General features: G+C 71.1%; 51 protein-coding genes, 1 tRNA gene, 1 pseudogene and 1 riboswitch (2 of these 54 cut by a window edge). Of the genes and pseudogenes, 23 read left to right on the forward strand and 30 right to left on the reverse strand.

Annotation, left to right across the window (positions count from 1 at the left end; translation table 11 throughout):
• On the forward strand, positions 1-916 hold the 3' portion of the coding sequence (locus tag ABZ899_RS21485) for an amidohydrolase family protein (protein ID WP_361348362.1). Its footprint begins 344 nt before the window's first position; only the last 916 of its 1,260 coding nucleotides appear in the window; its start codon lies beyond the left edge, outside the window; its stop codon occupies positions 914-916.
• 127 nt (positions 917-1,043) lie between these two features.
• The gene (locus ABZ899_RS21490) at positions 1,044-1,700 is read left to right on the forward strand and encodes an SDR family oxidoreductase (protein ID WP_361348365.1); all 657 of its coding nucleotides are present in this window, start codon (positions 1,044-1,046) and stop codon (positions 1,698-1,700) included.
• Positions 1,701-1,720: 20 nt separating this feature from the next.
• Here the strand turns inward: ABZ899_RS21490 and ABZ899_RS21495 are convergent, their stop codons facing one another.
• A complete protein-coding gene (locus tag ABZ899_RS21495; RefSeq protein WP_361348367.1) occupies positions 1,721-1,933 on the reverse strand; it encodes a hypothetical protein in 213 nt (70 codons plus the stop codon).
• 499 nt (positions 1,934-2,432) lie between these two features.
• On the opposite strand from ABZ899_RS21495, the gene ABZ899_RS21500 reads away from it, so the two are divergent.
• From ABZ899_RS21500 to ABZ899_RS21515, 4 genes and pseudogenes are all read left to right on the forward strand, one after another.
• Positions 2,433-3,017 carry an NAD(P)H-dependent oxidoreductase gene (locus ABZ899_RS21500; protein ID WP_361348370.1) on the forward strand — a complete coding sequence of 195 codons (585 nt, stop codon included), beginning with the start codon at positions 2,433-2,435 and terminating at the stop codon, positions 3,015-3,017.
• A 1,105-nt stretch (positions 3,018-4,122) separates the two neighbouring features.
• The gene (locus ABZ899_RS21505; protein WP_361348373.1) at positions 4,123-5,526 is read left to right on the forward strand and encodes an FG-GAP repeat protein; all 1,404 of its coding nucleotides are present in this window, start codon (positions 4,123-4,125) and stop codon (positions 5,524-5,526) included.
• Between the two features lie 14 nt (positions 5,527-5,540).
• Complete coding sequence (locus tag ABZ899_RS21510) at positions 5,541-6,905, forward strand: FG-GAP and VCBS repeat-containing protein (protein WP_361348375.1); 1,365 nt, start codon at positions 5,541-5,543, stop codon at positions 6,903-6,905.
• A 141-nt stretch (positions 6,906-7,046) separates the two neighbouring features.
• Positions 7,047-7,524: pseudogene (locus ABZ899_RS21515) on the forward strand (site-specific integrase); the annotation flags it as partial.
• A gap of 163 nt (positions 7,525-7,687) precedes the next feature.
• Here ABZ899_RS21515 and ABZ899_RS21520 read toward each other — a convergent pair.
• Positions 7,688-7,769, reverse strand: a tRNA-Tyr gene (locus ABZ899_RS21520).
• 222 nt (positions 7,770-7,991) lie between these two features.
• Here ABZ899_RS21520 and ABZ899_RS21525 point away from each other — a divergent pair.
• Complete coding sequence (locus ABZ899_RS21525) at positions 7,992-8,480, forward strand: YajQ family cyclic di-GMP-binding protein (protein ID WP_361348378.1); 489 nt, start codon at positions 7,992-7,994, stop codon at positions 8,478-8,480.
• Positions 8,481-8,632: 152 nt separating this feature from the next.
• Here ABZ899_RS21525 and ABZ899_RS21530 read toward each other — a convergent pair whose 3' ends face one another.
• A complete protein-coding gene (locus ABZ899_RS21530; protein ID WP_361348381.1) occupies positions 8,633-8,899 on the reverse strand; it encodes a GlsB/YeaQ/YmgE family stress response membrane protein in 267 nt (88 codons plus the stop codon).
• Positions 8,900-9,047: 148 nt separating this feature from the next.
• Between ABZ899_RS21530 and ABZ899_RS21535 the strand changes: the two genes are divergently transcribed.
• Positions 9,048-10,313, forward strand: coding sequence for an APC family permease (locus ABZ899_RS21535; RefSeq protein ID WP_361348384.1), 1,266 nt, complete (start codon positions 9,048-9,050; stop codon positions 10,311-10,313).
• A 19-nt stretch (positions 10,314-10,332) separates the two neighbouring features.
• Here ABZ899_RS21535 and ABZ899_RS21540 read toward each other — a convergent pair whose 3' ends face one another.
• From ABZ899_RS21540 to ABZ899_RS21600, 13 genes are all read right to left on the reverse strand, one after another.
• Positions 10,333-10,902 carry an SMI1/KNR4 family protein gene (locus tag ABZ899_RS21540; protein ID WP_361348387.1) on the reverse strand — a complete coding sequence of 190 codons (570 nt, stop codon included), beginning with the start codon at positions 10,900-10,902 and terminating at the stop codon, positions 10,333-10,335.
• Between the two features lie 106 nt (positions 10,903-11,008).
• Positions 11,009-11,404: a YccF domain-containing protein gene (locus tag ABZ899_RS21545; protein WP_361348389.1), complete on the reverse strand. Its 396-nt coding sequence runs from the start codon at positions 11,402-11,404 to the stop codon at positions 11,009-11,011.
• Positions 11,401-12,261 (reverse strand): zinc metalloprotease HtpX, encoded by an 861-nt coding sequence (htpX, locus tag ABZ899_RS21550; RefSeq protein ID WP_361348392.1) that lies wholly within the window; start codon positions 12,259-12,261, stop codon positions 11,401-11,403. Before htpX ends, ABZ899_RS21545 begins: the two co-directional genes overlap by 4 nt.
• 207 nt (positions 12,262-12,468) lie before the next feature.
• Positions 12,469-13,992, reverse strand: a complete 1,524-nt coding sequence (locus ABZ899_RS21555) for an NADH-quinone oxidoreductase subunit N (protein ID WP_361348395.1) — start codon at positions 13,990-13,992, stop codon at positions 12,469-12,471.
• The gene (locus ABZ899_RS21560; protein ID WP_361348397.1) at positions 13,989-15,563 is read right to left on the reverse strand and encodes an NADH-quinone oxidoreductase subunit M; all 1,575 of its coding nucleotides are present in this window, start codon (positions 15,561-15,563) and stop codon (positions 13,989-13,991) included. The genes ABZ899_RS21555 and ABZ899_RS21560 overlap by 4 nt, the downstream gene beginning before the upstream one ends.
• 6 nt (positions 15,564-15,569) lie before the next feature.
• Entirely contained in the window at positions 15,570-17,564 is a 1,995-nt protein-coding gene (locus ABZ899_RS21565; protein WP_361348399.1) for an NADH-quinone oxidoreductase subunit L, read from the reverse strand.
• Complete coding sequence (gene nuoK / locus ABZ899_RS21570) at positions 17,561-17,941, reverse strand: NADH-quinone oxidoreductase subunit NuoK (protein ID WP_055622578.1); 381 nt, start codon at positions 17,939-17,941, stop codon at positions 17,561-17,563. Before nuoK (ABZ899_RS21570) ends, ABZ899_RS21565 begins: the two co-directional genes overlap by 4 nt.
• Positions 17,941-18,687 carry an NADH-quinone oxidoreductase subunit J gene (locus ABZ899_RS21575; RefSeq protein ID WP_361348401.1) on the reverse strand — a complete coding sequence of 249 codons (747 nt, stop codon included), beginning with the start codon at positions 18,685-18,687 and terminating at the stop codon, positions 17,941-17,943. Before ABZ899_RS21575 ends, nuoK (ABZ899_RS21570) begins: the two co-directional genes overlap by 1 nt.
• Positions 18,684-19,247, reverse strand: a complete 564-nt coding sequence (locus ABZ899_RS21580; protein ID WP_361348404.1) for an NADH-quinone oxidoreductase subunit I — start codon at positions 19,245-19,247, stop codon at positions 18,684-18,686. Before ABZ899_RS21580 ends, ABZ899_RS21575 begins: the two co-directional genes overlap by 4 nt.
• Positions 19,248-19,249: 2 nt before the next feature.
• Positions 19,250-20,218, reverse strand: coding sequence for a complex I subunit 1 family protein (locus ABZ899_RS21585; RefSeq protein WP_361348407.1), 969 nt, complete (start codon positions 20,216-20,218; stop codon positions 19,250-19,252).
• A complete protein-coding gene (locus ABZ899_RS21590; RefSeq protein ID WP_361348410.1) occupies positions 20,215-21,633 on the reverse strand; it encodes an NADH-quinone oxidoreductase subunit C in 1,419 nt (472 codons plus the stop codon). Before ABZ899_RS21590 ends, ABZ899_RS21585 begins: the two co-directional genes overlap by 4 nt.
• Complete coding sequence (locus ABZ899_RS21595; protein WP_361348413.1) at positions 21,630-22,268, reverse strand: NADH-quinone oxidoreductase subunit B family protein; 639 nt, start codon at positions 22,266-22,268, stop codon at positions 21,630-21,632. Before ABZ899_RS21595 ends, ABZ899_RS21590 begins: the two co-directional genes overlap by 4 nt.
• Positions 22,259-22,681 (reverse strand): NADH-quinone oxidoreductase subunit A, encoded by a 423-nt coding sequence (locus tag ABZ899_RS21600; RefSeq protein ID WP_055622584.1) that lies wholly within the window; start codon positions 22,679-22,681, stop codon positions 22,259-22,261. The genes ABZ899_RS21595 and ABZ899_RS21600 overlap by 10 nt, the downstream gene beginning before the upstream one ends.
• A gap of 342 nt (positions 22,682-23,023) precedes the next feature.
• Between ABZ899_RS21600 and ABZ899_RS21605 the strand changes: the two genes are divergently transcribed.
• The 5 genes from ABZ899_RS21605 to ABZ899_RS21625 all read left to right on the forward strand — a co-directional run bounded on the left by ABZ899_RS21605 (position 23,024) and on the right by ABZ899_RS21625 (position 29,943).
• Complete coding sequence (locus tag ABZ899_RS21605; RefSeq protein ID WP_361348417.1) at positions 23,024-24,232, forward strand: sensor domain-containing protein; 1,209 nt, start codon at positions 23,024-23,026, stop codon at positions 24,230-24,232.
• A 124-nt stretch (positions 24,233-24,356) separates the two neighbouring features.
• Entirely contained in the window at positions 24,357-25,718 is a 1,362-nt protein-coding gene (locus tag ABZ899_RS21610) for a sensor domain-containing protein (protein ID WP_361348420.1), read from the forward strand.
• 250 nt (positions 25,719-25,968) lie between these two features.
• A complete protein-coding gene (locus tag ABZ899_RS21615; RefSeq protein WP_361348423.1) occupies positions 25,969-26,679 on the forward strand; it encodes a response regulator transcription factor in 711 nt (236 codons plus the stop codon).
• A 260-nt stretch (positions 26,680-26,939) separates the two neighbouring features.
• Positions 26,940-28,871: a 2-oxoacid:acceptor oxidoreductase subunit alpha gene (locus ABZ899_RS21620; protein WP_361348426.1), complete on the forward strand. Its 1,932-nt coding sequence runs from the start codon at positions 26,940-26,942 to the stop codon at positions 28,869-28,871.
• Positions 28,864-29,943 carry a 2-oxoacid:ferredoxin oxidoreductase subunit beta gene (locus ABZ899_RS21625; protein ID WP_361348429.1) on the forward strand — a complete coding sequence of 360 codons (1,080 nt, stop codon included), beginning with the start codon at positions 28,864-28,866 and terminating at the stop codon, positions 29,941-29,943. Before ABZ899_RS21620 ends, ABZ899_RS21625 begins: the two co-directional genes overlap by 8 nt.
• 124 nt (positions 29,944-30,067) lie before the next feature.
• Here the strand turns inward: ABZ899_RS21625 and ABZ899_RS21630 are convergent, their stop codons facing one another.
• Positions 30,068-30,424 carry a helix-turn-helix domain-containing protein gene (locus ABZ899_RS21630; protein WP_361348733.1) on the reverse strand — a complete coding sequence of 119 codons (357 nt, stop codon included), beginning with the start codon at positions 30,422-30,424 and terminating at the stop codon, positions 30,068-30,070.
• A gap of 173 nt (positions 30,425-30,597) precedes the next feature.
• On the opposite strand from ABZ899_RS21630, the gene ABZ899_RS21635 reads away from it, so the two are divergent.
• The 4 genes from ABZ899_RS21635 (at position 30,598) to ABZ899_RS21650 (ending at position 34,249) form a co-directional block, all read left to right on the forward strand.
• A complete protein-coding gene (locus ABZ899_RS21635; RefSeq protein ID WP_361348432.1) occupies positions 30,598-31,452 on the forward strand; it encodes an SDR family oxidoreductase in 855 nt (284 codons plus the stop codon).
• A gap of 167 nt (positions 31,453-31,619) precedes the next feature.
• Entirely contained in the window at positions 31,620-32,582 is a 963-nt protein-coding gene (rarD, locus tag ABZ899_RS21640; protein ID WP_361348435.1) for an EamA family transporter RarD, read from the forward strand.
• A gap of 103 nt (positions 32,583-32,685) precedes the next feature.
• Entirely contained in the window at positions 32,686-33,162 is a 477-nt protein-coding gene (locus tag ABZ899_RS21645) for a VOC family protein (protein WP_361348438.1), read from the forward strand.
• Between the two features lie 139 nt (positions 33,163-33,301).
• Positions 33,302-34,249, forward strand: coding sequence for a M28 family metallopeptidase (locus ABZ899_RS21650; protein ID WP_361348440.1), 948 nt, complete (start codon positions 33,302-33,304; stop codon positions 34,247-34,249).
• 134 nt (positions 34,250-34,383) lie between these two features.
• Here the strand turns inward: ABZ899_RS21650 and ABZ899_RS21655 are convergent, their stop codons facing one another.
• Together ABZ899_RS21655 and ABZ899_RS21660 are read right to left on the reverse strand one after the other, a co-directional pair.
• On the reverse strand, positions 34,384-35,724 hold the full coding sequence (locus tag ABZ899_RS21655) for a tetratricopeptide repeat protein (protein ID WP_361348443.1): 1,341 nt from the start codon (positions 35,722-35,724) through the stop codon (positions 34,384-34,386).
• A 7-nt stretch (positions 35,725-35,731) separates the two neighbouring features.
• Complete coding sequence (locus ABZ899_RS21660; protein ID WP_361348445.1) at positions 35,732-35,884, reverse strand: hypothetical protein; 153 nt, start codon at positions 35,882-35,884, stop codon at positions 35,732-35,734.
• Between the two features lie 54 nt (positions 35,885-35,938).
• On the opposite strand from ABZ899_RS21660, the gene ABZ899_RS21665 reads away from it, so the two are divergent.
• The 3 genes from ABZ899_RS21665 to ABZ899_RS21675 all read left to right on the forward strand — a co-directional run bounded on the left by ABZ899_RS21665 (position 35,939) and on the right by ABZ899_RS21675 (position 38,342).
• Entirely contained in the window at positions 35,939-36,478 is a 540-nt protein-coding gene (locus tag ABZ899_RS21665; protein ID WP_361348447.1) for a DUF6668 family protein, read from the forward strand.
• 69 nt (positions 36,479-36,547) lie between these two features.
• Positions 36,548-37,702 carry an amidase gene (locus ABZ899_RS21670; protein ID WP_361348449.1) on the forward strand — a complete coding sequence of 385 codons (1,155 nt, stop codon included), beginning with the start codon at positions 36,548-36,550 and terminating at the stop codon, positions 37,700-37,702.
• A 55-nt stretch (positions 37,703-37,757) separates the two neighbouring features.
• Positions 37,758-38,342 (forward strand): NAD(P)H-dependent oxidoreductase, encoded by a 585-nt coding sequence (locus tag ABZ899_RS21675; protein ID WP_361348452.1) that lies wholly within the window; start codon positions 37,758-37,760, stop codon positions 38,340-38,342.
• 57 nt (positions 38,343-38,399) lie between these two features.
• Here ABZ899_RS21675 and ABZ899_RS21680 read toward each other — a convergent pair whose 3' ends face one another.
• Both ABZ899_RS21680 and ABZ899_RS21685 read right to left on the reverse strand, forming a co-directional pair.
• Positions 38,400-39,683 (reverse strand): DUF2092 domain-containing protein, encoded by a 1,284-nt coding sequence (locus tag ABZ899_RS21680; protein ID WP_361348455.1) that lies wholly within the window; start codon positions 39,681-39,683, stop codon positions 38,400-38,402.
• Between the two features lie 302 nt (positions 39,684-39,985).
• Entirely contained in the window at positions 39,986-40,996 is a 1,011-nt protein-coding gene (locus ABZ899_RS21685; protein ID WP_361348458.1) for a polyprenyl synthetase family protein, read from the reverse strand.
• 777 nt (positions 40,997-41,773) lie between these two features.
• Positions 41,774-41,948, forward strand: a riboswitch (cyclic di-AMP (ydaO/yuaA leader).
• A 5-nt stretch (positions 41,949-41,953) separates the two neighbouring features.
• On the opposite strand from ABZ899_RS21685, the gene ABZ899_RS21690 reads away from it, so the two are divergent.
• Entirely contained in the window at positions 41,954-42,688 is a 735-nt protein-coding gene (locus ABZ899_RS21690) for a transglycosylase SLT domain-containing protein (protein WP_361348461.1), read from the forward strand.
• Positions 42,689-42,738: 50 nt separating this feature from the next.
• Here the strand turns inward: ABZ899_RS21690 and ABZ899_RS21695 are convergent, their stop codons facing one another.
• Positions 42,739-43,569, reverse strand: coding sequence for an HAD family hydrolase (locus tag ABZ899_RS21695; protein ID WP_361348464.1), 831 nt, complete (start codon positions 43,567-43,569; stop codon positions 42,739-42,741).
• A 334-nt stretch (positions 43,570-43,903) separates the two neighbouring features.
• Between ABZ899_RS21695 and fahA the strand changes: the two genes are divergently transcribed.
• Together fahA and ABZ899_RS21705 are read left to right on the forward strand one after the other, a co-directional pair.
• Positions 43,904-45,124: a fumarylacetoacetase gene (gene fahA, locus ABZ899_RS21700; protein ID WP_361348467.1), complete on the forward strand. Its 1,221-nt coding sequence runs from the start codon at positions 43,904-43,906 to the stop codon at positions 45,122-45,124.
• Positions 45,125-45,305: 181 nt separating this feature from the next.
• Positions 45,306-46,244, forward strand: a complete 939-nt coding sequence (locus tag ABZ899_RS21705) for a M56 family metallopeptidase (protein ID WP_361348470.1) — start codon at positions 45,306-45,308, stop codon at positions 46,242-46,244.
• 100 nt (positions 46,245-46,344) lie between these two features.
• Here the strand turns inward: ABZ899_RS21705 and recQ are convergent, their stop codons facing one another.
• The 8 genes from recQ to nuoH all read right to left on the reverse strand — a co-directional run.
• A complete protein-coding gene (gene recQ, locus ABZ899_RS21710; protein WP_361348736.1) occupies positions 46,345-48,330 on the reverse strand; it encodes a DNA helicase RecQ in 1,986 nt (661 codons plus the stop codon).
• A gap of 151 nt (positions 48,331-48,481) precedes the next feature.
• Positions 48,482-50,131 carry an NADH-quinone oxidoreductase subunit NuoN gene (nuoN, locus tag ABZ899_RS21715; RefSeq protein WP_361348473.1) on the reverse strand — a complete coding sequence of 550 codons (1,650 nt, stop codon included), beginning with the start codon at positions 50,129-50,131 and terminating at the stop codon, positions 48,482-48,484.
• On the reverse strand, positions 50,128-51,699 hold the full coding sequence (locus tag ABZ899_RS21720; RefSeq protein WP_361348475.1) for an NADH-quinone oxidoreductase subunit M: 1,572 nt from the start codon (positions 51,697-51,699) through the stop codon (positions 50,128-50,130). The genes nuoN and ABZ899_RS21720 overlap by 4 nt, the downstream gene beginning before the upstream one ends.
• Positions 51,700-51,704: 5 nt before the next feature.
• Positions 51,705-53,693, reverse strand: a complete 1,989-nt coding sequence (gene nuoL / locus ABZ899_RS21725; RefSeq protein WP_361348478.1) for an NADH-quinone oxidoreductase subunit L — start codon at positions 53,691-53,693, stop codon at positions 51,705-51,707.
• A 16-nt stretch (positions 53,694-53,709) separates the two neighbouring features.
• Complete coding sequence (nuoK, locus tag ABZ899_RS21730; RefSeq protein WP_062664186.1) at positions 53,710-54,009, reverse strand: NADH-quinone oxidoreductase subunit NuoK; 300 nt, start codon at positions 54,007-54,009, stop codon at positions 53,710-53,712.
• Positions 54,006-54,851 (reverse strand): NADH-quinone oxidoreductase subunit J, encoded by an 846-nt coding sequence (locus tag ABZ899_RS21735; protein WP_361348481.1) that lies wholly within the window; start codon positions 54,849-54,851, stop codon positions 54,006-54,008. The genes nuoK (ABZ899_RS21730) and ABZ899_RS21735 overlap by 4 nt, the downstream gene beginning before the upstream one ends.
• The gene (gene nuoI / locus ABZ899_RS21740) at positions 54,848-55,498 is read right to left on the reverse strand and encodes an NADH-quinone oxidoreductase subunit NuoI (RefSeq protein WP_361348484.1); all 651 of its coding nucleotides are present in this window, start codon (positions 55,496-55,498) and stop codon (positions 54,848-54,850) included. The genes ABZ899_RS21735 and nuoI overlap by 4 nt, the downstream gene beginning before the upstream one ends.
• Positions 55,491-56,412, reverse strand: partial view of an NADH-quinone oxidoreductase subunit NuoH gene (gene nuoH, locus ABZ899_RS21745; RefSeq protein ID WP_361348487.1) — the 3' portion only. 443 nt of this gene lie beyond the right edge of the window; the window shows 922 of its 1,365 coding nt (coding positions 444-1,365); its start codon lies off the right edge, out of view; the stop codon is at positions 55,491-55,493. The genes nuoI and nuoH overlap by 8 nt, the downstream gene beginning before the upstream one ends.

The raw sequence follows: 56,412 nt of genomic DNA on the forward strand, positions 1-56,412 counted from the left end.
GCTCGGCCACGGCACGACCGCGCTGCGGGCCCACGTGCACGTGGGCGACGTCCAGGAGCTGAACGCGCTCGCCGCCGTCCTCCAGGCACGGCGTTCCTTGCGCGGGTTCACGGAGTTGACGACGGTCGCCATGCCCCGGCTGCTGACCGGTGTGGCGGGGGCGGACGGGCTGGCCATACTCCGGGACGCGCTGAAGATGGGCGCCTCGGTCGTCGGCGGCTGCCCCGACCTGGACCCCGATCCGACCGGGTACGTCGAGGCCGTCCTGGAGGTCGCCTCCGAGCACGGCTGCCCCGTCGACCTGCACACCGACGCCGCCGACCCGGCACGGCTGTCCCGTCTCGCCGCGATGGCGGGCGGCCTGCGCCCCGGAGTCACGCTGAGCCCCTGCGGCGCCCTGGGGCGCCTGCCCGCGGACGTGGCCTCCCGCACCGCCGACCAGCTCGCCGCGGCCGGGGTGGCCGTGGTGTGCCTGCCCCAGGGCGGCTGCGGGGGCGCGGAACGCCGCGGCACAGCGCCCGTACGGCTGCTGCGCGCCGCCGGGGTCCGGGTCGCCGCCGGAAGCGGCGCCCTGCAGGACGTCTCCAACCCGGTGGGCCGCGGGGACCCGTTCGAAGCTGCCTACCTGCTCGCCTCCCGCCACGGGCTGCGCCCCGAGGACGCGTACGACTGCGTGAGCGCGTCGGCGCGCGCGGTGCTGGGCCTGCCGGAGGTCCGCGTGGAGGCGGGCTTCCCGGCCGAACTGCTGGCGGTACGCGGGGAACGCCTGGCGGCGGCGCTGTCCTTGGCCTACAGCCGGATCGTGGTGCACCGGGGCCGCGTCGTGGCCCGCACGAGCGCCGTACGGGAGTACTGCAACTCGGCCGCGGCGGCGGAACTCGGGCTGCCGCGGCAGGGGCGGGGGGAACTGTCGTGAGGGCGGGGCGTACGGCTGTTCGTGACGGGACTCGCCGACTGCTGGTTCGCCGGCACGTGTTCGCCGACATGGGTGACTGGCCGGCGTCGTGCGGCGGATGAGGTCGGCCGGGCGTACGGTCGAAGGCATGCGCATTGTCATCGCTGGTGGTCATGGTCAGATCGCGCTGCGGCTGGAGCAGTTGCTCTCCGCGCGTGGTGACGAGGTCGCGGGGATCATCCGCAAGGCCGAACAGAGCGACGATCTGCGGGAGGCCGGTGCCGAACCCGTGGTGCTGGACCTGGAGTCGGCGTCGGTCGAGGAGGTTGCCGAGTCTCTTCAGGGCGCCGACGCGGCGGTGTTCGCGGCCGGCGCGGGCCCGGGCAGCGGGTCCGACCGCAAGAACACGGTGGACAAGGGCGCGGCGGTCCTCTTCGCGGACGCGGCGGTCCGGGCGGGCGTACGCCGCTTCCTGGTCGTCTCCGCGATGGGCGCCGACCCGGCGCACGAGGGCGACGAGATCTTCGACGTCTACCTGCGCGCCAAGGGCGCCGCCGACGAGTACGTCCGCTCCCAGGAAGACCTGGACTGGACGATCCTGCGGCCCGGGATGCTGACGAACGACGCCGGAACGGGCCTGGTCCGCCTGGAGGCGCGCACCGGCCGCGGCCCGATCCCCCGGGACGATGTGGCCGCCGTGCTGGCGGAGTTGCTCGACACTCCGGCGACCGCGGGCCTGACGCTCGAAGTGATCAGCGGCTCCGTTCCCGTGTCGGTGGCGGTGAAGTCCGTGGCGGGCAACTGAGACACGTCCTGCGGCGCCGCTCAGAACAACGGCAACTGCCCGGGGAAGTCGGGCACGACGTACCCGTCCAAGGCGGGCTGAGCGGCGCCGAGTTGTGTCTGCCGCCGGGACCCCGGGCAGGACACGAGTCCCCCGCTCTCCCGCGCGCCGGGCGGATCGTGCCGAGCGAACCGGCCGGCGACGACGGCGATCTCTCGACGGCATTCGGGACAACGTCTGCGAGGCGTGGCCATGGGGCCAGTGTGCCCCGCCGGATCACCGGGAACGCGACAGCCCTCCGGGGAAACAGAGCCCCGAGGGCATCCTCATGGGAGCAGTCCCGTGCCCGCACGTATCGGGCGGTCGAAGGCAACCTCCGCGCGGAAGCGCCGCTTCACCGCGTCGTCCGCGACAAGGCCGGCCCTGTCCGAGACCTCGTGGCGGGCGCGGCCGAGGAGGGCGCGCCCTTCTTCGTGCGCACCACAGGCGCGCAGGCCGACTGCCGCGTGGCAGTGCACTCCTTCCGTACGCGGTGCTGTAGGCGTGCCAGCGCTGTTACCCCCTACCTCTCCCCGTCGTCAGCTGCATGCGCACCAGCGGGCGGGGCCGAGGGGACAGGCCGCGATGATTGCGGGGCGGGCGCGGGTCATGACAGGCGGAGACCAAAAGTAGCGGATACGTTACTGCACGTATCTCGTTGCGTGGGTTGGTCGGCCCATGGAGCCGATGGCCTGGACGGAGACGGAGCACTGCATGACCAAGATCGCCATCGTTCTGGGGAGCACCCGGCCCGGCCGCAACGGGGAGGCAGTCGCCCGTTGGGTGTACGAGGCTGCCTCGAGGCGCGAGGATGCCCAGTTCGAGCTGGTCGACATCGGAGAGTTCGACCTGCCGCTGCTCGATGAGCCGGTGCCGCCCTCGATGGGCCAGTACAGCAAGGATCACACCCGGCGGTGGGCCGCGAAGGTCGCCGAGTTCGACGGGTACGTGTTCGTCACTCCGGAGTACAACCACGGCACCTCGGGCGCGCTGAAAAACGCCCTGGACTACCTGTACGGCGAATGGAACAACAAGGCTGCCGGATTCGTCGGCTACGGCAGCGCCGGCGGAACGCGCGCGGTCGAGCAGCTGCGCCTGATCATGTCTGAACTGCAGATCGCGACCGTGCGTGCCCAGGTCTCGCTGTCGCTGTTCACCGACTTCGAGAACTTCTCCACCTTCAAGCCTTCCTCCCACCATGATCAACCGCTGGCCACGATGCTCGACCAGGTGATCTCGTGGAGCCAGGCCATGAAGTCCACCCGGAACCTGGAGAGCCTGGAGCAGTACCGGTCCTAGCCGCGCATCCCTCGTTGTGTGCAGAGGTAGGGCGCCTTGGCCTGATCCACCACAGACAGGTCGGGGCGCTCCCCGGCAGCTGCGGGATGCCGGGACCCATGCCCGGGACGGATCGGCGTGCCGCTCACCACAGAGCGGGAGGTGGAGCGCGGTCGCGCCCGGCAGGGCACCGGGCCAGCGCACGCATGAGGTGTGGGACCGGGAACGACGTGCTGCTGAGGCTCGGCTCGCCTGCTGCCGGAGATTCGGAGCAAGTCTGCCTCCAGGCGGAGGAGTGCCCGCCCTCGCTCCCAAATAGCAGGCGCCCATCGAGCAGCGGCGCGCACAGACTGCTGAACCGCCGCCTGTACGCCAGGGCTGCTTCGTCCAACTCCCGCCAACTGGTGTCTGCGACTCTTGCAACTAGGCGGCACCTTTACAGGCCGCGCGAGGGTGACCTTTCCCTCTACGCCTCGTCTCTGCCCAGACTCACGGGTCCAACTCCTGACCTATGAGCAGGCAGTTCGTGCAGTGCCAACGGGAACACCACTCGGCCGACCTCAGTGGCAACTACCGCTGCCCCTCTCCGGACCTCCGCCTCCGAGAGGGCATTCCAGGCGGCGAGGGTCAGTCGTGCTGCTCGTCCCCAAGCAACTCAGGCGGGGGCTCTGCCCTGGGTTGGTGTGGTCCCCACCTGCGCTGATGGTGCGTGCACGTCCGTGCTCGCCCGCCGGCGTACGTCAGTATTGCCACGCAGCCAGACACTCCCCGCCCTCCTGGATCTCGTACAGCGCAGGTCGGTCGCCTCCGGGGCGACGTGTTGGGTGAGGGCCCCGCGGATCGGGAGCTGCGTCCCGGCTACCGCGTCGGTGACCGCCTGCTGCGTCCGGCCCCTCGCCGAGGTCACCGGACCCCCTCAGCCCGAGGGGACGGCGACCTCGGCGTGACGGCCGTGCCGGGTCCTGTTCTCGCTGGTGGTAGACCGCGGCCATCACCAGCTGGTGACCCTCGAAAACAATTCGAAGGCACGTACAACCCTCGGGCCTCGACGTGAGTCTCTTGATCGCATATCGACCGCGGATGCCCTGACCCCGGCATCCCGCATGCCGCTGCCAGGAGAACCCGCATGCCCCAGCTCGATACCCCCATGCACAAGCACCACCTACGACTCGCCCTCGCGACGGCCATCGCGGCCGCGCTGACGGGCGGTCTGCTCTCGGTTGCGGTCACCCCGGCGGCGGCCGCAACCGGCCAGTACAGCGCCGACTTCAACGGCGACGGCTACAAGGACGCCGTCGCCCCGGCCCCCGAGGCCACCGTCGGCGGCAAGTGGCACGCGGGCGCCGTCGGCATCGTGTACGGCGGACCGGGCGGCGTCGGCCGTACCGCGTCCGTCAGCCAGAACAGCTCCGACGTCCCCGGATCCGCCGAGGAGGAGGACTGGTTCGGCGCCGCGGTGGCGGTCGGCGACTTGAACAAGGACGGCTACAGCGACCTGGTGGTCGGTTCCCCGTACGAGTCGGTCGGTGACGACGAGAGCGCCGGCGCGGTGGTGATCGTCTGGGGTTCGGCGAGCGGCCTGAAGGGGGCCACCACCGTGAAGGACCCGGCGCCGACCCGGCACGACAACTGGGGACAGGCCCTGGCAATCGGCGACTTCACCGGCGACGGAAGGCCCGACCTCGCGGTCGGCGCCACCGGCACCACCCAGTGGATCATCAAGGGCGCCTTCAGCAGGTCCGGTTCGACCGGCGCGAAGATCACGTACACGACATCGTGGACCGGCGGCGCGGGCGTCCTGCGCCTCACCGCCGGCAAGGTGAACACCGACGCCACGGCCGACCTGGTCATCGGCGGCCACACCAAGATCGGCTCGGAGCGCTACCTCGACCACAACCACCTGTACTACGGCACGGCTTCGGCTCCGACCAGGAAGAGCGAACTGCCGTACGGCACCAAGCTCGCCATCGCCGACCTGAACAAGGACGGCTACGGCGACATCGTCACCGGCTGGACGCAGACCGCGACCGGCGGCGACCTGGCGGCCACCGGCCGGGCCCGTATCTCGTACGTCTCGTCCTCCGGCGTCTCCTCCAGTGCCGGCCTGCCCTGGCCGGGCATCCCGTCCGCCGGCGACATCAACGGCGACGGCTACAAGGACCTGGCACTCGGCGACCCCGAGGACTCGACCGATGACGTCGTCAGCGGAGCCGTCCGCATCCTCTACGGCACCGCCCGGGGCCTCACGTCCGACGCCGTCACGCTCACACAGAACGCTGCCGGCGTCCCCGGCAGCGGCGAGCGCAACGACTTCTTCGGCGACGGCACGCTGCTCACCGACCTGAACAAGGACGGCAAGGCCGACCTGCTGGCCGGCTCGGACGGCGAGAACGACTTCAACGGCAACGTCACCGTCCTGAAGGGCTCGGCCTCCGGTATCACGACCTCCGGCGCGACGACGTACGGCCCCAGCGCCTTCGGCATCTCCACCACCGGCGACCCCAGCCTCGGCCGCGACCTGACCGGCTGACCCAAGGAGCCCTCATGCGCACACCCACCCCCGCGGTCCTGACGGCCGCACTCCTCGCCTCCGCCCTGAGCCCGCTCGCCCTGAGCACGCCGGCCTCGCCGGCGGTCGCCAAGCACTACGACGACTTCAACGGCGACGGATACCGCGACGTGGCGTACGGCGGTTACGAACGGATCAACCACCCCGGCGGCGCCGTCACCGTCGTCTACGGCAAGGCCGGCGGCCTCGACACCTCGCACACCCAGGTCATCGACCAGGACACCTCCGGTATCCCGGGCGCGGGCGAGGAGGACGACATGTTCGGCGAGAGCCTCACCAGTGCCGACCTCAACAAGGACGGGTACGCGGACCTGGTCGTCGGCAACTCGACGGAGCATGTGGGCAGCGCCCAGTACCGCGGCACGGTGACCGTGGTGTGGGGCTCCGCCTCCGGCCTGTCCGGTGGCACGTCCATCAGCCCGAAGTCCGGCGCGAGCGGCTCCCGGGCCCACTTCGGCGGCGACCTCGCCGCCGGCGACTTCAACGGCGACGGTTCGCCCGACCTCACGGTCCTCGGCGGAGCGGACGCCTGGCTGTACCGAGGTCCGTTCACCAAGTCGGGCACCACCGGCAGCGTCTCCGAGATCGACAAGCCGGACGTGATCTGGAACTCGTACGGCCTCGCCGCCGGAAAGGTCAACGGCGACGGCAAGACCGACCTCGTGGTCCTCGGCGAACAGGGATCCGGCAGCGCCGTACAGCTGCGCGCCTGGTTCCTCAAGGGCACCTCCACCGGCCTGGCCTCCGGCACGTCCAAGACCCTCGACAGCGACTGGAACGGCGGCCTCGGCGCGAACGCCGCCATCGGGGACTTCGACAAGGACGGCTACGGCGACATCGCCCTCGCCCAGCCCGACCGCGACCACGGCAAGGGCGCGGTGACCGTCTGGCGCGGCACCTCGTCGGGCCCGAACGGCTCGATGACGTTCACGCAGGCCACCTCCGGCGTCTCCGGCTCCCCCGAGACCGACGACGACTTCGGCTACGACGTCTCGGCCGCCGACACCAACGGTGACGGCTACGCGGACCTGGCGGTCGGCGTCCCGCACGAGGACGTGAACGGCATGGAGGACCAGGGCGGCGTCCACGTCTTCCGGGGCGGATCCGGCGGCCTGAGCGGTTCGCGTTCCTCCTGGATCCCGCAGACGGTGCAGGGCGCGGCCGACTCGAACGTGGGTTTCGGCTACACCCTCCGCCTGCGCGACGTGACGGGCGACGGCAAAGCGGACCTGGGCATCGGGGCGGCGGAGTTGAGCGTCCTGCTCCGCGGCACGAGCACCGTCCCGACAGCCACCGGGCTGACAGAACTGCCCTCGATGGGCGGGGACTTCAGCGACTGAGGTGATGTGCGAGACGGAGGGCCCGGTGCGCTGACGCTGCTCATCACACCGGGCCCGCCGTGGCCGCCGGCCTTTCCGACTGCCGTGAGGGGAGGGCGAGTCACCCGATCTGATCCGGCTGAGGGTCCCCGGCTGGCACACCTACGGGAGACCCGCCCCCGGTCAGGGTCCGCGTGGACCGACAGCGGAGACGCCCACGACAAACGCGGGCCCGCGCATCGGCCCCGTAGGGCGGTCCGCACGGTCCCGATCCCCCCCCGACCTGGTTGCTCTGCTTCGCCGGCACGTCATGGCCTACGGCGTCGCGCCCGATGGCCGGCTGTTCCGTACTCAGCGTGGGGGACTCATCCAAGACACCGGGTACGGCGAAGTGTGGGCAGAGGCGCGAGCACGCGCACTCACCTCCACTCAGCACGCCTCACTGCTGACCAAGCGCTCTTATGATCTTCGCCACGCCGCCGTCTCCACATGGCTCAGCTCCGGGGTCGAACCACAGGTAGCGGCCGCTCGCGCTGGCCGCAGCGTGGCCGTTCTCTTCCGTGTCTACGCCAAGTGTCTCGACGGCGCCGCCGCCAACGCCAACGCACGGATTGAGGCTGCTCTCAGGATCGGCAGGTAGCAGCCGGAAAGGTGCCCCGCATCTGCCCCACACGGGCTGGTCGGCACGTGAATCACGATGAGACACAGTCGGGCAAAGCACCCAAACCGATGGTGCACGCCTGAGGAACGACGAAAGGGTCTGCGATCAGCATTGCTGCTGGTCACAGACCCTTTCGGTCGTGTGGCGGCGCCAGGATTCGAACCTGGGAAGGCTGAGCCGGCAGATTTACAGTCTGCTCCCTTTGGCCGCTCGGGCACACCGCCGGGGTTGCTGCCGTTCGAACCGCTCTTCGGCGGTGCGCCCTGGCAACGACGTAAACAATACCCGATGCCGAGGGGTGCTTCGCCACCCGATTGATCGCCACTCGGGGGACCCGGTGTGGCTAGGCTTGTCGGGATGCGGCCCGAGGTCCGCCCCGGGCTCGGCGGCCACCCCCACGCCCGCCGACGCACCCATTCGCACCCCGATACAAGGAGCCACAGGACATGGCCGACTCCAGTTTCGACATCGTCTCGAAGGTCGAGCGGCAGGAGGTCGACAACGCCCTCAACCAGACCGCCAAGGAGATCTCGCAGCGCTACGACTTCAAGGGCGTGGGTGCCTCGATCTCGTGGTCCGGGGAGAAGATCCTCCTGGAGGCGAACTCCGAGGACCGGGTGAAGGCCGTCCTCGACGTCTTCCAGTCCAAGCTGATCAAGCGCGGCATCTCGCTGAAGGCCCTGGACGCGGGCGAGCCGCAGCTCTCGGGCAAGGAGTACAAGATCTTCGCGTCGATCGAGGAGGGCATCTCCCAGGAGAACGCGAAGAAGGTGGCGAAGATCATTCGCGACGAGGGCCCCAAGGGCGTGAAGGCGCAGGTCCAGGGTGACGAGCTGCGCGTCAGCTCCAAGAGCCGGGACGACCTCCAGACCGTGATCGCCCTGCTGAAGGGCAAGGACTTCGACTTCGCGCTGCAGTTCGTGAACTACCGGTGACCGTGAAGTCCCGGTGCCCGGCTGAGCCGACGGAGTAAGGGGCCGGCCGGCCGGCTCCGAGGCAGGAAGGGTGAGCTCCCGTGTGGGGCTCACCCTTCTCGCGTTCCGGCCCCGGCTACGGCGGCGCGGTGCCCGTGTCCGTGACCGCGCGGTCAGTCGCGTGAGTGGCCGAAGAAGATCCGGTAGGCGATCAGCAGCACCAGGGAACCGCCGATCGCCGACGCCCAGGTGGCGCCGTCGTAGAAGTCCTTGCTGATCGGGTGGTCCAGCCAGCGGGCCGAGATCCAGCCGCCGATGAACGCGCCCGCGATGCCGATGAGCGTGGTGCCGACGAAGCCGCCGGGGTCCCGGCCCGGCAGCAGGAACTTGGCGATGGCTCCGGCCAGCAGCCCCAGGAAGATCCAGCTGATGATCGTCATACCTCTGAACCTGCCCCTCCGCGCCATGGCCCGCACTTCTGCAGGCACTGGATCTCCGGCGCGCTCGTCCGCACACTGTTGCTGCTCCGTTGATGAACAGGACGTATCGTCGGCGCCCACCGGTTGCGGCGGTCAGTAGGGTCGGGCCATGACTCGGTCCACCCCCGCCTCCCCCGGACTGCGGCGTTCGCTCGGGGTCGGGGACGCCGTCGTCATCGGGCTCGGCTCGATGATCGGGGCCGGGATCTTCGCGGCACTCGCCCCGGCCGCCCGCGCGGCCGGCTCCGGCCTCCTGGCCGGGCTCGCGGTCGCCGCCGTCGTCGCGTACTGCAACGCCATGTCGTCGGCACGGCTGGCCGCCCGCTACCCGGCCTCGGGTGGAACGTACGTGTACGGGCGTGAGCGGCTCGGGGAGTTCTGGGGGTACCTCGCGGGCTGGGCCTTCGTGGTCGGCAAGACGGCCTCCTGTGCGGCGATGGCGTTGACGGTCGGGGCGTACGTCTGGCCCGCCCAGGCGCACGCGGTGGCGGTCGCGGCCGTGGTGGCGCTGACCGCGGTGAACTACGGCGGCGTGCAGAAGTCCGCCTGGCTGACGCGGGCGATCGTGTCGGTCGTTCTGGCTGTCCTCGCTTGTGTGGTGGTCGTGTGCCTGGGCTCCGGCCGTTCGGACGCCGGGCACCTGGGAGGCGGGGCCACGGGTGGCGTCAGCGGTGTCCTCCAGGCCGCCGGTCTGCTGTTCTTCGCATTCGCCGGGTACGCGCGGATCGCGACCCTGGGTGAGGAGGTGCGGGACCCAGCCCGCACCATTCCCCGGGCGATCCCGCTCGCCCTGGGCGTGACGCTGGTGGTCTACGCGCTTGTCTCGGTGGCCGTCCTCTCCGTGCTCGGAGCCGGGGGGCTGGGGGCTGCTGATGCGCCGCTGACCGACGCCGTGCGAGCGGCCGGGGTGCCGGCGCTGGCCCCCGTCGTGCGGGTAGGCGCCGCCGTCGCGGCGATGGGGTCGCTGCTCGCGCTGATCCTGGGGGTCTCCCGTACGACGCTGGCCATGGCCCGCGACCGGCATCTGCCCGGCGTGCTGGCCGCCGTGCATCCGCGCTTCCAGGTGCCGCACCGGGCGGAGCTGGCCGTCGGTGCGGTCGTCGCGGTCCTCGCCGCCACGGTGGACGTGAGGGGTGCGATCGGCTTCTCCTCCTTCGGTGTGCTCGCCTACTACGCGGTGGCCAACGCCTCGGCCTGGACGCTCGACTCGGCCCGCCGTTCGCGCGTCGTGCCGGCGGTGGGGCTGGTCGGGTGTGCGGTGCTCGCCTTCTCCCTCCCGGTGGTCTCGGTCGTCGTGGGTGCGGGTGTGCTGGCGGTGGGGGTCGCCGTGTTCGGGGTGCGGTGGTGGGTGGGGCGGCGGTCACCCCGGGCGTAGGGCGGGGGCTGGGCTCGCCTCAGGTGGTGGAGTGCGTGGAAACCGTGCGCAGGGGGAAGTCCGCCCACGGGGTCAGGTCCATGTCGTCGTTCGCCTCCTCGTACCAGCCGGTGCCGTCGAGCCAGGCGCGCAGCCAGTCGGCGAGGCTCGGCGCGTCCACGTACCAGGCGTGGGCGGCGTCGTCGCCGTTCGGCTCGAAGAGGAGGACGGGAGCCTCGGGGCTGCGGCAGTCCACGCAGGCGTACATCGCGCAGCCCCAGTGGGATATCGGCAGGACCCCTTCGGGCCAGGGCCAGTCCGGGTTCGTACGGGCGGCCTTCCGGTTGGCGAGATACTGCGGGACGGCGGCGGGCTCACCGGCGGGAGGGTTGTCGAGCAGCGGCAACAGGCCGTACTCCGGGCCGAATCCGCCGTCGCCTATGCGGAGATAGAGGTCGGCGAGGAGCGGGGGCAGGCTGAAGCCGAGGGCCGCCTCGGCGCGGGCCACGACGGCCGCGTCCACCGGCTCGGGAAGTGACGGCCAGCCCCACGGACGGGTGTGACGGGCCTCGTCCGCCACCCTCGTCAGCAACTGCTCGTTCTCTGTCATGCGTTCATGATGCAAGCCGCCACTGACAGCGGGCCGGGGCTGTGGACGACCGGCGGACTGTGGACAGTCGAAGTCCGGACTGTGCACAGTCGGCTGCCGCCCCCGACTACCAGGTCGTCGCGAACGGCCTGTCCGTCGGCACGATCTCGCGTCCGAGCGGGAACAGCGACACCGGGATCAGCTTGAAGTTGGCGATCCCGAACGGGATGCCGATGATCGTCACACACAGCGCGAGCCCCGTGACGATGTGGCCGATGGCCAGCCACCAGCCCGCGAGGACCAGCCACAGGATGTTGCCGACGCAGGAGGGGGCTCCCGCGTCACGGCGCTCGACCGTGGTGTACCCGAAGGGCCACAGTGCGTAGACGCCGATGCGGAAGGCCGCGATGCCGAACGGGATGCCGATGATGGTGATGCACAGGACGAGGCCCGCCACCATGTAGGCAAGGAACAGCCAGAAGCCGCTCAGGACGAGCCAGATGACGTTCAGGATGGTCTTCACTGGTGGCCTGCCATCTTCTCGAGTCGGGCGATGCGCTCCGCCATCGGCGGGTGGGTGGAGAACATCTTCGCGAATCCCTGTCCGGGTCGGAACGGGTTCGCGATCATCATGTGGCTGGCGGTCTCGATACGGGGCTCGGGCGGCAGCGGCAGCTGCTTGGTGCCCATCTCCAGCTTGCGGAGGGCGCTGGCCAGAGCGAGCGGGTCTCCGGTGAGCTGGGCTCCGGACGCGTCCGCCTCGTACTCCCTGGACCGGCTGATGGCCAGTTGGATGATGGAGGCGGCCAGCGGCCCCAGGATCATGATCAGCAGCAGGCCGAGGATGCCGGGGCCGTCGTCGTCGTCCGAGCGGCCGATGGGGATCAGCCAGGCGAAGTTGACCAGGAACATGATCACCGAGGCGAGTGCACCGGCGACCGACGAGATCAGGATGTCGCGGTTGTACACGTGGCTCAACTCGTGGCCGATGACACCGCGCAGCTCGCGCTCGTCGAGGAGGCGCAGGATGCCCTCGGTGCAGCACACCGCGGCGTTGCGTGGGTTCCGGCCGGTCGCGAACGCGTTCGGCGCCTCCGTCGGGGAGATGTAGAGACGGGGCATCGGCTGGCGGGCCTGGGTGGAGAGCTCGCGGACCATGCGGTACAGCACGGGTGCCTCGAACTCGCTGACCGGGCGGGCCCGCATCGCGCGCAGGGCGAGCTTGTCGCTGTTCCAGTACGCGTAGGCATTCGTCCCGAGGGCGACCAGGACCGCGACGACGAGCCCCATCCGGCCGAAGAAACTGCCGATGACGATGATGAGTGCGGACAGTCCCCCGAGGAGGACTGCGGTCCTGAGCCCGTTGTGCCGGCGGTGCACGGTACGCCCTCCAAATGGTGCGGCAGGGGAACCTTCATTGATCGTCTGCGACGCCACCGGTGCCGTGGTGTCACGTCCAGTGGACCCTTCTGTACTGGTCAACGCCAGGCGAAGGTCACGGGTTCCCTGATCGGTCGGCGCCACCCCTGGGCTGTCCGGGTGAGGCCCCGCCGTACACGGGCACGCGCACGTGCCGGGGCCGCGGGGTCAGAAGAGCCCGGTGTCGACGAAGCGCAGGACCAGCTGGGGTGCCCCGGACAGAGCGACGGCGATGACGCCGGTGAGGGCGATCGCCGCCGTCACCGGCGCGACCGGGAGGTGCCTGACCTGCTCGCCCTCGGGAGCCCGGAAGAGCAGAGCCGTCCACTGGAGGTAGTAGAACAGGGCGATCACGACGTTGACCGCCATGACCACGGCCAGCCAGCCCAGACCCGCGTCGACGGCGGCGGAGAAGACGGTGACCTTGGCGAACAGTCCGATGATCCCCGGCGGCAGCCCCGCGAGGCAGAGCAGGAAGAAGGCCAGGACCAGGGCGGAGACGGGGTTGCGGGCGTACAGGCCTCGGTAGTCGCTGACCCGGTTCAGGGTCTTGGTACGGCCCACGAGTGCGGCCACCGCGAAGGCGCCCAGGTTCACGGCGCCGTACATGAGCGCGTAGGCCACGGTGGAGCCGATGGACCGCTCGGCGTCGCCGGAGTACGCGGCGGCGGCGATCGGTACGAGGAGGTAGCCGGCCTGGCCGACGGAGGACCAGGCGAGCAGGCGTACCGCGCTGTACGCGCGCGTGGCCTGCTGCCGCAGCGCCCCGACGTTGCCGACGGTCATGGTGAGCGCGGCGAGTGCGGCGAGCGCCGGGCCCCAGACGTCGGCGTACGACGGCAGCGCGACGACGGTGACGAGGATCAGGCCGGTGAAGCCGACCGCCTTGCCGACGACCGACAGATAGGCGGCGACCGGCAGGGGCGCACCGATGTAGGTGTCCGGTACCCAGAAGTGGAAGGGCACGGCGGCCGTCTTGAAGGCGAAGCCGACCAGGGTGAGGACCACACCGGTCTGGGTGAGCGTCTGGAGCTGGCCGTCGACGTCCTGGATGCGTTCGGCGAGCCGGGTGAGGTGCAGGGTGCCCGTCGCGGCGTACACGAAGCTGATGCCCATGAGGCTGACCGCGGTGGCGGTGACCGACGACAGGAAGAACTTCAGGGCCGCCTCGGAGGACCTGCGCTCGCCCTGGCGGAGGCCGACCAGGGCGAACGCGGGCAGCGAGGCGACCTCGAGCGCGACGACGAGGGTCGCCAGGTCACGGGCGGCGGGCAGCAGCGCGGCTCCGGCGGCGGAGGACAGCAGCAGGAACCAGTACTCCCCTTCGGCCAGTTCCTTCCTGGCGTCCTTCAGCGCGGTGACCGAGAGGAGAGCCGCGAGAAGGGCGCCTCCCAGGACGAGGAACTGGATGACGAGGGTGAAGCGGTCGGCGGTGTAGCTGCACACGTCCGGGGCGCCGGTGAGGCAGAAGGTGGAGCGGTCGCCGTCCAGGAGCGGCAGCAGCAGAAGCGCCGAGGCGGTGAGTCCGGCCACGGACGCCCAGCCGAGCAGGGCTTTCCTGCCCTCGGGGACGAACAGGTCGGCGACGAGGACCGCGAGTGCCACGGCGGCCACGACGGTGGGGGGCGCGATGGCGAGCCAGTCGACGGACTGGACCAGCGACTCGGCGAGGGGCTGGGCCGGGGAGCTCATCGGGTGCCTCCTGCGAGGAGCTGCTGCACGGCCGGGTCGGTGAGGCCGAGGAGCGTCTTCGGCCAGAGGCCGGCGACGACGGTGAGGGCGACCAGCGGGGTCCAGGCCGCGAACTCGTAACTGTGGACGTCGGCGAGTCGCGGGGCGTCCTGCGGGGCGGCGCCCATGCACACCCGGCGCACCACGACGAGCAGGTAGGCGGCCGTGAGCAGGGTGCCGAAGGCGCCGATCGCCATGAAGGTGAGGAAGGCCGGGCGGCTGAGGCCGGCGGCGGGTTCGAACGCCCCGAACAGTGCGAGCATCTCGCCCCAGAACCCGGCGAGCCCCGGCAGTCCCAGCGAGGCGACCGCCGCGAAGGCGAGCAGTCCGCCCAGGCGCGGGGCCTTGCCGTACAGCGCCGCGCCGGTCTCCTCGGCGAGGGCGTCGAGGTCGGTCGTGCCGGTCCGGTCCTTCAGCGCGCCGACCAGGAAGAACAGCAGGCCGGTGATGAGACCGTGGGCGATGTTGGCGAACAGGGCGCCGTTCACGCCGGTCGGGGTCATGGTGGCGATGCCGAGCAGGACGAAGCCCATGTGGCCGACCGACGAGTAGGCGATGAGGCGCTTGAGGTCACCCTTCGCGCCCTGCCTGGCCAGGGCCAGGCAGGCCAGCGATCCGTAGATGATGCCGACGACGGCGAAGGCGGCGAGGTAGGGCGCGAAGTCGGCGAAGCCCTCCGGGGCGATCGGCAGCAGGATGCGCACGAACCCGTAGGTGCCCATCTTCAGCAGGACGCCGGCCAGCAGCACCGAACCGACGGTCGGCGCCGCGGTGTGGGCGTCGGGCAGCCAGCTGTGCAGGGGCCACATCGGCGTCTTGACGGCCAGTCCGAGACCGATCGCCAGAACGGCGACGACCTGCACGGACGCGGTCAGTGACCGGCCGTTGTCAGTGGCGAGTGCCACCATGTCGAACGTGCCCGCCTTGAGGCCGATCAGAAGCAGGCCGAGCAGCATCACGACGGAGCCGAGCAGCGTGTAGAGGATGAACTTCCAGGCGGCCGCGGCCCGGCCCTCGCCGCCCCAGCGGGCGATGAGGAAGTACATCGGGATGAGGACCGTCTCGAAGGCGAGGAAGAAGAGCAGCAGGTCGAGGACGGCGAAGGTGGCGAGGGTGCCGCCTTCCAGCAGGAGCAGCAGGGCGACGAACGCCTTCGGGGTGGGTCCGGAAGGCGTCTTGAAGTACGAGTAGAGCGCGCAGAGGAAGGTCAGCAGCGCGGTCAGGACCAGAAGGGGGAGGGAGATGCCGTCGACGCCGAGGTGTATGCGCACGTCGAGTGCCGGGATCCAGCTGATGTCCGTACTGGCCTGCATCTTCGACGGCTGGTCGTGGTCGAAGCCGAACGCGAGGACGATCGCGGCGGCGAGTACCACGCCGGTCACGGTCACTCCGTGCCGGAGCACCGCCTGCTCGGGTGACTTCCCCTTCAGCCCGGGCGCGGCGGGCAGGAGGGCGGCGGCCGCGCCGAGGAGCGGCCCGACGACGACGAACGCCAGAAGGAACTGCATCACGGACTCGCTGATATCGATCACGCCTGCTCACGCTCCCGTGGCGACGAGGACGGCGGCGACCGCGAGGACGACGGTGCCGGCGAGCAGCGCGCTCACATAGGTCTGCACATTGCCGGTCTGGGCGCGCCGCACGGCGATGCCGAGCCAGCGCGGAAGGGCGCCTGCGCCGCGTACATAGGTGTCGACGACCTCGCGGTCGAGGAAGCGGACGAGGGCGGCGGCGCCCTGGACCGGGCGGACGAAGAGCGTCCGGTACACCGCGTCGAGGTGGAAGCCGACGGCCGCGTGGCGGTGCAGCGGGCCGAGCAGCAGCCTGCCGGGGTCCGCCGGGTCGGGTGCGTAGGCCACTCCCCCGTACACGGGCGTGTGACTGGCGATGGCCTCCGCCTCGACCTGCCCGGCGTCGCCCTCGGGGTGGGCGGCGACCGCGCCCAGCGGGACTCCGACCGCCAGCGAGGTCGTGTGCCGCCAGGCCGCGTAGGTCACGATGCCGCCGATGAGGGCGACACCGGTGCCGAGGACGGACGTGGTGAGGGTGGGGGCGAGGTCGTTGCCGTCGAACCAGTCGGGGAGCACGCGGTAGGCGAAGCCGCCGAAGGCCAGGGAGGGCACGGCCAGCACCCACAGCACCACGGTCATCGTCAGCGGCTGCCTGCCGTGGTCGGGGGCCTCGACGCCCCGGCCGCGGAAGGCGAGCAGCCACAGGCGGGTCGCGTACGCGGCCGTGAGCAGAGCGGTGACCACCCCGGCGATCAGGACGGTCCAGCCGGCGGCACCGGGGGCGTGCTCGGTGTGGCCCGTGGCGACGTGCTCGGCCGCGCCGAGGACGGACTCCTTGGAGAAGAAGCCGCTGAACGGCGGGATCGCGGCGAGCGCGAGGAGCGCCACGGTCATCGTCCAGAAGGCGTCCGGGACGCGGTCGCGCAGATGACCCATGCGGGACATGGCGGCCAGCGAGTTGGTGCCGGCGGTGTGAATGATCACGCCGGCCGCGAGGAAGAGCAGCGCCTTGAAGGCGCCGTGCGAGAGGAGGTGGAAGACGGCGGCCCCGCGGTCGGCGACGGCCAGGGCGCCCGTCATGTAACCGAGCTGGCCGATCGTCGAGTAGGCGAGGACCCGCTTGATGTCGTCCTGGGCGAGGGCGGCGAGGCCGGAGCCGACCATCGTGACGGCGGCCATCACGGCGAGTACGACCATCGCGGCCTGTGATGCCTCGAAGACCGGGAGGAGACGGGCGACGAAGTAGACACCGGCGGCGACCATCGTCGCGGCGTGGATCAGCGCGGAGACGGGCGTCGGACCGGCCATAGCGTCGGGGAGCCAGGTGTGCAGCGGGAACTGCGCCGACTTGCCCGCCACCCCCGCGAGGAGGAGCAGCGCGATGACGGTCGGGTGGTCGAGGCCGCCGTCGGCGACGGTTCCGAGGATCTTCGTGATGCGGAAGGACCCGGCGTCGGTGGCGAGCGCGAACAGGCCGATGAGGAAGGGGACGTCACCGAGCTTGGTCACCAGGAAGGCCTTGATGGAGGCGGCTCGGGCCTCCGGGGTCTCCCAGTAGTGGCCGACCAGGAAGTACGAGCAGATGCCCATGACCTCCCAGCCGACCAGCAGCACCATCAGGTCGCCGGAGTAGACGACGAGCAGCATGGCGGAGGTGAACAGGGAGACGAGCGCGGCGTACGACGGGTAGCGGGGGTCCTCGCGGAGGTAGCCCGTGGAGTACACCTGCACGCAGGTCGCGACAACGGTCACGAGTACGGCGACCAGCGCGGCGAAGCCGTCGATGTACAGGGCGAGTTCGATCGGCACCGAGCCGGTGGGCGTGAGCTCGGTGACCGCGGTGATCGCCTGGTCGCCCCCCTGACGCACCGCGACGACGGCGGCGAGCACCAGCGACGCGAGGGTGGGCAGGACGGCGAGGGGCCGGACGAGGCCGGGGGTCGTGCGCCCCAGGAGGAGGCCGGCCGCGGCGCCGAGGAAGGGGAGGAGGGGGACGAGTACGGCGAGGGTGGTCGTGGTCACGCGGTGGCCTCAGCCTTCTCGGCCTGCCCGGCGGCGGGGCTGTCGTGATCGGGGTCGTGGCCCTCGGCGGTGTCCCGGAGCCGGTCGATGTCCGAGGTGCCGCGGTTGCGGTGGACGGCGAGCACGATCGCCAGGCCGATGCCGATCTCGGCGGCCGCGATGGTGATCGTGAAGAGGGTCAGGGCCTGACCGGAGTGCAGGGTGTCCTCGGCGGCCCGGCTGAGCCAGACGTCGAAGGCGACCAGGTTGAGGTTGACGGCGTTGAGCATCAGCTCGACCGACATCAGGACCAGGATCGCGTTGCGGCGGGCGAGGACGCCGTAGAGGCCGGTGCAGAACAGCAGGGCGGACAGCACGGCGGGGTAGGCGAGATGCATCAGCGGGCGCCTTCCTGCTCGGCCGGCGTGGTTCCCTCGGGCGCTCCCGGCTCGGTTCCCCTGGGAGCCCCCTTTCGCCCGATCGGGTGATTACGGGAATCCGGGACGGATGGGGAACTCCCGGTGGCGGCTCGGGAGTTCACAGGAGGAGAGCCCGGCTCGGTCTTCGCTTTGCGGGACAGGACGATCGCGCCGACCAGCGCGGCGAGGAGGAGGACGGACAGGCCCTCGAAGGGGAGGACCCAGTTCTGGAAGAGGCTTTCGCCGGTGGCCTGGGTGGAGCCGGCGGCGGGGCCGTCCAGGTCGATCCAGGTGGTGCGGAAGGCATCGACGACCACCCAGACGAGCGTGACCGCGGCGACGGCGGCCACGGCGAGGGCGGCCCAGCGGTTCCCGGAGTCGGCGTTCGGGGAGCGGCCGATGGGAGCCCGGGTCAGCATCAGACCGAACAGAAGGAGGACGACGACGGATCCGACATAGATGAGGACCTGCACCCAGGCGATGAACTCGGCCGTCAGCAGGAGGTACTCGACGGCGAGTCCGCCGAGCGCCACCACCAGCCACAGGGCGGCGTGCACCAGCTGCCGGGTGGTAACGGTGACAAGGGCGGCGCCGAAGGTGACCAGGCCGACGAGAAGGAACGTGATCTCGACACCCGTCGGCGAGAGAAAGCCGTTCGAGCCGTGCGACGGAGCCGCGTGAGCGGTCAGGGCGTGGGCGGTGACGGCGGCTGCGGCGAGGCTCACGACTGTCCCTCCTGCGCGTCCGTCCGCGGTTCCGCCTGTGCCGCCGCCAGCTTCTCGGCGGCCTTGCGCGCGGCGGCGATCTCCTTGGGCTCCTCGGCACCGGGGTCCAGGGCGGGTGGGGCGGGGACGGTCCACATCCACTCGCGCAGCTTGTCGCGCTCGTGGGTGAGGTCACGGATGTCGGTCTCCGCGTACTCGAACTCCGGGGACCAGAAGAGGGCGTCGAAAGGGCAGACCTCGATGCAGATACCGCAGTACATGCACAGGGAGAAGTCGATGGCGAAGCGGTCCAGGACGTTGCGGCTGCGTTCACGGCCGCCCGGTGCCGCCGGCGGGACCGTCTCCTTGTGGGAGTCGATGTAGATGCACCAGTCCGGGCACTCACGGGCGCACAGCATGCAGACCGTGCAGTTCTCCTCGAACAGACCGATCACTCCGCGGCTGCGGGGCGGCAGGGCCGGCTGGGTGTCCGGGTACTGCGCGGTGACGGACTTCCTCGTCATCGTGCGGAGGGTGACGGCCAGGCCCTTGGCCAGGCCACTGCCGGGGACGGGAGCCATGGTTACTGGATCACCACCTTGACGATGCCGGTGAGGGCGATCTGGGCGAGCGAGAGGGGGACGAGCAGGGTCCAGGAGAGCTTCTGCAACTGGTCCTCGCGCAGTCGGGGGTAGGTGACGCGCAGCCAGATCACGATGAACGCGAGGACGGCTGTCTTCAGCAGGGTCCAGACCCAGCCGAGACCGTCGGCGCCCCAGGGGCCGTGCCAGCCGCCCAGGAACAGGACGGTGGTCAGCCCGCACAGGACGACGATCCCGGCGTACTCGGCGAGGAGGAACAGAGCGAAGCGCAGACCGGTGTACTCGGTGTAGGCACCGAAGATGATCTCCGAGTCGGCGACCGGCATGTCGAAGGGCGGGCGCTGGAGTTCGGCGAGGCCGGCGACGAAGAAGACGATCGCGCCGACGATCTGCCAGGGCAGCCACCACCACTCGAAGGCGTCGAGGATGCCGACGAGGGAGACCGTGCCGGCCGCCATCGCGACGGAGGCGGCGGTCAGCAGCATCGGAAGTTCGTAGGCGAGGAGCTGGGCGGCGGTCCGCAGACCGCCGAGAAGGGAGAACTTGTTGGCGGAGGCCCAACCGGCCATGAGCGAGCCGAGGACGCCCACGCCCATGACCGCCAGAACGAAGAAGATGCCCGCGTCGACGACCTCGCCGACCGCGCCTTCGCCCGGGCCGATGGGGATGGCCAGGAGGACGAGCAGGTACGGGAGGAGGGCCACGGCAGGGGCGAGCTGGAAGATGCGGCGGTCGGCGCCGGCCGGGACCACGTCCTCCTTCTGCGCGAACTTCACGCCGTCGGCGACGAGCTGGGCCCAGCCGTGGAATCCCCCGGCGTACATGGGACCGAGACGGCCCTGCATATGAGCCATCACCTTGTGCTCGGTCTGGCCGACGAGCAGGGGGAAGGTGAGGAAGACGACGAAGACGAGCAGGAGTCGCAGGGTGACGTCGAGAGCGTCGTTCACCGCGGGCCTCCTGTGGGGTCGGTGCCTTCGTCGGGTCGGCTGCCGGGGGCGTCGTCCGGCGCACCGTCGGTGCGGGTGCCGTCCTGGGCGTGCTGGTCTTCCTGGTCGCGCTGTTCTTCCCCGTCGCGCTGGTCTTCTCGGTCGTCCCGGCCTTCCCGATCGGCCTGGGGTTCGGACTGTGGCCCGGCGGTCTTCTCCGGGGACGGTTCCTCGAACGCCGGGCGGGCGTGGTGCCAGGGGGCGTCCGGGCTGCGCGGAGCCCGGGGGGTTGCCGTGTTGCCGTTAGCCACATCCGGGGTGACAGCCGCGTCCGCAGTGGCAGCCATATCCGAGGCGGTGGTGTCGTCCGGGGCAACGGCCGCCGGTCCGTCCTCCGGTGCCGGGGTCGCGGGGGCCTGCGCTTCTGGTACGGGGCGCTGGCTCGCCGAGCCTTCGGAGGCGCTGCGGGAGCGCCGGGGGGTAGCCGGGGTGCGCTGGGACGCCGAGCCCTCGCTCGCGCTGCGCGACCGGCGGGCCGGGGGCGCGGCGGTGCCGGGCTCGGCGGGGGTCTCGGCCTCCGTCGCCGGGGCGGTCTGGCCGACGGAGGCAGGGGTCTCGGCCTCCGTCGCCGGGGCGGTCTGGCCGACGGAGGCCGGCGTCCCGGTCTCCGTCGCCGGGGCGGTCTGGCTGGCGGAGCCCTGTGCCGCCGTACGGGTGCGGCGGGGCCGGGTGCCGGGGGCGGGAGTCTCCTCCGTCGCCGCGCCCGCCTGGCTCGCGGAGCCCTCGGCGGCGGACCGGGTGCGGCGTACGGGGCGTTCTCCGGCGGTGCGCCCCGCGGCCCGGGTCGGGCGGGCCGGGGCAGGGGGGAGCTGGCCCTTCAGCGGGCCCCACTCGTTGGGGTCGGGCACGCCGGGCGGGAGCATCTGCCGGCGCTTGGGGCCGCCGTGCTCGGACTCGCCGGGTTCCTTGGCGCCCGGCCATGCCTTGGCGACGCGGGCGGCCAGGACGAAGTCCTTGCGGAGGGGGTGTCCTTCGAAGTTCTCGGGGAGGAGGAGGTGGTCGAGACCGGGGTGGTCGGTGAACTCCACGCCGAACATCTCGTGGGTCTCGCGTTCGTGCCAGGCGGCTCCCGCGTAGACGCCGACGGCGGAGGGCAGGGCGGGCGACTCGTGCGGGACGGTGGTGCGGACGAGGAGACGGCGTACCGGCGCGAGGGCGGCGACGTGTGCGGCGACGCGGAAACCGGTGCCGGGTTCGTCGACCGCGCTGAGCCAGTCGAAGTAGGTGCAGCCCAGGGCGTCGCGGGCGGTCTCCAGGGCGGTGATCCAGGCCGCCGGGGGCACGTCGACCGTGAGGACGTCGTAGGACTCCTCGGCTGTGGCCTCAGGGCCGAACAGCTCCTCGGCCGGGGCGGGCAGCCAACCGACCGTCGTCATCGCCCGGCCTCCCCGGCGTCGGTGCCGCCGTCGGTCGCCCGGGTGCCCGGGGTCTCCGGCCCCCGTACCAGGCCGCTCTGGAGGGCGGCCGTGGACGGGCGGTGGGTCGCGTAGCGGTCGCGCAGCGACTCCTGGGCGATCTTCTCCTGGAGCTTGAGGATGCCCTGGAGAAGCGCCTCGGGGCGGGGCGGGCAGCCGGGGACGTAGACGTCGACCGGGATGATCTGGTCGACGCCCTTGGTGACGGAGTAGGAGTCCCAGTAGGGGCCGCCGCAGTTCGAGCAGGCGCCGAAGGAGATGACGTACTTCGGCTCGGGCATCTGTTCGTAGAGGCGTTTCACGGCCGGTGCCATCTTGTCGGTCACCGTGCCCGAGACGACCATCAGGTCGGCCTGCCGGGGGCCGGGGGCGAACGGGATCACGCCGAGCCGGATGAAGTCGTGGCGGGCCATCGACGCGGCGATGAACTCGATGGCGCAGCAGGCGAGGCCGAAGTTGAAGACCCAGAGCGAGTAGCGGCGGCCCCAGTTGAGGATCACCTTCATCGGCTCCGGGGCGAGGCGGGCGAGCGCGCCCAGCCGCTTCGGCTCCGGCAGCAGTACCGGCTGCTCGTTGGTGTGTGGCGTCACGTCCATGCCAGGACGCCCTTCTTGTATGCGTAGAGCAGGCCCACGGCCAGGAACCCCAGGAAGACGAACATCTCGACGAGCGTGGTCGCGCCGTAGCCCGGAGCCGCGAAGACCGTCGCCCAGGGGAAGAGGAAGATCGAGTCGATCGCGAAGATCACGTAGAGGAAGGCGTACACGTAGTAGCGGACCTGGGTGTGGGCCCAGCCCTCGCCGACGGGGTCGACGCCGCACTCGTACGTGAGGAGTTTCTCGGGCGTGGGGACCACGGGACGCAGCAGGCGGCCCGCGCCGAAGGCGACGGCGACGAACAGCACGCCGACCACGGCCAGCAGTCCGACGACCGAGTAGGACTGGAAGTAGTCCGCCGAGACGACGACGTCATACGCATCCGCCGCGACGACGACGGTCTGTTCCGACACGTCCGTCCCTCGCTCCCTGACCTCGTGACCGATGTCCCAGGACCGGGCTTACCGACCCGTCCGGGCCGGTGTCCTGCGACTGTGATCTCGTGAACAGCGCCGCGAACCCCGCTGCCGACGCTGTTCGACGATCTGTACGCACGGGAGTCTAGGCCCTGCTAAAGACACCGTAAGCAGCCCGTCACACCTCGGGCTCCCCCGGGGAGGCGAGGACCGTGCCTCGCGGCTCGCCGCCACGCTCCTCCCGGGCCCCTCCTCCCGCCCGGAGGTGGGGTTTTCCCCCGGGTACGGAGGCGGTCCACTCCATGGCGCGACGGCGGCGGGCGCGGCACGCTGACCCGTATGACCGAACGCCCCAGCTTCTCCCGGAGCGCCTCCGTGCCCTCCGGGAACGCGCAGCCGCCGCTGCCGCCCGCCCGTTTCGCCTACGACCGGCACACCTGGAAGGAGATCGCCCACCTTCTGGCGAACTTCCCGCTGTCGCTGCTGGGCTTCGTCTATGTGATGACGGTGCTGTTCACCGGCGCCGTCCTGACGTTGACGGTGATCGGGTTCCCGCTGCTCGCGGCCGGGCTGATGGGCGCGCGGCAGCTGGGCAAGCTGGAGCGGGCACGCGCGCGTGCGCTGCTCGGGGTGCGGGTGGACGAGCCGAGCCGGTTGCCGTTGCGCGGTGGGCGGGACGGCTTCTTCCCGCAGCTGTGGCTGGCGTTGAAGGACCCGGTGGGCTGGCGGACGGTCCTGTACGACTTCATCCGGCTGCCCTGGGGCATCGTCACCTTCGTCATCACGCTGACGTCGTTGTTCGTGCTGTGGCCGGTCCTGCCGTTCATCGCGCGGGGTCTGTCGAACGCGGACCGGGCGATGGTGCGCGGCCTGCTGTCGCCCTCCGACGAGCTGGAGCGCCGTATCGCCGAACTGGAGTCGGACCGCGGGGTCGTCGTCGACACGGCAGCCGCCGATCTGCGCCGCATCGAACGGGACCTGCACGACGGGGCGCAGGCCCGCCTGGTCAACCTGGCCATGGGGCTGGGCCTGGCCAAGGAGAAGCTGCTGGAGGACCCCGACGCGGCGGCGGAGATGGTCGCGGAGGCGCACGGCGAGGTGAAGCTCGCCCTTCAGGAGCTGCGCGATCTGGCGCGCGGCATCCACCCGGCCGTCCTGACCGACCGGGGCCTGGACGCCGCCCTGTCCTCGGTCGCCTCGCGGTGCACCGTGCCGGTGAAGGTGACCGTGGACCTGCCGGCCAGACCGGCCGAGGCCATTGAGGGCATCGCCTACTTCACCGTCTCCGAGCTGCTGCAGAACGTCAGCAAGCACAGCGCGGCGGCATCGGCGTCGGTGGACGTGTGGCGCCGGGACGACCGGCTGCTCATCCAGGTGCGGGACGACGGGCGCGGAGGGGCGCGCCTGGACGGCGGCACGGGTATGCGCGGGCTCGCCGACCGGCTGGGTGCCGTGGACGGGCTGTTCGTCGTCGACTCGCCGGACGGCGGCCCGACGACGGTGACGGCCGAGCTGCCGTGGCGGCCGCGTGCCGCCGCCCAGGGGTAGGGAAAACCCCCCGTTCAGGACGCCGACGGTCTCCATGGTCCGCGGACCGGCGGTCGAGGAGGGTGGAGATACGACGGCACAGCCCCGGACGGGGCTGACGGAACGAGGAGAACGGACGACGCCGATGGCCACGGAGTACGGACAGGGCTACGGGCACGGGCTCGGCTATCCCGAGGGCGGGCTTTCCGAGCACGGTGAGCGGCGGCACCGGGTGCCGGCCGTGCTGCGTGCGCCGTTCGCGGCCCGCAGCTGGCGGGAGTTCGGATACGTCCTGCTGGGGCTGCCGATCAGCATCATGCTGTTCGTGTACGCCGTCACGATGGTGTCGCTGGGAGCGGGCCTGCTGGTGACGTTCCTGGGCGTGCCGGTGCTGGCGGCGGCCCTCGCCGGCTGCCGGGGCTTCGGCGCCTTGGAGCGGACCCGCGCGCGGGCGCTGCTCCACCTGGACGTGGGTGACCCGGAGCCGCTGCGGACCCGCCAGGGCGGCTTCATGGCCTGGATCGGCGCGGTGCTGAAGAGCGGCACGTCCTGGCGTTCGGCGCTGTACGCGGTGCTGCACTTCCCGTGGGCGGTGTTCTCCTTCACCGTCGCGCTGAGCCTGTGGACGTACGGATGGGCGCTGCTGACGTATCCGCTGTGGTTCTGGGTCTTCCCGGTCTGGGCGGGGCAGGACGGTCTGCAGCTGTTCGGCGACGAGACGCACAGCATCTATCTCGACAACCCGTTCGAGATCACGGTCACCGCGCTGGTCGGACTGGTCTTCACGCTGGCGACGCCGTGGATCGTCCGGGCGCTGACGACGGTCGACCGGGTGATGGTGCACGGCCTGCTTGGGCCGTCGCGGCTGGCCACGCGCGTGGTGGAGCTGGAATCGGACCGCGGGACCGTCGTGGACACGGCGGCCGCCGACCTGCGCCGTATCGAGCGCGACCTGCACGACGGGGCGCAGGCCCGCCTGGTGGCCCTGGCGATGGACCTGGGGCTGGCGAAGGAGAAGCTGGCGGAGGACCCGGAGGCGGCGGCGCGCATGGTCGACGAGGCGCACGGCGAGGTGAAGACGGCCCTGCAGGAGCTGCGCGACCTGGCCCGCGGCATCCACCCGGCCGTCCTGACCGACCGCGGGCTGGACGCGGCTTTGTCGGCGGTCGCCTCACGCTGCGCGGTGCCGGTGGAGGTCCAGGTCGACCTGGAGGAGCGTCCGGTGCCGGCGATCGAGGGCATCGCCTACTTCACGGTCTCGGAGCTGTTGCAGAACATCAGCAAGCACGCGCGGGCCACCTGGGCGTCGGTGGACGTGTGGCGTGTGGAGAACCGGCTGATGCTCCAGGTCGTGGACAACGGGGTCGGCGGCGCCGACGTCTCGGCCGGCTCGGGCCTTGCGGGGCTCGCGGAGCGGCTCGACGCGGTCGACGGGATCCTCGTGGTCGACTCGCCGAACGGCGGGCCGACCCGCGTGACGGCGGAGCTGCCGTGGCGCACCGTATGAGACGGTCCCCGCTGCGGGCGGGGAGATGAGTGAGGGATCCGGCTCCGGGTGGTTCGGGGCCGGATCCGCCGTGTGACGAGTGCGAAGCACCGAGCACCCTCCGCCGGGCGTCCCGTACGGGCGACCGGCATCCGCGTGCGCCTCCCCCGGCCGCACGCGGCCCGAACCGCGTCCGGCAGGTTATCCACAGGCCCCCTACGAGCGAGGCTCGAGCGGGATACTGAGATCGCGAGGACGTCAGGGCCGGGGGATGCCCGGTCGAATCCCAGGGCACGGGGGGCCGAGGATCGTGGAGGACAGGGTGCGGGTGGTCATCGCCGAGGATTCGGTGCTGCTGAGGGAGGGACTGACGCGGCTGCTGACCGACCGCGGGCACGACGTGGTGGCGGGGGTCGGGGACGGTGCGGCGCTGATCAAGATCATCACGGGGCTGGACGCCCAGGGCGAGCTGCCGGACGTGGTGGTCGCGGACGTCCGGATGCCGCCGACGCACACGGACGAAGGGGTACGGGCGGCCGTGCAGCTGCGCAAGGCGCACCCCGCTCTCGGGGTACTCGTTCTCTCGCAGTACGTGGAGGAGCGGTACGCCACGGAGCTGCTGGCCGGGTCCAGCCGCGGGGTCGGCTATCTGCTCAAGGACCGCGTGGCGGAGGTCAGGGAGTTCGTGGACGCCGTGGTGCGGGTGGCCCAGGGGGGCACGGCCCTCGACCCGGAGGTCGTCGCCCAGTTGCTGGGCCGCAGCCGCAAGCAGGACGTGCTCGCCGGGCTCACCCCGCGGGAGCGGGAGGTGCTCGGGCTGATGGCGGAGGGCCGGACCAACTCGGCGATCGCCCGGCAGCTGGTGGTGAGCGACGGAGCCGTCGAGAAGCACGTCAGCAACATCTTCCTCAAGCTCGGGCTGTCCCCGAGCGACGGGGACCACCGGCGGGTCCTCGCGGTCCTCACCTATCTGAACTCCTGACCGAACTCCTGACACGACCGGGGACCGGCGGGCAATCGGCCCACAGGGATTCGGCAACCGAACAAAGAACTCAAAGCGTCTTCAAGTCCAGCGCCGGGGGGCGTGTGAATCATGGGGAGCAAAGGCGGAGCACGTTTTCATCATCAAATCCGTCATGCGAATGGCACCGGGAGAGCGACCTTTGCGGACGTAGGGTTGATCCTGGGAAGGCTTGCGGGAAGGCCATGCCCAGACAGCCGCCTCGAGGGAGGTCCAGTTCAGTGACCAGCCAGGTCAGTAGTCCAGCGGAGCAGGCCGACGAAGCCGTCGTGGCAGAGCAGCGCAAACCGGTGGGAACGACGAAGGACGTACGCCGGCTGGATCGGGTGATCATCCGTTTCGCCGGGGACTCGGGCGACGGTATGCAGCTCACCGGCGACCGGTTCACCTCGGAGACGGCGTCCTTCGGCAACGACCTGTCGACGCTGCCGAACTTCCCGGCGGAGATCCGTGCCCCCGCCGGCACCCTGCCGGGCGTGTCGTCCTTCCAGCTCCACTTCGCCGACCACGACATCCTGACCCCGGGCGACGCGCCGAACGTGCTGGTCGCGATGAATCCGGCGGCCCTCAAGGCGAATATCGACGATCTTCCGCGGGGCGCGGAGATCATCGTCAACACGGACGAGTTCACCAAACGGGCGATGCAGAAGGTCGGCTATGACTCCTCGCCCCTGGAGGACGGCTCTCTCGACGGTTACGGCCTTCACCCGGTGCCGCTGACGACCCTGACCGTGGAGGCGCTGAAGGAATTCGATCTCAGCCGTAAAGAGGCCGAGCGCAGCAAGAACATGTTCGCGCTGGGCCTGCTGAGCTGGATGTACCACCGGCCGACCGAGGGCACCGAAAAGTTCCTGAAGTCGAAGTTCGCCAAGAAGCCCGATATCGCCGCCGCCAATATCGCCGCCTACCGCGCCGGGTGGAACTTCGGCGAGACGACGGAGGACTTCGCCGTCTCCTACGAGATCGCCCCGGCGACGAAGGCGTTCCCCGTCGGCACCTACCGGAACATCTCCGGGAACCTCGCCCTGTCCTACGGCCTGATCGCCGCGTCCCGGCAGGCCGACCTGCCGCTGTACCTGGGGTCGTACCCGATCACCCCGGCCTCGGACATCCTGCACGAGCTGAGCCGGCACAAGAACTTCGGTGTGCGCACCTTCCAGGCCGAGGACGAGATCGCCGGTATCGGTGCGGCGCTCGGCGCGGCCTTCGGCGGTTCGCTCGCGGTGACGACGACGTCCGGGCCGGGTGTGGCCCTGAAGTCGGAGACGATCGGGCTCGCCGTGTCGCTGGAGCTGCCGCTGCTGGTCGTCGACATCCAGCGTGGCGGTCCCTCGACGGGTCTGCCGACCAAGACCGAGCAGGCGGACCTGCTGCAGGCGATGTACGGGCGCAACGGCGAGGCGCCGGTCCCGGTGATCGCCCCCCGCACCCCGGCGGACTGCTTCGACGCGGCCCTGGAGGCCGCCCGTGTCGCCTTGACGTACCGCACGCCCGTGATGCTGCTGTCGGACGGTTACCTGGCCAACGGCTCCGAGCCCTGGCGCATCCCGGAGTTGGACGAGCTGCCGGACCTGACGGTGCAGTTCGCCCAGGGTCCGAACCACACCCTGGACGACGGCAGCGAGGTCTTCTGGCCGTACAAGCGTGACCCGCAGACGCTCGCCCGCCCGTGGGCCGTCCCGGGCACGCCGGGGCTGGAGCACCGCGTCGGCGGAATCGAGAAGGAGGACGGCACGGGCAACATCTCGTACGCCCCCGCCAACCACGACTTCATGGTCCGCACCCGCCAGGCCAAGATCGACGGCATCGAGGTCCCGGACCTCGAGGTCGACGACCCGCACGAGGCGAGCACCCTGGTGCTCGGGTGGGGGTCGACGTACGGCCCGATCACCGCCGCGGTCCGCCGGCTGCGCACCGCGGGCGAGGCGATCGCGCAGGCCCATCTGCGCCATCTGAACCCGTTCCCCCGCAACCTGGGCGCGGTACTCGCACGCTACGAGAAGGTGGTGGTCCCCGAGATGAATCTCGGCCAGCTCGCCACCCTGGTCCGTGCGAAGTACCTGGTGGACGCCCGCTCGTACAACCAGGTCAACGGCATGCCGTTCAAGGCGGAACAGCTCGCCAAGGCTCTCAAGGAGGCCATCGATGCCTGAGACGTCCCCGGAAGGCACGGGCACGATCGAGGCGCTCTCGCTCATCCCCAAGGCCACGGCCCGCCAGTCCATGAAGGACTTCAAGTCCGACCAGGAGGTGCGCTGGTGCCCCGGCTGCGGGGACTACGCGATCCTCGCCGCGGTGCAGGGCTTCATGCCGGAGCTGGGCCTGGCCAGGGAGAACATCGTCTTCGTCTCGGGCATCGGCTGCTCTTCGCGCTTCCCCTACTACATGAACACGTACGGGATGCACTCCATCCACGGGCGTGCGCCCGCGATCGCGACGGGCCTCGCGACCTCGCGCCGCGACCTGTCGGTGTGGGTGGTCACGGGCGACGGTGACGCCCTGTCGATCGGCGGCAACCACCTGATCCACGCCCTGCGGCGCAACGTCAACCTCAAGATCCTGCTGTTCAACAACCGGATCTACGGCCTGACGAAGGGGCAGTACTCCCCGACCTCCGAGATCGGCAAGATCACCAAGTCGACGCCGATGGGATCGCTGGACGCGCCCTTCAACCCGGTGTCGCTCGCTCTCGGCGCCGAGGCGTCGTTCGTGGCGCGCACGGTGGACTCCGACCGCAAGCACCTCACGCAGGTGCTGCGGGAGGCGGCCGCCCACCAGGGAACGGCCCTCATCGAGATCTACCAGAACTGCAACATCTTCAACGACGGCGCCTTCGAGGTGCTGAAGGACAAGCAGCAGGCGGAGGAGGCGGTGATCCGGCTGGAGCACGGGCAGCCGATCCGCTTCGGGACGGACGGTTCGCGCGGTGTCGTGCGGGACGACGCCACGGGTGACCTGAAGGTCGTCGCGGTGACCCCGGAGAACGAGTCGCGGATCCTGGTCCACGACGCCCGTTCGGCGTCGCCGACCACGGCGTTCGCGCTGTCCCGGCTGGCCGACCCGGACACCCTGCACCACACGCCGATCGGTGTGTTCCGCTCGGTGGACCGGCCGGTGTACGACACCCTCATGTCCGAGCAGCTCGACACCGCGATCGAGCTGAACGGCAAGGGTGATCTGGCCGCGCTGATGGCGGGCGGGGACACCTGGACGGTCGTGGGCTGACCAGCCCGCATCCGAGGCAGGTGCCGAGGGCGGCCGGGAGCGCGTTCGCGTTCCCGGCCGCCCTCGGCCGCGTCCGGCACGCACGCGCACGCGCGTGGCGTGCGCGCCGCGTCGTCCGGAGCCCTCAGTCCTGCCCGGCGGCCGCCTCGCTCCTGCCGCTGTCGTAGGCGGCCCGCGCCCGCTCCACGTCGTCCATCCGGCGCTCGGTCCACTGGGCGAGGGCGCGCACCTGCTCGGCGGCCTCGCGGCCGAGGTCGGTCAGGGAGTAGTCGACCCTCGGCGGGATCACCGGTTTGGCGTCGCGGTGGACCAGGCCGTCGCGTTCCAGGGTCTGGAGCGTCTGGGTGAGCATCTTCTCGCTGACGCGCCCGATCGTCCGGCGCAGTTCGCCGAAGCGGTAGGGACGGTCGAGCAGTTCCATCAGGACGAGGACGCCCCAGCGGCTGGTGACGTGCTCCAGCACCAGGCGGTACGGGCACATCTCCTCGCGGTCCGTGTACTTGCCGGGAGCCGTACGGGACCCGCGGGGTGTGCTCGATACAATCGACACAGTACTTACTGCCATGCCCGTACCTTACTTCAAAGTGGGTACTTTCCAACAGTTAGCGCCACTCCTAGGGTTGGTGGCACCGCACCCCACAAGGAGTTCTGATCATGAGCATCGTCGTCACCGGAGCCACCGGGCACCTGGGCCGCCACGTCGTGGAGCAGCTGCTGGAGAAGGTGCCGGCCGACCAGGTCACCGCCGTCGCCCGCACCCCCGAGAAGGTGGCCGACCTCGCCGAACGCGGCGTCCGGATCGCCGTCGCCGACTACAGCGCACCGGAGACCTTCGACGGGCTGTTCGCCGCCGGCGACAAGGTGCTGCTCATCTCGGGCAGCGAGGTCGGCAACGACCGGGTGGGCCAGCACCGGACGGTCATCGAGGCCGCGAAGGCCGCCGGCGTCGCCCTCCTCGCCTACACCAGCGCCCCCGGCACCCTGACCGCCGCCCTCGCCGACGACCACCGGGCCACCGAGGAGGTGCTGCTCGCGTCGGGCGTGCCGTACGTGTTGCTGCGCAACGGCTGGTACCACGAGAACTACACCGAGAACCTCGCTCCGGTCCTGGAGCACAACGCCGTCACTCACGCCGCCGGTGACGGCCGTATCTCCTCCGCCGCCCGCGCCGACTACGCGGCCGCCGCCGTCGCCGTGCTGACCGGCGAGGGACACGAGAACACGACGTACGAGCTGGGCGGCGACGTCGCCTGGAGCATGGGCGAGTACGCGGCGGAGCTGAGCCGGCAGACCGGCCGGGAGATCGCCGACAACCCCGTCTCCGCCGAGGTCCTGACCGGCATCCTGACCGGCGCCGGGGTCCCCGCGCCGTTCGCCGCGGTCCTGGCGGGCGTGGACACCTCGGTCGCCAAGGGCGAGCTCGTCGTCGACAGCGGTGACCTCTCCCGTCTGGCGGGCCGCCCGACCACGCCGCTCGCCGACGCGATCGCCGACGCGCTCAAGAACTGATCCCTCGGGCGGCCACGCCCGCCCCGGAGGCACGGCCCGTCCGGCCCGACCCCCGGGCTGTCATGACCGTATGGCGATACGGACATGACAGCCGGGGGCCTTCGGCGTTACCTTCGAGCAGGTCGCGGCAGGGGCTGCCGCCAGGGTGAGAGCGTGAAGGAGGGACCGTGGCCGGGAAGTCCAGGGGCGAGCGGCACATAGGGCTGCTGAACGGATTCGCGGCTTACGGCATGTGGGGGCTGGTCCCCCTCTTCTGGCCGCTGCTCAAGCCGGCCGGAGCCGTCGAGATCCTCGCCCACCGGATGGCGTGGTCCCTGGTGTTCGTCGCGGTCGCCCTCGTCTTCGTGCGGCGCTGGGCCTGGGCGGGCGAGCTGCTGCGGCAGCCCCGGCGCCTCGCTCTGGTCGCGGTGGCCGCCGCGGTGATCACGGTCAACTGGGGCGTCTACATCTGGTCCGTGAACTCGGGCCATGTGGTCGAGGCGTCGCTCGGGTACTTCATCAACCCGCTCGTCACCATCGCCATGGGCGTGCTGCTCCTGAAGGAACGGCTGCGGCCGGTGCAGTGGGCGGCGGTCGGGATCGGCTTCGCCGCGGTCGTCGTCCTCACGGTCGGCTACGGCCGGCCGCCGTGGATCTCCCTCACCCTCGCCTTCTCCTTCGCCACCTACGGGCTCGTGAAGAAGAAGGTCAATCTCGGCGGGGTGGAGTCGCTGGCCGCCGAGACGGCCATCCAGTTCCTGCCCGCCGTGGCCTACCTGGTGTGGCTCTCGGCGCAGGGCCAGGCGACGTTCACTACGGAGGGCACCGGGCACATGGCCCTGCTCGCGGCCACGGGTGTCGTCACCGCCCTGCCGCTCGTCTGCTTCGGCGCGGCGGCGATCCGCGTGCCGCTGTCGACGCTGGGTCTGCTGCAGTACCTGGCGCCGGTCTTCCAGTTCCTGCTCGGCATCCTGTACTTCCACGAGGCCATGCCGGCCGAGCGGTGGGCCGGGTTCTCGCTGGTGTGGCTGGCGCTCACGCCGCTCACGGCGGACGCGTGGCGCTCCGCGCGGCGGGCCAGGGTGGCCGCCGCGATCGCCCGCGCCCCGCGGACGGCGGAGAAGCCGGCCTCGGCGGCCGTGGACGGCTGACGGTCCGCCCGGCTTGCCTTCTCCGCCCACACGCAAACGTCTGCTTTACGCCGAGCGGCGCTAGCCGTTGCGCCCGGCACGGCCGCGCCCTAGAAGTGGTCGCATGACTCAGGAACCCGGGAGCGGGCCCGCCCCGCTGCACTGGAAACTCGTCGTCGACTGCGCCGACCCGCAGGCCCAGGCCGACTTCTGGGCGGCCGCGCTGCACTACGAGGTCGAGGACAACAACGCGCTCATCGAACGGCTGGTGCACCTGGGCGCGCTGCCCGGCGAGGCCGTCGTCGAGTTCCACGGCCGGCTCGCGTTCCGCGACCTGGTGGCCGTCCGGCATCCGGACGACCCGTACGACGAGGACAGCGGGACCGGTCTGGGGCGCCGGCTGCTGTTCCAGCGGGTGCCGGAGGCGAAGACCGTGAAGAACCGGCTGCACCTCGACGTCCACGCGGCGGCCGGACAGCGCGAGGCCGAGGTGGAACGGCTGGAGAAGCTGGGGGCGAACGTCCTGCGGTGGGTGAGGGAACCGGGCGGCGAGTGGGCGACGATGACGGACCCGGAGGGCAACGAATTCTGCGTGCAGTGACTCCCGGACCGGTGGGCTTCCTGTCCGAACGGCACTCTTGACGGAAAGTCAGATTCCGCCTGACCATCCAGGCACCCCATTCACCCGGATCCCCTGTGGCCATCCCACAGGATCCCCCTGGACTTCGGGAGCCCCCCACATGAAGCTCTCCGTCTCCGGGCGCACGACGGCGGCCGGTGCCGTCGCGGTCGCCCTCCTGCTCACCGGCGGATCCATAGCGGGCGCGGCGCCGGGGGCCGAGGCCCTCGCCGCCGCGCCCGACATCCCGGTGGCCGGCGTGAAGGCACACCTCGCCCAGTTCCAGTCCATCGCCACCGCCAACGGCGGCAACCGCGCCCACGGCCGCCCCGGCTACAAAGCGTCCCTCGACTACGTGAAGGCCAAGCTGGACGCCGCCGGCTACACGACGACCGTCCAGCAGTTCACGTCGTCCGGCCGCACCGGCTACAACCTGATCGCCGACTGGCCCGGCGGCGACACCAACCAGGTCCTGATGGCCGGCTCACATCTCGACAGCGTCACCTCAGGACCCGGCATCAACGACAACGGCTCCGGCTCCGCCGCGGTCCTGGAGACCGCGCTCGCGGTGTCCCGGGCCGCCTACCGGTCCGTCAAGCACCTGCGGTTCGCCTGGTGGGGCGCGGAGGAGCTGGGACTCGTCGGCTCCCGCTCCTACGTCAACAACCTGTCCAGCGCCAACCGCGCGAAGATCAGCGGCTATCTGAACTTCGACATGATCGGCTCCCCGAACGCCGGCTACTTCGTCTACGACGACGACCCGGCGATCGAGAAGACGTTCAAGGACTACTTCGCCGGTCTCGGCGTCCCGACGGAGATCGAGACCGAGGGCGACGGCCGCTCCGACCACGCGCCGTTCAAGAGCGCGGGCGTGCCGGTGGGCGGGCTGTTCACCGGGGCCAGCCGCACGAAGACGGCCGCGCAGGCCGCCAAGTGGGGCGGCACGTCGGGGCAGTCCTTCGACCGCTGCTACCACTCGTCCTGCGACACGACGTCCAACATCAACGACACCGCCCTCGACCGCAACAGCGACGCCCTCGCCCACGCGGTGTGGGAGCTGTCCGACTAGGGCCTTCGTTTGGATCAGCCCGGCTGTGGCCGACGGGACATGGTGACGTGCCCGAGCGGGGTCTGGTGCGTGCAGCTGCAAGGCAGATGCGCGTGCCAGACCCCGCGACGCCGGGATGATCCAAACGAAAGGCCCTAGGCGCCGGTCGCTCCCTCGGGCCGGGCGGCCCGGGCCGCCCGTGCGGCCAGCCGGTCCATACGGGCTCGGGCCGACTCCAGTTCCTCGGCCTCCTCGGCGGCCGGACCGCCCTCGGCCATGAGGGCGCTCCACAGGCCGAGGAGGTCTCGGCCCAGGTCCTGCCCCAGGGCCGGGTCCCGGACGGCCCGCCAGGCCGTGGCCGCGCCCTGGAGGCCGCTGTACGCCGCCTCCGCGTCCCCGGCCCGGCGGTACGCCCACGCCACGTCGAGGGACAGGCCGAAGGCGCGCTCCGGCTCTCCGGCCAAGTAGGCGATGTAGGCGGCGAGTTCGCGCATCCGGAGCACTTCGGTGTGGTCGGTGCCCAGCAGGGCCGAGGCCTCGGCCACGGTCCGCCGCACGAGCTCGCCCGCCTCACCGGTCCGTCCCGCGCCCACGGCGTCGTACACCCGTGCCATCGGTTCGGCGAAGGGCGAGGCGTCGGCGGTGGCAGCGGGCTGAGCGCCGTCGCCCAGCACGGTCTCGGCGACGGCGTCGAAGCCACGGGGCGGAGCGGGCTGCGGGTCGAGGTCAGGGGCGGAGACCGGGAGCGGGTCCGCGTGCCGTACGGCGGGGGCGGTCGGAAGCGGCTGCGGCTGCGGCTCCGGGACGGCGGGCACGGCCGGAAGCGGCTGCGGTCCTGCGGCCACGACATCCGGGGCCGGCGTGTTCGAGGCCAGCGTGTCCGGGGCCGGCGTGTTCGAGGCCAGCGTGTCCGCGGCCGGCGTGCCCGGAGCCGGTGCCTCCATGGACGGCGGGGGTCCGAACTCTCCCAGCGGAGGCGCCACCGTGCCGGGGGCCGCGTCGTGCGTCCGGCCGGACAGCGTACGCAGCCGGAACGTGGGCGGCGCGTCCTCCTCGGGCGCCCGCGACAGACGGAGGACCTGGGTGGCCCGATCCTCCTCCGGCCGCGCGGCGTCCGGCTCGCGCGCGGGCTCGGCGGGCGGCACGGGCGCCTCCGCCGGGCGCGGGGGTTCGGTGCGCAGCGGCTCGGCGGTGTAGCGGCTCGAACCGTCCTGCTCCACCCGCAGCGGCACGACGTAGCCGATGCGCTCGTCGTGGACCATCGCGTCCACCGGGTGCCCGGCGGCGACGGCGATCCGCTGGAGGTGGGTCAGCACCGCCCGCTGGATCTCCTCGCCGGGCGCCGCGGTCACGGGCACTCCGCCGATCGACGCGCAGGTGCCCGCGCCGGGCCCGGCGGCGGGGACGCGCACGTCGATCGGCGCCGGCGGCATCGGTCCCCCGGCGGACGTGGCGCGTTTCTGTTCCCGCTTCATCGCGCGGCTGAGACGAGACATCGCTTCCTCACTCGCATGCGCCGGGCAGGCGGTCGTTCAGATCGGACACGTCGTTAACGTCGAAGACGTCGTACACGTACTGTCGAGTCTCTCCGGCCGCGGGCGGCGCGGGCGTCACCGTGACGTCACAGACTCGTTCCAGGAGCTTGTGCCACGTCACGGCCTTCTCATGCCTCACCCCGGGACCGTGACGCGACGAGGGAGGAGGGCGGGCATGCGCACCGACATGCGCGAACAGCGGGGGCCGTCCGGCCGGGGCCCGGACATCTGGCTCCGCGGACCGGTCCCCCTCCCCGACGACCCGCCTCCGCCGCCCGCCTCCGGCACCCCCCGGGGCTTCTCGTGGGTCGGTCTGCACGGCGGAGCCGGCGTCACGACCCTCTCGGCGGTGTACGGCGGCCGGGACTGCGGGCGTGACTGGCCCGGCCCGGACGACCCGCGCTCCGTGCTGCTCGTCGCGCGCACCCACGCGTCCGGCCTGGCCGCCGTGCCCGGCGCCCTCGAGCTCTTCCGGCGCGGGGCGGCGCCGCGGGGGTTGGACCTCGAAGGCGTCGTCCTGGTCGCGGACGCTCCGGGCCGGCTTCCGCGTCCGCTCGCCGAGCGGGTCCGGGTGATCGAGTCGGTGATCGACGTGTACCGGGTGCCGTGGCTGGCGGACTGGCGGCTGGGCGATCCGGGCGGGCAGTGGGCAGAGCCGCCGAGCACGCCTCGGGAGCCTGAGGCGCTGGCGCGGCTGACGGGGCACGGGCGCTGACCCGTGCCCCCTCCGTCGCCCCCCGCCGCCGAGGGACCCGGCTCCGGTCCGGTCTCGGCGTGCTCCGCCGTGACGATCGCCTCGGCCGTCCGTGCGGGCGCCGTGCGCGCGGTGGACGTGATCGCGGACGCCCTCGACCGGATCGAGCGCGCCGACCCCGCTCTGTCCGCCTTCGCCGAGGTGTGGGACGAGCGGGCGCGGGCGTGGGCGCGCGAGGTGGACGCCCGGATGGACGCGGGCGAGCGGCCGCCGCTGGCCGGGGTGCCGATCGGGGTGAAGGGCCGCCGCGGGCTGCGCACGGCGGCCCCGCTGCTCGCGGCGGGATGCGTGCCGGTGGGCGCGACGTCCGTGCCGGGGCCGGGGACCCCGTGGCAGACCTGGGGCGAGGGCCGGTACGGGCGTACGGTCAACCCCTGGCGGCCCGACCGTACGCCAGGCGGCTCGTCGGCCGGTTCGGCGGCGGCGGTCGGGGCCGGGCTGGTGCCGCTGGCCACGGGGAACGACGGCGCCGGTTCGGTGCGCATTCCGGCGGCCTGGTGCGGGGTCGTCGGCCTGAAGGCGACCAACGGGCGCTTCCCCACCCGGGATTCCACGGGGCTCATGGCGCCGGGCGTGCTCACGCGCCGCGTGGCGGACGCGGCGGCGTACTGGGCCGTGGTGTCCGGCGACGCGCCCTCCCGCCCCCACGGCCCGCCCCTCCCGGCCGCCCTCTGGTCCCCCGACCTGGGCTTCGCCTCCCCCGACCCGGAGGTCGTGGCGGTGGCACACGCGGCCGCCGTACGACTCCGCGAAGCCGGTGTGGTGCGGCTGCTCCTGGACGCGCGGGACGGGGTCCGGCTCGACGACCCGGCCCCGGCGTGGCTCGCCCTGCGCGGGTCCGAGGCCGGCCCCTCCCCCGAGGCCGCCCGGCGCCTGCGGGCGGGCAACGACCGCCGGCTCGCCGCTCTCTTCCGCCGGACGCACCTGCTCCTGACACCGACGGCCCCCACCCCGCCGCACGGTCACCAGGGCCCCGGCGAGCGGTACTCGACGGCGCTCACCTGGGCGTTCAACCTGAGCGGGCATCCGGCGATCAGCATTCCGGCCGGATTCGGGCCGGACGGTTGCCCCGTGGGACTCCAACTGGTGGCGGCGCACGGGCAGGAGACGGCACTGCTCGCGGTGGCGGAGGCAGCCGAGGGCACGCTCGGTCCCTGGACGCCAGCTACTTGCGTACGCATATAATGCAGATGCACTTAATCGCCGTGCGCTCTGTTCGCGCGTGTTCACTGGGGGATCCATGAATCGCCGCTTCCTGTTCGTCCTCGGCAGCAGCCGCCCCGACGGCAACACCGAACTGCTGGCCCGCCGGGCCGCCGAGCAATTGCCCGAGGGAGTGGAACAGCAGTGGATCGACCTCACGGCACATCCACTGCCCGACTTCGAGGACCTGCGCCACGACAGCGACCATGTGCGGCCGACGGAGGGGAACGCGGCCGTACTGCTCGACGCCACCCTCGCGGCCACGGACGTCGTGATCGTCTCGCCGCTGTACTGGTACTCGGTGTCCGCGCACACCAAGCGCTACCTCGACCACTGGTCGGGCTGGCTGCGCACGCCCGGCGTCGACTTCAAGGACACCCTGGCCGGGCGCACGCTCTGGGGCGTGACCGCGCTCGCCCACGAGGAGCAGGTGGTCGCCGACCCGCTGATCGGCACCCTCAACAACTCGGCCGCCTACATGGGGATGCGCTTCGGCGGGGTGCTGCTCGGCAACGGCAGCAAGCCCGGGGACGTGCTGCGGGACACCGGGGCCCTGAGCCGGGCCAAGACGTTCTTCGCCCAGGACGCGCCGCTCGCCCGCTTCGCGTACCAGACGGGCTGAGCGCCACTCGGTGATGCCCGGTGACAGCGGCCCGGCCCCGAGGCCGGGCCGCTCGCGTCACTCGGCCGAGTCGGCCGCCTTCACGAGCGTGGCCTTGTCGACGGCGCCGACGTAGACCTTGCCGTCGTCGGTGACGAGGGCGTTGATCAGGCGCGTCGAGAACACCGTGCCCGAACCGAACTTCCCGGTGGCCTTGTCGCCCAGGGAGTCGAGGAAGCCGCCCAGGTCGCCACCGACCTCTGCGCCCGAGGGAACGCCCGCGCCGCCGGTGTCGAAGACCGCCACCGTGTTCCAGCCCTCGCCGATGGTCCGGGGACCGTCCTCGGGGCCCTTCGAACCCTTCGAACCCGCGGAGTCCTTGGAGCCGAACTCCTTCTCGAACTTCTTGCGGAAGTCGTCCTCGGACCTGCCCTCGCCGTGCCGCGGGGCGGCCTTGTCCACGTCGCCCTCCTCGGTGACCTTCGCACCCTTGGGCGGGGTGAAGTCGAAGGTGGAGGCGGCGGGCTTGGCGAAGCTGACCTGGGTGAAGCCGGCGTCGACCACGGCGGCGCCACCGCCGGCCGGGGTCAGCGTGAACTTCAGCGGCAGCCCGGTCTTCGCGTCCACGGCCACCGTGATCGCGCCGACCGTGGTGCCCGACTGCTTCGGCTCGATGAGCAGCCGGTAGGCGTCCCGCCCGGCGACGTGCGCGGTGCCGTCGACGGTGACCGACGTCGTGTCGTCGACCGCCTTCAGCGCCTCCTCGGTGAGCTCCTTGGGAGTGGCCGGAACCTCGTCGAGCTTCCCGTGGCCCTCGGCCTTCTCCCGCTCGGCCTCATCGGCGGTGGCGTGGAAGACCTCGTCCGACTTGCTGTCGTAGCCCCAGACGTCCTTGCCGTTGTGGATGAGGCTGTACTCGGAGGCGTTGTCCAGCAGGGACAGCTTCTGCCGGTCGTCGCCGTCGACGGCGACCCGCAGCGTGTGCGTGCCGGAGGCCAGCTCGCTCAGCTTCGCCGAGGGGTCGGCGGACGAGCCGTCGCCCGAGCCCGACCCGGTGAGGCCCGAGGCGAGACCCGACTCCAGCCCACCGAGGTCGGGCAGCCCCAGATCCGTGGTGATCTTGAACGTGCCGGACAGCTGCTGCACGTCCGACTTGGCGATCTTCTCGACCAGTTGCTGCGCGGTGAGGTCCGGCAGGTCCGGGTCCCCGGCGTCGGCGAGCGCCGGGACCAGCCCGATCGTCGCCGCCGCGATCCCCACCACCGTGACCGGGACGACGTACCGAGCGGCCTTGCGCCGACCCGCGCGCAGGTCGTCGCCCTCCCCCGCGGTCGTACTGTCGTCGACTTCGTACGGTGCCATGTGTGCCCTACCTCCGTCGTCGGCGGCGGCCGTCCGTTCGTCTGTCGCCCGCGAGTCTCACGACCCGGCAAGGTCCACCCCTGAGCCGCCATTCTCACCCGAATCGGTGAGGAGTGGTGTTTCCGTGATGTCCATCTGACCAAATCGGTCAGGGAGTTTCGTCAACCTGCGGAGCCAACTCCGTGTACACCTGCGGTATGACGCCGGAGGGGTGGACCTCCCCCGACCCGTAGGGGTCGGGGGGTGGGGCGAGGAGGGGAAGGGTGGCCGCGGGGGCAGTGCCGCGGCAGGGACGCCGGGCTTCAGGCGGCCCGGTGCACGACGGCGTCGCACAGCTCCATCAGGGCGGCCTTCGCGTCGTTCTCCGGCAGGGGCGCCAGCGCGGCGCGCGCGTCCTCCGCGTAGCGGACCGTGTCCCGCCGGGCCTGCTCCAGCGCCGGGTGCTCACGCAGGGCGGCCAGCGCCTCGGCGAGCCGGGCGTCCTCGCTCAGGTCGGAGTCCAGCAGCTCGCACAGGGCGATGTCCTCGGGCAGCCCCAGACGCTCCGCGCGCTCCCGCAGCCGCAGCACCGGCAGGGTCGGGATGCCCTCGCGCAGATCGGTGCCGGGTGTCTTCCCGGACTCGCGGGAGTCGCTCGCGATGTCCAGGACGTCGTCCGCGAGCTGGAAGGCGACGCCGAGCCGCTCCCCGTACTGGGTGAGCACGTCGACCACGGTCTCGTCGGCGCCGGACATCATCGCCCCGAAGCGGCAGGACACCGCCACCAGCGACCCGGTCTTGCCGCTCAGCACGTCGAGGTAGTGCTCCACGGGGTCCCGGCCGTCCTGCGGCCCGGCCGTCTCCAGGATCTGGCCCGTGACCAGCCGCTCGAACGCCTCCGCCTGCACCCGCACCGCCTCGGGCCCGAGGTCGGCCAGGATGTGCGAGGCGCGCGCGAAGAGGAAGTCGCCGGTGAGGACCGCGACGGAGTTCCCCCAGCGGGTGTTCGCGCTGTCGACCCCGCGCCGGACCTCGGCCTCGTCCATCACGTCGTCGTGGTACAGCGTCGCCAGATGGGTCAGCTCCACCACCACGGCCGACGGCACGATCCCCGGGGCGTACGGGTCCCCGAAGCGCGCGGCGAGCATCACCAGCAGCGGCCGGAAGCGCTTTCCGCCCGCCCGCACCAGGTGCTGGGCGGCCCCGGTGATGAAGGGGACCTCACTCTTGGTGGCTTCGAGCAGTCCCTCCTCGACGGCCGCCAATCCGGCCTGGACATCGGCTTCCAGAGCCTGGTCCCGCACGCTCAGCCCGAACGGCCCGACGACGGTCACGAGGGGTCTCCTGTCTGCTGGTGTCTTTCGGCTGGTTACACGGTTTGTCGATAGGTCGCTGCCATCACTCAAGTCAGCGTATCCGGTCACGTTTCGATCACCGATGCCGCCCACCCGTCCACCACGGGCGACATCGGTTCACGGTCGGTATGTTTTTTGATCACCCGATAAGGATGGACATTCATCGTTTTATCGGTACGTCACTGTGTGTAGCCACCCACTCCCCCACGCTTTCCCGAACCGAAACTGCGTTCGACTCTTTGAGGGATACGCCGCGGGTCCGCGCGACACCCCCGCTCCCGTCTACCCCGACCCGCCCTCCGGACGCCTCCACGCCTCCTCAACGACCGACACGAAGGGCGAGGTTCCTGCGAGCCGGCGAGCCGGGCGCGCCGCCACCCTTTCGCACCTTTTGCTCCGCACCCGCAAAACGGACTCTCCGGACTCAAGGGGCAGATGGGCGCGTTGACAGTGAGTTTTTCACGTGCAGGCAATAACAGGGGAGTTGGAGCCATTGCCCGATTTGCCGCTGTTGTGATCTCCGTGAGTTGGGTCACGCGACCCCGCATCGGCCCCTCCGCCGCCGGAGCCCGTCGACCCCTTGCCACAAAAGCGAGTTGAGAATTGGCAACCGCAAAGGATCAAGCGCCCCATACGCCTCAGACCATGGTCAACTAGCACGTCAGGTGATTGCGGCACTTGTTCCCTACATGTGCTGTCGCATACGTTCCCGCTCTGTCGGGCGGACGCCGAATCCTGCCGCCGCCCGAGTCATCCACCTACACAACGCACTCGCACGGCAGGAGCGGGGGACCCAGGTAAGTCGCCGTACCGCACGCCTCGATGGCGCGCCGGGACGGCTAGGGGTGAAGTCACGTCGTCCTACGGCGGCGTGGCCGGGCAGCTCCCGCCCGAACCCGACAGCTCACCTCGCAGGCGCCGGAGAGGAACAGCGCCATGTCCCGAGGCAAGCACCGCCGCACCCGTACCAGCCCGTTCGCCCGGCGCGTCATCGCCGCCGGAGCCGGTACCGCCGCTCTCGCGCTCCCCCTGCTGGGCGCGACCACCGCGAGCGCCGCCGAGCCCGCCAAGGCCCCCACCGTGGCCAAGGTCGGCTCCGTCAGCTACACCACCAAGAAGGGCGACACCCTGTACGGGATCGCCGACCGCTACGACGCCCAGGGCGGCTGGCAGCAGCTCTACAAGGACAACCGCAAGGCCATCGGCGACGACCCCCGGCTGATCCACCCGGGTGTCGACCTGAAGGTCCGGAGCACGAAGAAGGCCGAGCCGTCGAAGGCGAGCACGGCGTCCGCCCCCGTCAAGAAGTCCGCCGTCGCCCAGGCCACCCAGGCCTCCGCGAAGACGTACGCCGACAACCTCGACGGCTGGATCCGCGAGGCGCTCGACATCATGGCGCAGAAGGGGATCCCCGGTTCCTACGAGGGCATCCACCGCAACATCATGCGTGAGTCGTCGGGCAACCCGGCCGCCATCAACAACTGGGACTCCAACGCGATCGCGGGCACCCCGTCCAAGGGTCTCCTCCAGGTCATCGACCCCACCTTCGCGACGTACCACGTGCCGGGCACCGCGTACGACCCGTTCGACCCGGTCGCGAACATCACGGCCGCCTGCAACTACGCGGCCGCTCGCTACGGTTCGATCGACAACGTGAACGGCCCCTACTGAGCCGTGCCGGCTCTCCCCCTCCCATAGGGGGAACTTGCCGCCGGGGACCTCTAGTAGGGGAACTCGGCCAGGCTGCGGGCGAACAGTCTCTCGAGGACGACGGCGATGCCGTCGTCCTCGTTGGACAAGGTGATCTCGTCCGCGACCGACTTGAGTTCGGGATGCGCGTTGGCCATCGCCACACCGTGGGCGGCCCAGTCGAACATGGGGATGTCGTTGGGCATGTCCCCGAAGGCGATGGTCTCGTGCGGGCCCAGGCCGAGATGCTCGGCGGCGAGCGCGAGGCCGGTCGCCTTCGTGATGCCGCTCGGCTGGAGTTCGACGGTGCCCGGCCCCGACATCGTGACCGTCGCCAGCGAACCCACCACCGCGCGGGCCGTCGCCGCCAACTCGTCGTCCGACAGAGTCGGATGGCGCAGCAGCACCTTGCTGATCGGCTCGCACCACAGGTCCTCGCGGTGCCGCACCCGCACCGCCGGCAGCGTCGGGTGGGGCATCAGATAGCCCGGCTCGATGAGCGTGAGCCCCTCGACTCCGTCCTGGTCGACGGCCGCGTACACCTGCCCCACCTCGGCCTCGATCTTGCCGAGGGCGGTCTCCGCCAGGTCCCGCTCCAGGGTGATGGACCACAGCAGCCGGTCCTGGCCGGCGTCGTAGAGCTGCGCGCCCTGCCCGCACACCGCCAGTCCCCTGCTGCCCATGACCTCCAGGAGGGGCCGCACCCTGGGTGCCGGCCGTCCCGTCACCACGAGATGCTGGGCACCGGCCATCGCCGCCTGCGCGAGCGCCACGAGGGACCGGTCGGAGAGTGTGTCGTCACCTCGGAGGAGGGTTCCGTCCAGGTCAGTGGCGATGAGTGAATATGCGATCGGTGCGGCCATGATCAGAGAATACGGACAGGAAGCCCCATCGACTCGACCTGAACCGGACGGCTGCTCTGTTCACATGAGTTGACACCCGTTCCGGTCCCAGTTGTGTCCGAGCGCGCGCAACTCGCGCCCGTTTATGGCGGTTTCGCCCTTGCGGGGTCTTCGAGGGTCCTACGGCCGCCGAGTTGCGGCCGCTCGCCCGGTGAAGGGGACGGACGACCGGGGCGAGCCGGGGGGAAGCCGATCGCCTGCCCGGAGGATTCACCCTGCCCAAGACCGCCACCTCACCCGTAACGTGGGCCCGACCACATGGCTTACGGAGCGTATGAGAGTGAGGCAGTACCCCATGCCCCCCTTCGATCTCCCCGAGGGCGACCCCTTCGGCGCGCACAACCTTCCGTACGGCGTCTTCTCCCTCCCGGGCCCGGACTCCGCGCGCCGGGTGGGCGTCCGGCTCGGCGACCACGTCCTCGACGCGGGGAGGGCGGCCCGGGCGCTCGACTCGCCGTACGCCCCGCTGCTCGCCCAGGAGTCGCTGAACCCGCTGCTCGCCGCGGGCCGCACCACCTGGTCGGACGTGCGGCGGGCGCTGACCGCCTGGGTGACGGTCCCGGCGCACCAGGAGGCCATCGCGGACCTGTTCCACCCGCTCTCCTCCGTGACGCTGCACCTTCCGTTCGACGTCGCGGACTACGTCGACTTCTACGCCTCCGAGAACCACGCCCGGAACGTCGGCCGGATCTTCCGCCCGGACGCCGAGGACTCCCTCACCCCCAACTGGAAGCACCTGCCGATCGGCTACCACGGCCGCTCCGGCACGGTGGTGGTCTCCGGCACGGACGTCGTACGGCCCTCGGGCCAGCGCAAGGCCCCCACCGACCCGGCCCCCGTCTTCGGCCCGTCGGTCCGCCTGGACATCGAGGCCGAGGTCGGCTTCGTCGTGGGCAAGCCGTCCGCGATGGGCGCGCCGGTCCCGCTGGGCGACTTCCGTGAGCACGTCTTCGGCCTGTGCCTGCTCAACGACTGGTCGGCGCGTGACATCCAGGCCTGGGAGTACGTCCCCCTCGGCCCGTTCCTCGGCAAGTCCTTCGCCACGTCGGTGTCGGCCTGGATCACCCCGCTGGACGCCCTGGAGGAGGCCGCGACGGCGCCGCCCGAGCGCACCCACCCGCTGCTGCCCTACCTCGACGACTCCGGCGACGAGACCGAACCCGGCGGCTACGACCTGCGCATCTCCGTGGCGATCAACGGCCACGTGGTCTCCGAGCCCCCGTTCTCCACCATGTACTGGACGGCCGCCCAGCAGCTCGCCCACATGACGGTGAACGGCGCCTCCCTGCGCACCGGCGACCTGTACGGCTCCGGCACGGTCAGCGGCCCCACCGAGCGTGAGCGCGGTTCCCTCCTGGAGCTGACCTGGAACGGCCGCGACCCGCTCGAACTCCCCGACGGCAAGCGGACGTTCCTCGAGGACGGCGACGTTGTCACTCTGTCCGCGTGGGCCCCCGGCCCGGGCGGTGTGCGGGTGGGCCTGGGCGAGGTCACCGGACGGATCGTGGCCGGCTGAGGCGCGGGCGCCAAGTGGGCGGAGCACGCCCGTGGATCCGTCGGCTCCTTCCCGCTGACTCCCACGGGCCGCACCGTCATACTGGCTGGCGGTGGGAGGCGCACCCCTCGGGGTGCCCGCGGCCCGCCGCCCCGCACCGTCGTCCACGCACTGTCCCTGACCAGGATCCGGAGCCCCTGGCATGACCGTCTGCCTGCTCCTGCTGAGCATCGTCGGCCTGACGGCCGCCGTTCCCGTCCCGCGCGTCCTGACCCGGGCCGCCTGGCCGGAACGGGACCCCGTGGTCGCGCTGTGGGTGTGGCAGTGCCTCGTCGCCACCGTCCTGCTGTGCTGCGTGACGGCGCTCGCCCTGGGCACCGCCGCCGTCTTCGGCACCGCCCGCGCGCAGCTGTTCGCCCCGGCGCCGGCGTCCGTGACGGAGGCGTACGACCTCTCCGCAGCCCCGGCCTGGGCCGCGCTCCTCACCCTCCTGTTGGCCTGCGGGGCGGCCTGGACCACCGCGATGCTCGGGCGGGAACTGGTCGAGGCGCGCAGGCGGCGCGGCCGTGCGCGGGCCCAGCTGCGGGAGCGCGCCCCCGATCTGCCGGCCGGCCTCGGCTCCACACGCGGCCCGCTGCTGGTGCTGGAGGACGAGTACCCGGACGCCTGGTGGATGCCGGGCAGTCCGCCGCAGCTGATCGTCACGACCGGTGCCCTGCACCGCCTCACCGACCACCAGCTCGACGCCGTCCTCACCCATGAGCGGGGCCATGCCCGCGCCCACCACGACTGGCTGCTGCACCTGTCCACCGCGCTCGCCACCGGTTTCCCCCGAGTCCCGTTGTTCGCCCACTTCTGCGACCAGACCCACCGCCTGGTCGAGCTCGCCGCCGACGACACGGCCTCCCGCCGCTGCGGCCATCTGACGACGGCCCTGGCCCTGATCGAGCTCAACCAGCACCGGGGCGTGCTGTCCTGCGCCTCCACCCACCGGCTGCTGGGCGAACGCGTCGACCGCCTCCTCCAGCCGCCCCCGCGCCTGGGCCGCCGCGACCGCGCCCTCACCACGACCCTGGCGACCCTGGTACCGCTCGTCCCCCTGCTGATCACCTTCGCGCCGGGGCTCCTCTCGCTGTCCTAGGGAGAGGCGTTTCCCTCCGTCACCGGCGCGCGCGGGTCTGCGCCGGATGCGCTGGCACCCGCTCGCCTCACCGCGCGCCCTGGCAGAGGACGCACCGCCCTCACTGCCAGCCGTCGGGCTCCGGCTCCTCGAGCGGCCAGTCGTCGGGGTCGTCCGGGACGGACTGCGGGGCGGACTCGGGTGCCGGTGCGGTCAGGCCGGCCAGTACCTCGACCACCCCTTCTCCGTACGTCATCCGCTTCTTCTCGCCGACGCCGCCGATCCCGCCCAGCTCGGCCACCGAGGTGGGCCACACGGTGGCGATCTCCCGCAGCGTGGCGTCGTGGAAGATGACGTAGGCCGGGACGCCCTGCTCCCGGGCCTGCTCGGCACGCCAGGCGCGCAGGGCCTCGAAGGCCGGGACCAGTTCCCGCGGCAGCTCGGCGACCGCGGCCTTGGCCTTGCGCTCGCCGCGGCCGGATCCGGACGCCGACCGCGCGGTCGCCGGTCGCTTCGGCTCCTTGCGCAGCGGCACCTCCCGCTCCCGCCGCAGCACCGAGCCGCTGTCCTCGGTCAGCACCAGGGTGCCGTACTCCCCCTCCACGGCGAGCAGGCCCTGGGCCAGCAGCTGCCGGATGACGCCGCGCCACTCGCCCTCGGTCAGCTCCTCGCCGATGCCGAACACGGAGAGCTGGTCGTGGTCGAACTGGATCACCTTGGCGGTGCGCCGCCCCAGCAGGATGTCGACGATCTGCAGCGCGCCGAACTTCTGCCCCCGCTCGCGCTGCAGGCGGACCACCGTCGAGAGCACCTTCTGCGCGGCCACGGTGCCCTCCCAGGTCTCGGGCGGTGTCAGGCAGGTGTCGCAGTTGCCGCAGGCGCCGGCCTCGGGGTCCTGGCCGAAGTAGGCGAGCAGTTGGGCGCGCCGGCACTGGACCGTCTCGCACAGCGCCAGCATCGCGTCCAGGTGCGCGGCCGCGCGGCGCCGGAACGCCTCGTCCCCTTCGCCCAGCTGGATCATCTTGCGCTGCTGGATGACGTCGTTGAGGCCGTAGGCCATCCAGGCCGTCGAGGGCAGGCCGTCCCGCCCGGCCCGGCCGGTCTCCTGGTAGTAGCCCTCGACGGACTTGGGCAGGTCGAGGTGGGCGACGAACCGTACGTCCGGCTTGTCGATGCCCATGCCGAAGGCGATGGTGGCCACCACCACCAGGCCCTCCTCGCGCAGGAACCGGGACTGGTGCGCCGCGCGGGTGCCCGCGTCGAGGCCCGCGTGGTAGGGGATCGCCTCGATGCCGTTGCGGGTGAGGAACTCGGCGGTCGCGTCGACCGACTTCCGGGACAGGCAGTACACGATGCCCGCGTCGCCCGCGTGCTCCTCGCGCAGGAAACTCAGCAGCTGCTTCTTCGGGTCGGCCTTCGGCACGATCCGGTACTGGATGTTGGGCCGGTCGAAGCTGGCCACGAAATGCCGGGCGTCCGGCATGTGCAGCCGCTGGGTGATCTCCTGGTGCGTGGCCCGGGTGGCCGTCGCCGTCAGCGCGATCCGCGGCACGTCCGGCCAGCGCTCGCCCAGCAGGGACAGGGAGAGGTAGTCGGGGCGGAAGTCGTGGCCCCACTGGGACACGCAGTGCGCCTCGTCGATGGCGAACACCGAGATCTTGCCGCGGGACAGCAGCTCGAGCGTCGCGTCGAGCCGCAGGCGCTCGGGGGCGAGGTAGAGCAGGTCGAGCTCGCCGGCGACGTACTGCGCCTCCATCACGCGGCGCTCGTCGAAGTCCTGCGTGGAATTGATGAACCCGGCGCGCACACCGAGCGCCCGCAGGGCGTCCACCTGGTCCTGCATGAGGGCGATCAGCGGGGAGACGACCACCCCCGTGCCCGGTCTGACCAGGGAGGGAATCTGGTAGCAGAGCGACTTGCCGCCGCCGGTCGGCATGAGCACGACCGCGTCGCCGCCCGCCACGACATGCTCGATGACGGCTTCCTGCTCGCCCCGGAAGGCCTCGTATCCGAAGACGCGGTGCAGCGCGGCCAGCGCCTCGCTGTCGCCTGTCCGGTCCGCCTCGGTCACCGCTGGCATCTCCTTGATCCCGCCCGTCGCACCCATCGTCGTGTCCCCCGCCCGTCGTCCCTCGACCACTGCCTCCACGATAGGGGTCCGCACCGACAGCCCCCGGAGTTGTCCACAGGCTCACCCCCTCGGTACGGGAACGGCCCGGCCTCCCTCGGGGGAAGCCGGGCCGTCCGCGCGGGGTCGGTCAGCGCACGAAGACGCCCGCCTGGCCGGCGAGGTCCAGGAAGTACTGGGGCGCCACGCCCAGCACCAGGGTCACCGCCACGCCGACGCCGATCGCCGTCATCGTCAGCGGGGACGGCACCGCCACCGTCGGTCCCTCCGGGCTCGGCTCGCTGAAGAACATCAGCACGATGACCCGGATGTAGAAGAACGCGGCGATCGCGGACGAGATCACACCGACCACGACCAGCGGGGCCGCCCCGCCCTCGGCCGCCGCCTTGAACACGGCGAACTTCCCGGCGAATCCGGAGGTCAGCGGAATGCCCGCGAAGGCCAGCAGGAACACCGCGAAGACCGCCGCGACCAGCGGCGAGCGGCGGCCCAGACCGGCCCACTTCGACAGGTGCGTCGCCTCGCCGCCGGCGTCGCGCACCAGCGTCACCACCGCGAACGCGCCGATCGTGACGAACGAGTACGCGCCCAGGTAGAAGAGGACGGACGACACCCCGTCCGGCGTGGTCGCGATGACACCGGCCAGGATGAACCCGGCGTGCGCGATCGACGAGTACGCCAGCAGCCGCTTGATGTCGGTCTGGGTGATCGCGATGATCGCGCCGCCCAGCATGGTGACGATCGCCACGCTCCACATGACCGGCCGCCAGTCCCAGCGCAGACCGGGCAGCACGACGTACAGGATGCGCAGCAGCGCGCCGAACGCGGCCACCTTCGTCGCCGCGGCCATGAACCCGGTCACCGGCGTCGGGGCGCCCTGGTAGACGTCCGGCGTCCACATGTGGAACGGGACCGCGCCCACCTTGAACAGCAGACCCATGACGATCAGCGCCGAGCCGATGAGCAGCAGCGCGTCGTTGCCCATGGTGTCGGCCAGGACCGGGCTGACGTCGGTGGCGGTGCCGTCGACGACCCGCGCGATCGTGCCGTAGGACACGGAGCCCGCGTAGCCGTACAGCAGGGCGATGCCGAACAGGGTGAACGCGGACGCGAAGGCTCCCAGCAGGAAGTACTTGACCGCGGCCTCCTGCGACATGAGCCGCTTGCGGCGGGCCAGCGCGCACATCAGGTACAGCGGGAGGGAGAAGACCTCCAGCGCGATGAACAGCGTCAGCAGGTCGTTGGCCGACGGGAAGATCAGCATGCCCGCGACGGCGAACATCAGCAGGGGGAACACCTCGGTGGTGGTGAACCCCGCCTTCACGGCGGCCTTCTCGCTTTCGCTGCCCGGCACGGACGCGGCCTGCGCGGCGAAGGAGTCGACCCGGTTGCCGTGCGCCGCCGGGTCCAGCCGGCGCTCGGCGAAGGTGAACAGGCCGACGAGGGCCGTCAGCAGGATCGTGCCCTGCAGGAACAGGGCCGGTCCGTCGACGGCGATCGCGCCCATCGCGGCGATGCCCGACTTGGTCGTGGCGTACCCGCCGGCGGCCAGCGCGACGACCGCGGCGAAGGAGGCGACGAGCGCCACGACGGCGGTGAACACCTGCGCGTAGTAGCGGGACCTGCGCGGGACGACGGCTTCGATCAGCACCCCGAGGAGCGCCGCGCCGACGACGATCAGGGTGGGCGAGAGCTGTCCGTACTCGATCTTCGGCGTGTCGATCTTCGAGATCGGATCGGCCGCGGTTGTCCACAGGCTGTGGACGGCTGATGCGCTCACTTGGCCGCCTCCACCTCGGGCTGGGGGTCCTTCTTCTGTACGTCGGACAAGGTCTGCTTGACCGCCGGGTTCACGATGTCGGTGACGGGCTTCGGGTAGACGCCCAGGAAGACCAGCAGGACGATCAGCGGGGCGACGACCGCGATCTCCCGTACCCGGAGGTCCGGCATCGCGGAGACCTCCGGCTTCACCGGGCCCGTCATCGTCCGCTGGTACAGCACGAGGGTGTAGAGCGCGGCGAGCACGATGCCGAAGGTGGCGATGATGCCGATCGCCGGATAGCGCGTGAACGTGCCGACGAGGACCAGGAACTCGCTGACGAACGGCGCGAGACCCGGCAGCGACAGGGTCGCGAGGCCACCGATCAGGAAGGTGCCGGCGAGCACCGGGGCGACCTTCTGCACACCGCCGTAGTCGGCGATGAGCCGCGAGCCGCGCCGCGAGATCAGGAATCCGGCGACCAGCATCAGCGCGGCTGTCGAGATGCCGTGGTTCACCATGTAGAGCGTCGCCCCGGACTGCCCCTGGCTGGTCATCGCGAAGATGCCCATGATGATGAAGCCGAAGTGCGAGATCGACGCGTAGGCGATCAGGCGCTTGATGTCCCGCTGGCCGACCGCGAGCAGCGCCCCGTAGATGATGCTGATCAGGGCCAGAACCAGGATGGCGGGCGTGGCCCACTTGCTGGCCTCCGGGAAGAGCTGGAGGCAGAAGCGGAGCATCGCGAAGGTGCCGACCTTGTCGACGACGGCCGTGATGAGGACGGCGACCGGGGTGGTGGCCTCCTGCATCGCGTTCGGCAGCCAGGTGTGCAGCGGCCACAGCGGCGCCTTCACCGCGAAGGCGAAGAAGAAGCCGAGGAACAGCCAGCGTTCGGTGTTCGCCGCCATGTCCAGCGAGCCGTTGGCGCGGGCCTCGGCGATCTCCTGGAGGCTGAAGTTCCCCGCGACGACGTACAGGCCGATCACCGCGGCCAGCATGATCAGTCCGCCGACCAGGTTGTAGAGGAGGAACTTCACCGCGGCGTACGACCGCTGCGTCGACGCCACCTTCTCGCCGTGCTCGTGGGCACGGTCCCCGAAGCCGCCGATGAGGAAGTACATCGGGATGAGCATGGCCTCGAAGAAGATGTAGAAGAGGAAGACGTCGGTGGCCTCGAAGGAGAGGATCACCATCGCCTCGACGGCCAGGATCAGGGCGAAGAAGCCCTGCGTCGGCCGCCACCTCCTGCTTCCCGTCTCCAGCGGGTCGGCGTCGTGCCAGCCCGCGAGGACGATGAACGGGATCAGCAGCGCCGTCAGCGCGACGAGCGCCACCCCGATGCCGTCCACGCCGAGTTCGTAGCGGACCCCGAAGTCGGAGATCCAGGAGTGCGATTCGGTGAGCTGGTAGCGGTCGCCGTCCGGGTCGAACCGGACCAGGACGGCGATCGCGAGGGCGAGTGTGCCGAGGGAGAAGAACAGCGCCAGCCATTTGGCGGCGGTGCGCCGGGCGGCCGGCACGGCGGCCGTGGCGATCGCCCCGATCGCCGGGAGCGCCGCCGTGGCTGTCAGCAGAGGAAAGGACATCGGTATCAGACCGCCCTCATCAGCAGGGTCGCGGCGACGAGGATCGCCGCACCGCCGAACATCGAGACCGCGTACGACCGCGCGAAGCCGTTCTGGAGCCTGCGCATCCGTCCGGACAGGCCGCCGACCGAGGCCGCCGTGCCGTTGACGACACCGTCGACCAGGGTGTGGTCGACGTAGACCAGGGAGCGGGTGAGGTGCTCGCCGCCGCGGACCAGGACGACGTGGTTGAAGTCGTCCTGGTACAGGTCGCGCCGGGCGGCCCGGGTGAGCAGCGACCCGCGCGGGGCGACCGCCGGGACCGGGCGCCTGCCGTACTGGGCCCAGGCGAGGGCGACGCCGATGACCATGCACGCGACGGTCGCGCCGGTGACGGTGCCCGCGCTGATCGGCGGATTGCCGTGCGCGTGCCCGGTGATGGGCTCGAGCCAGTGCACGAAGCCGCTCTGCCAGTTGAACACGAAGCCGGCCGCCACCGACCCGACGGCCAGCACGATCATGGGGATCGTCATGACCTTGGGCGACTCGTGCGGATGCGGCTCCGCGTGCCCTGCGGGCGCCCCCGGGCCCTCGACGCTCCGGGTCTCGGCAGCGGGCTCCACGCCGGGCTCGGCCGGGGAGGCGGTCCTGGTGTGCCGCCAGCGCTCCTCGCCGAAGAACGTCATCAGCATCACGCGGGTCATGTAGTACGCGGTGATGGCCGCGCCGAGCAGGGCGCAGCCGCCGAGGATCCAGCCCTCGGTGCCGCCCTTGGCGAACGCCGCCTCGATGATCTTGTCCTTGGAGAAGAAGCCGGACAGGCCCGGGAAGCCGATGATGGCGAGGTAGCCGAGGCCGAAGGTGATGAAGGTGACCGGCATGTACCTGCGCAGACCGCCGTACTTGCGCATGTCGACCTCGTCGTTCATGCCGTGCATGACCGAACCGGCGCCGAGGAACAGCCCGGCCTTGAAGAAGCCGTGCGTCACCAGGTGCATGATCGCGAAGACGTAGCCGATGGGGCCGAGGCCCGCGGCCAGGACCATGTAGCCGATCTGCGACATGGTCGAGCCGGCCAGCGCCTTCTTGATGTCGTCCTTCGCGCAACCGACGATCGCACCGAACAGGAGCGTGACGGCGCCGACGATCGTGACGACCAGCTGTGCGTCGGGTGCCGCGTCGAAGATGGCGCCGGAGCGGACGATCAGGTAGACGCCCGCGGTCACCATCGTCGCGGCGTGGATGAGTGCCGAGACCGGGGTCGGGCCCTCCATCGCGTCCCCGAGCCAGGACTGCAGCGGCACCTGGGCGGACTTGCCGCACGCGGCGAGCAGCAGCATCAGGCCGATCGCGGTGAGCTTGCCCTCGCTCGCGTCCCCGGCGAGACCGGGCTCGCCCTCGCCGCCGAGCAGCGGCCCGAAGGCGAAGGTGCCGAACCAGAAGAACATCAGCATGATCGCGATGGACAGGCCCATGTCTCCGACGCGGTTGACCAGGAAGGCCTTCTTCGCGGCGGTGGCGGCGCTGGGCTTGTGCTGCCAGAAGCCGATCAGCAGGTACGAGGCGAGACCGACGCCCTCCCAGCCGACGTACAGCAGCAGGTAGTTGTCGGCGAGGACGAGCAGCAGCATCGCCGCGAGGAACAGGTTCAGATAGCCGAAGAAGCGGCGGCGGCGCTCGTCGTGCTCCATGTACCCGATGGAGTACACGTGGATCAGCGACCCGACGCCGGTGATCAGCAGGACGAACGTCATGGACAACTGGTCGAGGCGGAAGGCGACGTCCGCCTGGAAGCCCTCGACCTGGATCCAGCTGAACAGATGGCTCGTCAGGGTCCGCTCCTCGGCGCCCTTGCCGAGCAGGCCGGCGAAGAGGACCACACCGAAGGCGAAGGAGACGAACGACAGGAGCGTGCCGATCCAGTGGCCGACGGCATCGAGCCGCCGGCCACCGCACAGCAGTACGGCCGCTCCGAGCAGGGGCGCCGCGATCAGCAGCGCAATCAGGTTCTCCACGATTTCTTCCGACCCCTCAGAGCTTCATCAGGCTGGCGTCGTCGACCGAGGCCGAGTGGCGGGAACGGAACAGCGACACGATGATCGCGAGCCCGACGACGACCTCCGCGGCGGCCACGACCATCGTGAAGAAGGCGATGATCTGGCCGTCCAGATTGCCGTGCATCCGGGAGAACGCCACCAGCGTGAGGTTGCAGGCGTTGAGCATCAGCTCCACGCACATGAAGAGGACGATCGCGTTGCGCCTGATCAGCACGCCGGTGGCGCCGATCGTGAACAACAGGGCCGCGAGGTAGACGTAGTTGACCGGGTTCACTTGGACGCCTCCTCCGGACGCTTGAAGGTGGACGGCTCGATCGCGGTCCGCTCCAGGCGCTCCGCCGCGCGCTGCTCCAGGGCCCGCAGGTCGTTGAGCGCCTCGGTGGACACGTCACGGATCTGGCCGCGCTCGCGCAGCGTCTTGCTGACGGTGAGGTCGGACGGGGTGCCGTCAGGCAGCAGACCGGCGATGTCCACGGCGTTGTGCCGGGCGTAGACGCCGGGTGCCGGGAGCGGCGGGACGTGCTTGCCCTCGCGCACGCGCTCCTCGGACAGCTCCCGCTGGGTCTTGGCGCGCTCGGTGCGCTCGCGGTGCGTGAGCACCATGGCGCCGATGGCGGCGGTGATCAGCAGGGCGCCGGTGATCTCGAACGCGAAGACGTACCTCGTGAAGATGAGGGTGGCCAGGCCCTCCACGTTGCCGTTCGCGTTGGCCTGCGCGAGGCCGTCGAACTGCCGCAGCGACGCGTTCCCGATACCGGCGAACAGCAGGATGCCGAAGCCGAGGCCGCACAGAAGGGCCAGCCAGCGCTGGCCCTTGATGGTCTCCTTCAGGGAGTCCGCGGCCGTCACGCCGACCAGCATCACCACGAAGAGGAACAGCATCATGATCGCGCCGGTGTAGACGACGATCTGCACGACGCCCAGGAAGTAGGCGCCGTTGGCCAGGTAGAACACCGCGAGGACGATCATGGTGCCGGCGAGGCAGAGCGCGCTGTGCACGGCCCTCTTGAGGAAGACGGTGCACAGGGCGCCGAGCACGGCGACGGTGCCGAGGATCCAGAACTGCACGGCCTCGCCGGTGGAGGTGGAGTAGGCGGCGGCGATCTGAGCGCTCATCGGCCGACCGCCTTCCCCGAGGCCGGCTCGTCCTCGCCGAAGGTCGAGGCGCCCTCCTGCGGGACCTCGCCCTTGGAGACCGCGACCTGCCCGGTCGTGCCCGGCGCGGCCTCGGTCACCAGCCCCCGGTAGTAGTCCTGCTCGTCGGTGCCGGGGTAGATGGCGTGGGGCGAGTCGACCATGCCCTCCTCCAGACCGGCGAGCAACTGCTCCTTGGTGTAGATGAGGTTGGCGCGGCTGGAGTCCGCCAGCTCGAACTCGTTGGTCATCGTGAGCGCGCGCGTGGGGCACGCCTCGATGCACAGGCCGCACAGGATGCAGCGGGCGTAGTTGATCTGGTAGACGCGGCCGTACCGCTCGCCCGGCGAGTAGCGCTCCTCGTCGGTGTTGTCGGCGCCCTCCACGTAGATGGCGTCGGCGGGGCAGGCCCAGGCGCACAGCTCGCAGCCGACGCACTTCTCCAGGCCGTCCGGATGGCGGTTGAGCTGGTGCCGTCCGTGGAAGCGCGGAGCGGTGGTCTTCTGCTGCTCCGGGTACTGCTCGGTCAGCCGCTTCTTGAACATGGCCTTGAAGGTCACGGCGAAGCCGGCCACGGGGTTCTGGAAGCCAGGCTTCGTCTGCCCGGCCTCCTTGGGCTCCTCAGCCATCGGACGCCTCCTTTCCATCCAGAGATCCGTCACTGTGAGTATCGGACCCGCCACTGACAATCAGCTCCCGCTCCCGCCGCGGCCGGCGCCGCGGGACCGGCGGCAGCTCCTGCCCGGGCAGCGGCGGCACGGGGAAGCCACCGGCCATCGGGTCGAACCCGGCGGGCTCCTCGGCGGGTTGCGCCGCGCCCTTCGCCCGCTCGCGGAACAGGTCCGCGATGACGGAGAGCAGCAGCAGCGCGATGACTCCGCCGCCGACGTACAGGGCGATGTCCGCGAAGTCGTAGTTCTCGTTGCGCAGCGTCCGCACGGTCGCGACCAGCATCAGCCAGACGACGGAGACCGGGATGAGGACCTTCCAGCCGAGCTTCATCAGCTGGTCGTAGCGCACGCGCGGGAGCGTGCCGCGCAGCCAGATGAAGAAGAACAGCAGCAGCTGCACCTTGATGACGAACCAGAGCAGCGGCCACCAGCCGTGGTTCGCGCCCTCCCAGAAGGAGCTGATCGGGTAGGGCGCCCGCCAGCCGCCCAGGAAGAGCGTCACGGACACCGCCGAGACCGTCACCATGTTCACGTACTCGGCGAGCATGAACATCGCGAACTTGATGGACGAGTACTCGGTGTTGAAACCGCCGACCAGGTCGCCCTCGGACTCCGGCATGTCGAAGGGGGCGCGGTTGGTCTCGCCGACCATCGTCACGATGTAGATCAGGAACGACACCGGCAGCAGGACGATGTACCAGCGGTCGTGCTGCGCCTCGACGATCGCCGAGGTGGACATCGACCCGGAGTAGAGGAACACCGAGGCGAACGCGGCGCCCATCGCGATCTCGTAGGAGATCATCTGCGCGCACGAGCGCAGGCCGCCGAGCAGCGGGTACGTCGATCCGGAGCTCCAGCCCGCGAGCACGATG

The sequence above is a fragment of the Streptomyces sp. NPDC046859 genome, from assembly GCF_040645135.1.
Lineage (GTDB): Bacteria > Actinomycetota > Actinomycetes > Streptomycetales > Streptomycetaceae > Streptomyces.

Coding starts and splice junctions, on each gene's coding strand:
- ABZ899_RS21490 (WP_361348365.1), top strand. CDS start 1,044: ATGCGCATTGTCATCGCTGGTGGTCATGGTCAGATCGCGCTGCGGCTG.
- ABZ899_RS21495 (WP_361348367.1), bottom strand. CDS start 1,933: ATGGCCACGCCTCGCAGACGTTGTCCCGAATGCCGTCGAGAGATCGCC.
- ABZ899_RS21500 (WP_361348370.1), top strand. CDS start 2,433: ATGACCAAGATCGCCATCGTTCTGGGGAGCACCCGGCCCGGCCGCAAC.
- ABZ899_RS21505 (WP_361348373.1), top strand. CDS start 4,123: ATGCCCCAGCTCGATACCCCCATGCACAAGCACCACCTACGACTCGCC.
- ABZ899_RS21510 (WP_361348375.1), top strand. CDS start 5,541: ATGCGCACACCCACCCCCGCGGTCCTGACGGCCGCACTCCTCGCCTCC.
- ABZ899_RS21525 (WP_361348378.1), top strand. CDS start 7,992: ATGGCCGACTCCAGTTTCGACATCGTCTCGAAGGTCGAGCGGCAGGAG.
- ABZ899_RS21530 (WP_361348381.1), bottom strand. CDS start 8,899: ATGACGATCATCAGCTGGATCTTCCTGGGGCTGCTGGCCGGAGCCATC.
- ABZ899_RS21535 (WP_361348384.1), top strand. CDS start 9,048: ATGACTCGGTCCACCCCCGCCTCCCCCGGACTGCGGCGTTCGCTCGGG.
- ABZ899_RS21540 (WP_361348387.1), bottom strand. CDS start 10,902: ATGACAGAGAACGAGCAGTTGCTGACGAGGGTGGCGGACGAGGCCCGT.
- ABZ899_RS21555 (WP_361348395.1), bottom strand. CDS start 13,992: ATGAGCTCCCCGGCCCAGCCCCTCGCCGAGTCGCTGGTCCAGTCCGTC.
- nuoK (WP_055622578.1), bottom strand. CDS start 17,941: ATGCATCTCGCCTACCCCGCCGTGCTGTCCGCCCTGCTGTTCTGCACC.
- ABZ899_RS21580 (WP_361348404.1), bottom strand. CDS start 19,247: ATGGCTCCCGTCCCCGGCAGTGGCCTGGCCAAGGGCCTGGCCGTCACC.
- ABZ899_RS21590 (WP_361348410.1), bottom strand. CDS start 21,633: ATGACGACGGTCGGTTGGCTGCCCGCCCCGGCCGAGGAGCTGTTCGGC.
- ABZ899_RS21595 (WP_361348413.1), bottom strand. CDS start 22,268: ATGGACGTGACGCCACACACCAACGAGCAGCCGGTACTGCTGCCGGAG.
- ABZ899_RS21605 (WP_361348417.1), top strand. CDS start 23,024: ATGACCGAACGCCCCAGCTTCTCCCGGAGCGCCTCCGTGCCCTCCGGG.
- ABZ899_RS21610 (WP_361348420.1), top strand. CDS start 24,357: ATGGCCACGGAGTACGGACAGGGCTACGGGCACGGGCTCGGCTATCCC.
- ABZ899_RS21615 (WP_361348423.1), top strand. CDS start 25,969: ATGCCCGGTCGAATCCCAGGGCACGGGGGGCCGAGGATCGTGGAGGAC.
- ABZ899_RS21625 (WP_361348429.1), top strand. CDS start 28,864: ATGCCTGAGACGTCCCCGGAAGGCACGGGCACGATCGAGGCGCTCTCG.
- ABZ899_RS21630 (WP_361348733.1), bottom strand. CDS start 30,424: ATGTGCCCGTACCGCCTGGTGCTGGAGCACGTCACCAGCCGCTGGGGC.
- ABZ899_RS21635 (WP_361348432.1), top strand. CDS start 30,598: ATGAGCATCGTCGTCACCGGAGCCACCGGGCACCTGGGCCGCCACGTC.
- ABZ899_RS21645 (WP_361348438.1), top strand. CDS start 32,686: ATGACTCAGGAACCCGGGAGCGGGCCCGCCCCGCTGCACTGGAAACTC.
- ABZ899_RS21650 (WP_361348440.1), top strand. CDS start 33,302: ATGAAGCTCTCCGTCTCCGGGCGCACGACGGCGGCCGGTGCCGTCGCG.
- ABZ899_RS21655 (WP_361348443.1), bottom strand. CDS start 35,724: ATGTCTCGTCTCAGCCGCGCGATGAAGCGGGAACAGAAACGCGCCACG.
- ABZ899_RS21665 (WP_361348447.1), top strand. CDS start 35,939: ATGCGCACCGACATGCGCGAACAGCGGGGGCCGTCCGGCCGGGGCCCG.
- ABZ899_RS21675 (WP_361348452.1), top strand. CDS start 37,758: ATGAATCGCCGCTTCCTGTTCGTCCTCGGCAGCAGCCGCCCCGACGGC.
- ABZ899_RS21680 (WP_361348455.1), bottom strand. CDS start 39,683: ATGGCACCGTACGAAGTCGACGACAGTACGACCGCGGGGGAGGGCGAC.
- ABZ899_RS21690 (WP_361348461.1), top strand. CDS start 41,954: ATGTCCCGAGGCAAGCACCGCCGCACCCGTACCAGCCCGTTCGCCCGG.
- ABZ899_RS21695 (WP_361348464.1), bottom strand. CDS start 43,569: ATGGCCGCACCGATCGCATATTCACTCATCGCCACTGACCTGGACGGA.
- fahA (WP_361348467.1), top strand. CDS start 43,904: ATGCCCCCCTTCGATCTCCCCGAGGGCGACCCCTTCGGCGCGCACAAC.
- ABZ899_RS21705 (WP_361348470.1), top strand. CDS start 45,306: ATGACCGTCTGCCTGCTCCTGCTGAGCATCGTCGGCCTGACGGCCGCC.
- recQ (WP_361348736.1), bottom strand. CDS start 48,330: ATGGGTGCGACGGGCGGGATCAAGGAGATGCCAGCGGTGACCGAGGCG.
- ABZ899_RS21720 (WP_361348475.1), bottom strand. CDS start 51,699: ATGTCCTTTCCTCTGCTGACAGCCACGGCGGCGCTCCCGGCGATCGGG.
- ABZ899_RS21735 (WP_361348481.1), bottom strand. CDS start 54,851: ATGAGCGCTCAGATCGCCGCCGCCTACTCCACCTCCACCGGCGAGGCC.
- nuoI (WP_361348484.1), bottom strand. CDS start 55,498: ATGGCTGAGGAGCCCAAGGAGGCCGGGCAGACGAAGCCTGGCTTCCAG.